Here is a 57,671-nt window from a genome sequence, read left to right on the forward strand (position 1 = left end):
GTTTCGTTTAAATTTAAAAAGGTACTTAATACTTTTTTTCTTAATCGTTGGTTTAAATCAATTCTTTCAATATTAATTTGATTTGAATAATTTGAAATTACTAATCCCGCCTCAATTTTTGATTCTTGAAAGGGTTCTAATAAAATCGAACAAAAGGCTAAATCAAATAGATGCTCTTTTGTTGTTCTATGGCCTAACTTATACATAACAGGAATATATTTGTAATCTCCCCATTTGCTATGTCCAACTACTTTTTTAAGTAATTGAGGTTGGATTTCTGCATTTATGTTGTTGGTTAATTTTGATCTCGCTTTTAATCCAATTACTCCGCGTGAACCCTTCTTACATGCTTTTGTTCCGGTATATAAATCTCCATTACTTATTTTATAAAAGTTTTTGTATCTATTAATTATTTCTATAGATAGATGTGGTGACCAAATTTTATGCAACTTATTGCCCTGATAATCAAGCCAAGCTTTTCTCTTGCATCTAATAAAACTTTTTAAATAAAGATTATTCAAATTTTTTTGCAAAGGCAGTTTAAATTTTTACTTATATAAATTAATATAGATAATTATTGGAAATCAAGGAACTTTTTAACTTTGTCTGAAAATGAACTAGATAAAATAAAATTCGGAACTGATGGATGGAGAGGAATAATTGGATTTGATTTCAATTTGTCAAATCTCTCTAGGGTAGTTGTTGCTTCATGTCAAGAATTAGATTATCAATACTTCGATGAAACTAAATCTAAAAAAATACTCATAGGTTACGATCGTAGATTCATGGCAAGTGAGTTTGCAAATGAGATAGCCTCTTATGTGAAGGGATGTGGTTTTGAACCTGTGTTATCCCATACTTATGTTCCAACACCTGCCTGTAGTTTATATGCCAAACATAATATGTTTTTAGGTTGTTTGGTAATTACAGCAAGTCATAATCCATATAATTGGCTAGGCCTAAAGATTAAGAGTTTTAAGGGATGCTCTGTAGATGAATCTTTTACAAAGGAAGTTGAAAAAAGGCTGCTTCTTGAAAACTCAATTGAAAGATTAGAAGGCCCATATGACAAAGTTGATATTAAGAAGTTTCATTTAGATCAGATTAAATCAAATTTTAATATTGATTTTATTGTAAATAATTTAAAGAAAATGAATCTGCATATTTTTGTTGATTCGATGCATGGTTCGGCTGCAAATTGTATTAGCCAGATATTTGATAGTTATGATTCAAATATCTTCACTGAAATTAGAGCTAATTATGATCCCTTATTTGGAGGTAATCCTCCAGAACCACTTCTAAAATATTTAGAAAATTTATCTGAAATTTTAATAACAAATTCTAAAAAAGGTATTAAAACTCTTGGAATAATTTTTGATGGAGATGGCGATAGGATTGCTGTAATTGATGAAAAAGGAAGATTTTGTAGTACGCAAGTTTTATTACCTTTTTTTATAAGTTACTTGGGCGAAAAGAATAAGAATTTATTTCCAGTACTTAAAACTGTTAGTGGTTCAGACATTATTGGTAATATCGCAAAAAATCAAAATCGAGAGGTTGTTGAATTACCTGTAGGTTTTAAATATATTGCAAAAAAAATGATTAACGAAGAAATATTTATTGGAGGAGAAGAATCAGGAGGGGTAGGCTTTGGAGACTTTATGCCAGAGAGAGATGCGTTATATGCGGCTATGGTTTTATTAAATGGAATCGCAGAAAAATCGAAATATCTTTGTGAAACTTTAGATGAAATTCAACAAAAATTTGGACCAAGTTTTTATAGAAGAATTGATATTAAATTTCCAAATCAGTCAGAAAAAGAAATTTTTAAAAAATTTATTAATAATAATATTCCTTCAGAAATATGTGGACATAAGATTATTAGTATCTCCCATGTCGACGGTATAAAATTGAGGCTTGATAATAATTTCTGGCTATTATTTAGGTTTTCAGGAACAGAGCCTCTTTTAAGATTATATTGTGAGGCTACATCTGAATATGATTTAAATGAGGTTTTGCAATGGAGTCAAAAATTCATAAACAGAGTTAAACAAAATCAATGAAAATTTTATATTTAGCAAGCAAAAACTTTGGAAAAATTAAAGAATATAAAAAATTACTATCAAATGTAAATTGTCAATTATTGCTTCAACCAGAATCAATAGAAGTTGAAGAAAATGGCAATACATTTAGGGAGAATGCAATTAAAAAAGCATGTGAAGTTTCTAAAAAGACAGGAAACTATGCAATAGCAGATGATTCGGGAATATGTATTGATGCTTTGGACGGGAAGCCAGGCATTTACTCATCGCGATATGCAGAAAATGATCAAAGAAGAATAGAAAGAGTTTTAAAAGAACTTGATGGAGAAAAAAATCGATGTGCTTTTTTCATAGCAAATGTTTGTGTTTGCAGTCCAAGTGGGGATTTAATATTAGAATCGGAAGCTAAATGTTTCGGCAATATTATTGAAAAACCCAGAGGAAATAGTGGCTTTGGATATGATCCTATTTTTGAAGAGGTGTCAAGTCGATTAACTTTCGCTGAGATGAATAATGAATTAAAAGATGAATGTAGTCATCGTGGCAAAGCATTAAAAAAAATTATTCCTCAATTGTTAGAAATATTTGCATAATTAATTATTAACCCAAGATCCATGCAGGCCATGTGGAATTGATATCGGAAGCTCATAAATAGCTAATTCTTTTAAATCATTGGCATCTAATATCACAAGATCACTTCCTCTTCTACTACCATTCCATATCAGAACAAATAAGTAACCGTCATCTTCTTTATTTGATATTTGTGATGGGACCATTATTGGTTCACTAACGAATCCACTAGGTGCTGCTGACCAATAAATTTCCTCTTTGGTAGTCAAATTAATTTTCTTTATAGCCTGTAGAGGAGCATTTCCTGTCTTCTTATCAGTACAAGCCATCCATGAATGAGTCGCTTTTAATCCTAAGAATTTGGGATTAACAGTAGCGAATTCGCAAGTTTGTGTACTTAAAGTTTCAAATTGAGACTTTTTCCCTTTAAGGTCGATAATAGATCTTTTTAAATTCCCAGCTGGATATTGATCAAAATCAATATCCCTAAAATTTTCGTCTGGACCAACAGAAGGGAAATCATCATAAAAAATACTATCTAAAATTATGTTTGAATCCTTTTCGAATGCATTAACATGATGAAAAACAAATCCCTCTGGGGCATCTATAGTTATTGATGGTTGCCCCTTAAATAAACCGCTTTCCCTTGGGATTATAAAAAATTTTGCTTTTTTATTGGGATTTGATTTCAAACATTGAGCGGCTCCTTTTTGGCCCATCACAAATGGCAGTGGGTTGAAGTCGATAGCATTCTGTAAAAATATTGCCCAATTGGTTGTAATTGCGAAATCATGAAGGAATGCAAAACCATTAAATGTATCTTTCCTGTCAAATATCAATTCACCAGAATTTTCACCAGCATTTGAAAATTCCATTAATCTAATAGTGCTTTTTGGCCCGGTTTGTACTCCAAAAGTCACCATGACTTCAGAGGAATAATTTGAATTGAAATCTGCTTTTGGATGAGCACTAAAAGCTTCATTGGCTTTTAAAACCCCATTCAAAGTTGTTAATCCTTTTGTATCTAGATTACTTGGTTCTAAGGCATGTGGACCTGCTGCTTCCCATAGTGCGAGAACTTCATTACCTAGTTTTACAACGTGTGTATTAGCAATATTTTTGAATTTTAAATCCAGAGCATTATTTAATATGCCCCCACTTTTTTGAGTACCAAAAACGCCTCTATAAACAAATTTATTAATCTTTGTTTCCTCTATATAACCTTTTGTTCTCACAAACTTATTTGTTAATGATGGTTTCCCATTCTTAAAGTTAATTGCAGTGATCATGCCATCTCCATCGAATGGATGATGAACCCATTGACCTCCTCTCTCTAATATGCCGGGCCCGTTTCTAAGCAAAGTTCCGTTTAATTCAACAATATTTTCGCCTTTAGTAATCTTTAATGATTCATTTGTTAATTCTGTTTCAACATTTTTATATGCGCTAGACCAATCTTCTTTATTAAAAGCTTGATTAGTCTTAATTTGTTTGTCTTGAATATAAGTCACTTTAAAGTTTTATTTTTATTTATTTTCGCCAAAAATCTATAAAATTGTGGCTTATTAAAAAAAATACTTAAATTGTATAGCTAATCAATTTCTAGCATTCCTTTACTACTAGGGATAGTTCCGGATCTCCTTAAATCTATTTCAGTAGCCATTCTCATTGATCTTGAAAAGGCTTTAAAACATGCCTCAACTATATGATGAGAATTTCTCCCTTCTATTTGGTTGATATGAAGGGTTATTCCACTACTGTTAACAAAAGCTATAAAAAATTCTCTTACTAATTCAGTATCATAATTTCCTATTCTTGGTGCTTTCAATTTGAGACCATAAGATAAATGAGGCCTTCCTGAACAATCTAAGGTCACTTGAACTAAAGCCTCATCTAAAGGTGCAAAAAAATGCCCAAATCTGTTTATCCCCTTTCTTTCTCCAAGGGCTTTGGTAAATGCTTTACCAAGGGCAATTCCGACATCCTCATTTGTATGATGATCATCAATGTGTGTATCTCCTATAGCTCTTATTTTTAAATCAAATAATCCGTGACTTGATATTTGATGAAGCATATGATCTAAGAAGGGTATCCCTGTATCAATTTCTGAAATTCCGTTGCCATCTATATTAATAAAAATACTAATATCTGTTTCATTTGTTTTTCTTTTAATTTCAGCTTGTCTTGAGGATGACATTTTAGTTTTTAAAATTTTAATTTACATTCCATTAATGCAATAACCTGCATCAACATAAATAGTTTGGCCTGATATACCACTTGCAAGATCACTCAAAAGAAAAGCAGCCGTATTACCTACTTCTGTTTGAGTAACTGTTCTGCGTAAGGGGGCTTTTTCTTCAACATTATGTATCATATCTAAAATGCCACCTATTGCAGAACTGGCAAGTGTTCTGATTGGGCCAGCACTTATTGCATTTACTCTTACTTGCCTTTCAGGACCAAGTTCTGCAGAAAGGTACCTCACAGACGCTTCAAGAGCTGCTTTGGCTACTCCCATCACATTGTAATTGGGTATGGCTCTTTCAGATCCTAAATAAGTTAAAGAAACGACCCCGGCACCATCACTGAATAGTGGTTTTGCTGCCTTACATAGAGGTGCTAAAGAATAAGCACTAATATTTAAAGCTCTATCAAAACCTTCGGATGAAGTCGCACTATAATCTCCGATTAATTCATCACGGCCAGCGAATGCAAGACAATGAACTAACCCATCAATTTGCCCCCAATTATTTTTAATATTTTCAAAAATTTCTTCAATTTGAGAAGGATTCTGCACATCAAGCGGGAGGAATAGTGATGGCTTTAAATCTTTCGTTAACTCTCTAACTTTAGACTCAAATCTCCCTTTTTCATCTGGCAAATATGTAATTCCTAGTTCAGCGCCAGCTTTTGAAAGTTGCTGAGCTATACCCCATGCTATTGAACGATTGTTGGCAATTCCAGTAACTAGAATTTTTTTGCCAGTTAAATTTAGAAGCATTTTATTTATTATTTATATAATTCTCCTACAAAAAGTACACTTCTTTGCGTATTACTGCAAAATATACAATAATTTTCAACTATAAGAAATATTTTTTAAGCATGGTTAAAACAAATTCAATGTATTTGGAATTAGGGACTCAATTACCTTTTTTCGAAATGATTAATGTCAATTCATCTAATCAAGAAAAATATAATTTTTCAAGACTGGATAATAGACATTTACTATTAATGTTTATTTGCGCCCATTGCCCTTTTGTAAAATATATTGAAAATCATATTTCAGTTTTAAGCGCTGATATTGAGGATCAAGTTCAAACTATTGCAATTTCAAGTAATGATATTGTTACTCATCCTTCTGATTCTCCAGAGAATTTAAGAAATCAAGCTAAATTGCAAGGCTGGACTTTTCCTTATCTGTATGATGAAAGGCAAGTTTTTGCCAAAAAATTAAAGGCTGCATGCACGCCTGATTTCTATCTTTTTTCAAATGCTGGGAATAAAAAATTCCCCCTTTTTTATCATGGACAACTTGATAGTAGTAGACCTAGTAATGATATTCCCATTACAGGAGAAGATTTACGAGCCGCGGTTCAAGAATTAAATAAAAATAGTAATTATCCTAACCCTCAACAACCATCGCTTGGATGTAATATTAAATGGACTCCAGGTGGAGAACCTGATTGGTTTAAATAAAGTAAACATAATGTTCTTCCCAGAGAAAAGCCTTTAAAGCTAATATGATTAATATGCAAATCCCTCCATTTACCTTAGAAAGACAGTTCAAAGAAATTGGCTCTGATATCGAAGATGCTGTTTTGAAAGTTCTTAAAGGTGGACAATATGTAGGCGGTCATGAGATTTCTAGATTTGAAGAGAATTTCGCATCTCTTATTGGAGTAAATCATGCTATTGGGTGTAATAGTGGAACTGATGCATTAATACTTGCTTTACGTGCTTTAGACATTGGAGAGGGGGATGAAGTAATTACTTCATCTTTTAGTTTTTTCGCTACTGCTGAAGCTATCAGTGCAGTAGGAGCCAATCCTGTTTTGGTAGATATTAATCCAACTAATTATTTAATTAATATTGATTTAATTGAAAGAGAAATAAACTCTAATACCAAAGCAATTATGCCAGTCCATTTATTTGGTAATGCTGTAAATATGAAATCAATAAAAGTATTAGCTAAAAAATATGATTTAAAAATAATTGAGGATTGTGCTCAAGCAACTTGTACTTTATGGGGTAATTCTAAGGTAGGTAGTATTGGAGACATTGGATGCTTTAGCTTTTTCCCAACTAAGAACTTAGGGGCTGCTGGAGATGGTGGTGCAGTTACAACCTCAGATTACAATATTGCTAGAAAAGTAAGAGAGTTGGCAGTTCATGGAAGTCCTAAAAGATATCACCATACTCAAATAGGATATAATAGTAGGCTCGATACTCTACAAGCAGCGGTCTTAAATATCAAACTAAAATCCCTATCAAAATGGATCAGTAATCGTCAAAAAATAGCCAATAATTATTTTGAATTATTAGAAGAAAATAGTTTTCTTCACTTCCCTATGATTGATTTTGACTCTATTTCGCATTCTTGGAATCAATTTGTGATCAGATTAAAAAATTATAATTATGATATAAACAATAATTACTCAAATTTATTTGAAACTGATTTCAATAAAAATAATTCTTTGAGAAATTTATTGAAACTCAGACTTTCCGAGAAAGGAATTAATTCAATTATTTATTATCCGATTCCAATACATGCACAAATAGCATACAAAAATATAAATTTCTCTAGAGAAAAACTTATTAATACAGAGATAGTTTGCACTGAAGTACTTAGTCTTCCAATGTATCCGGAAATTTCTTATGAAGAACAAGTTTATGTATCTAAAAACTTTAATATTATTTTAAAAAAATGTATTGACGAACTTCAAATATGTGCGTAAAGATCTTTAAAAAGTCTTTGCTGAGTATTGTGATTAACTATAGCTCCATAATAATTATTTTTTTCCAAATCAGAAATCTCACCATTTAGGATATCTTTATTAGGTACTTTAGATAATTCTGGAATCCAGAATTTAATATATTTGCAAATAGGATCGAATTTTTTAGTTTGAGTATATGGATTAAAAATTCTTAATGGCTTTGGATCCATGCCACTACTTGCACTCCATTGCCAACCTCCATTATTTGCGGCTAAGTCTCCATCCACCAATACCTTCATAAATTTTTCTTCACCCATTTGCCAATTGCAAATAAGATCTTTTACGAGAAATGAAGCAACTATCATTCGACATCTATTATGCATCCAGCCTGTACTATTAAGTTGTCTCATTGCTGCATCGATAATAGGAACTCCAGTTTCTCCATTGCTCCATCGATCAAACCATTCATGATTATTTTGCCAAGGAAAATGATCCCATTTTTTTCTGTAAGGTCCTTTTTCTAATTCTGGAAAATGGAATAAGCAATGTTGATAGAATTCTCTCCAAACTAGTTCTTTTTGCCAAGTTTCTATTGATATTTTATTATGGTTATTTTTATTTTTTAAGTCAGTAAACAAGGTTGAATTCCAGACTTTTCTTATACTTATTGTCCCAAATCTCAATGATGCACTTAGGAATGATGTTCCGTTTTGATCAGGAAAGTCTCTTGAAGATGCGTATGATCCAATTTTATCTTGGTTAATAAATTGGTCTAATAATTTTTCTGCAGCTATTTCTCCTGGTTTGCAAGGACATAAATTAATACCATCAAAATTTACTTTTTTTATAAATTTCTCTAATATTAATCTTGAACTATCAATTTTTTGACTTTCTTTAATCCCTATTTCTAAATCCTTTAATTTACCAATATTATTAAGATTTTTTTTCGAAGTGAGTAATTGTAGTTTTGACTTTAATTTTTTGTAAAACGGACCATAAACTGTATATGGTTTGTTACTTCCAGTATGAATTTGAGAAGGTTCTAATAATAAGTGATCCCATAATTCTATAATCTCAATTTTAAACTTTTTTAAAGTATTTTTAATTTCTAAATCACGATTAATTTCATAAGGTTCTATTGCTTTATTCCAAGCAACAAATTTAGCATCAATTAATTGAGCCAATTTAGGTATGAGAGTTAATGGATTACCTTCATCTATAATCATTCGACTACCAAGGGTTTCCCAATTTCTGCTTAATTCTTGCAATGAATTTCCAAGAAACCATGCTCTAGAATTCGCATTAAAGTCTTGAGAATAATTTTGATCAAAAATATATGTTGAAGTAATAGCATTTGATAAAGAAAATGCTTTTGACAAAGCGTTATTGTCATAAATTCGAAGATCTTTTCTATGCCAAAAAAGTATTCTGGGATTATTCATTAAATTCCTAAAAATTGCTTTGCTCTAAACCAAGCTGTTACTGTCTTTGCATCAAGGACTTCATCACCACAAGAAATTAAATTATCTAAATTCTGAGGATCCATAAGCAAAACTTCTATATCTTCGTCTAAATCCCCTTTTACCTTATTTTTTAATTTACTTAAATCACGTGCAAGAAATAAATGAATGACTTCATCTGAATATCCAGGAGCATTTACTAGAGCTCCTAGTTTATCCCATTTTTCTGCTTTATATCCAGCCTCCTCCTGAATTTCTCTTTTGATTGAGTTTATTGGGGTCTCTCCAATTTCTAAAGTACCTGCTGGAAATTCCAGCAAATATCTAGATACAGCAAATCTGTATTGGCGCAGGAGTATAACTTTATTTTCGTTTGTTATGGGAACAGCTAATGCAGCGTTTGGGAATATTATTTGTCCATATTCATCTTCATGTCCATTAGGTAGCTCAATTCTATTGATTTCAAAACTAAATTTTTTTGTTTTTAACTCGGAGATTTTTTCTTTAAAAATGGCTTTTTTGAAGTGAATGTTATCATCCATAATTTAAATAAAAATACCCTAACAGTTATTTTAGGATTTTGGAAATTAATCAACAAGCCATCTTTCTTCTTCAACTTTTTTAACTGTTTGTGTTCTACTTAAGACTTCAGAAAGGGGAGATATTATAAAATTACGATTCATAAATCTTGGGTGAGGTAATATTAATTCTTCATCCTTGAAACAAAAATCTTCCCACCATAAAATATCTAAATCTAAACATCTAGATAACCATTTCATGTTATTGGGAGTCTTTTTTCTTCCAAAATTTCTTTCCAAATTTTTAAATTCTCTTAGAAGGAATTTTGCATTTTCTGTTGTTTGCTTTGGGAAAGAGTTACTTTTGACTAGGACAAGTGTGTTTAGATAATTTGGTTGATTATCCTTGACTCCATGAGGACTTGATTCATATATTGAAGACCAATAAAAAATTGTTTCAGATGATTCAGTTTCTTTATTACAATATTTAGATTGGTTTATCCAACTCTTTATTAAAGTCTCAATTTTTGGTTTGCAAATTATAAATGTTTCAATAGGTTTTCCATAATTACTATCAATATTTGCTCCTAATGATATACATAGTCCATTTTTGATATTAAGATTTGATAATTCCACTAAAAAAAACATTGTTATTGGATAAATTCTATATCAGGGATTTTTAAAGTGATTTTGGAAAAAAAGTTAAAAGGAAAAGAAGACATAAAGGATTTAATGAAAAAGAAAGATTCTTTTAGAGCTTTTCCATTGGCTGCGATTACGGGACACAGCTTATTAAAATTATCTTTACTTTTATCAGCAGTTGATCCTAGCTTAGGGGGAGTTGTTATAGCAGGCGGTAGAGGTACAGGTAAGTCAGTTTTAGCGAGAGGTTTACATTCTTTAATTCCGCCGATAGAAGTAATAGATAATGAATCAATACTTGAAAAATTACGGGATAATAAGACTTCTTTAAGGCCTATAAGTAGAAATTTAGATCCAACAAAACCTGAAGAATGGGATGAAAATATTCATGAGTTAATAGCGAATATGTTTGGGGATGATTATCTTAACCAAATTGAAAATATTCCAAAAAAGATTATACAAGCCCCATTTATTCAAGTTCCAATTGGCATTACAGAAGATAGACTTGTTGGGTCTATAGATGTTGCAGCTTCTTTAAATACAGGAGAACAAGTTTTTCAGCCAGGTATCCTAGCTGAAGCTCATAGGGGTGTGTTGTACGTTGATGATATTAATTTATTGGACGATGGGATTGTAAATTTAATTCTTGAAGCTACTGGTAGAGAACAAAATAATATTGAAAGAGATGGATTAAGTCTTTCTCATCCATGTAGATCTCTTTTGATCGCGACTTATAATCCCGAAGAAGGAGCTTTAAGAGATCATGTATTGGATAGATTTGCAATTGTTCTCTCTGCAGATCAATCTATTGATAATGATCAAAGAGTTGAAATAACAAAATCTGTTTTATCTCATGCAGAAAATAACATCAAGTTTTCAGAAAAATGGTCTGACGAATCTGATAATTTATCAACCCAGTTGATTTTGGCTAGGCAATGGTTGAATGATGTAAAAATTACTGAAGAGCAAATAACTTATTTGGTAAATGAGGCTTTAAGAGGTGGAGTTGAAGGACACAGGTCTGAATTATTTGCAGTGAAGGTTGCCAAGGCAAACGCAGCTCTAAGAGGTGATGAGAATGTTAATTCTGATGATTTAAAAGTAGCAGTAAGATTAGTTATTCTTCCTAGGGCAATGCAAATACCTCCTGAAGATGAAGATATTCAACCTCCTCCACCTGAAGATCAAAATCCACCCCCACCTCAATCAAGTAATGAAGAATCTGAACCTGAATCAAATGAAAATGAGAATGATCAAGAGCAAGAACAACAAGAGGATAATTCTGAGGGGGATGAAGATGCTACTTCGGAAATTCCAGAAGAGTTTATTTTAGATCCTGAAGCATGTATGGTAGATCCTGATTTATTGCTTTTTTCATCAGCAAAGTCTAAAGCAGGAAATAGTGGAAGTAGGTCAGTAATTCTTAGTCAAAGTAGAGGTAGATATGTCCGACCTTTAATTCCAAAAGGTAAAGTAGAGAGAATCGCTGTTGATGCAACTCTAAGAGCAGCTGCCCCGTATCAAAAATCTAGAAGATTAAAAAATCCCGGTAAAACCATAATCATTGAGGAAAATGACTTTAGAGCAAAGCTCCTTCAAAAAAAGGCAGGAGCATTAGTTATTTTTCTTGTTGATGCTAGTGGTTCTATGGCTTTGAATAGAATGCAAAGTGCAAAAGGTGCAGTAATCAGACTTTTGACCGAGGCGTATGAAAATAGAGACGAAGTAGCTCTTATTCCTTTTAGAGGAAATCAAGCAGAAGTTCTTTTGCCTCCAACAAGATCTATTACCGCAGCAAAAAGAAGATTAGAAACAATGCCATGTGGAGGTGGATCGCCTTTGGCTCATGGGTTAACTCAATCAGCCAAAGTCGCAAAAAATGCACTCTCTACAGGAGATATTGGTCAGGTCATTGTTGTTGGAATAACTGATGGCAGAGGTAATGTTCCATTAGGCATATCACTAGGTCAAGTTGAAAATGAAAATGAAGATGAAAATGTGAATTTGAAGCAAGAAGTTTTAGATATTGCAGCCAAATATCCTATGTTAGGAATAAAGCTATTAGTAATAGATACAGAAAGAAAATTTATTGCTAGTGGCTTTGGAAAAGAACTAGCGGAAGCTGCAAAAGGAAAATATGTTCAATTACCAAAAGCTACAGATAAGACAATTGCAGCGATGGCTTTAAACGCAATCAATGAATTTTAAATTTTTATGGATAAATCTCGTTAAGGAATTTAGAAAGCCCAATTGTTAAATCTCTTAAAGATTTTGTTAATTCTTTGTCTTTCATTAAGCCTTCAAAATCATCACTCATATTGTCTAATTTGCCTGATATTGATTCCGCGGCATTTATTGTCAACTTAATATCTTTCAGAGTGTCTTCGTTATCGATGGCAGACAAAATACTGTTTAAATGACCTGCCGCTACTGTAACTTCTTTGATAAGAGGTTTAACTCTTAAAATTTCTTGCTTAGACAAATAAATTAGTTCATCAAGATTTTCTTGTGTTTTATCAAATTGGTCTATTGAATTAACTACATTTTCAATTAGATTTTCTTGATTTGATTCTTTTAGGATTTGATTTATCCTGTTAGTTATGTTTGAAAGGCTAGAAAGCTGCTTTCCAGTAATAGTGTCTCCCTGGCACACAATTAATTCACTATCACATTCTTCTGATATTGCTTTTGCAATATCCTTTGGGATTGTTTTTTGACTGGTTTCTAATGATACTTGAACATCACCTCCTAGAAAAGAATTGGTAACAACTTTTGCAAATGCTGGCTTTGGAAGAATAATTTCAGGATTATTGAGAACGATTTTTGCTTTGATGGATTCATTAGTAAAAAGAATATCTTCAATTGAACCTACTAAAATTCCTCTGTAAGTTACTGGAGATTTTTTTGATAAACCGCTTGCGTTGTTAAATTCTGCGAAAAGATACCAATTCTTTGAAGAAAGTTTTACACCTCTTAACCAGAAGGAAAAAAAAGTAAATATTAATATTCCTCCTAATAAGGAAAATCCTACAATTGAGTCTCGTAAGCTTCTACGCATAATGTTTAAATCTCTTTTGGTTGCATTGGTCCATTAAGGTTTCCATTTCTAAACTGAAAAACGTAAGGATCATTACTTTCTTTAAATTCATCAATAGAACCCGCCCATCTGAATTTACCTCCATAAAGTATCACAACTTTTTCTGAAGTCCTTTCTATAGTACTAAGAACATGACTAACTACAATAGATGATCCATTTGCTTTATTATTTGTCTTATTGATTAAATCTTCAATTCTTGATGAAGCAATGGGATCAAGTCCAGCGGTAGGTTCATCAAAAAGTAATAATGGCTTATTTTTTTTATCTAAGTCTTGTTCTGTTATTAATGCTCTAGCAAAACTTACTCTTTTTTGCATACCGCCACTTAATTCATTTGGAAGTTTTTCCTCAACATCAAATAAACCCACCTCTTGTAAACATTCTCTAACTATTTCTCGAATAGATTGTTTGGATAAATTTTTATTTCTTTGAAGTATAAATCCTACATTTTCTTCAATAGTTAAAGAGCCTAATAAAGCTGGATTCTGAAAAACTAATCTTACATCCGGAGGATGAGTTTGATCTAATCTTAGGTAAGTTTGTTTTTCCCCAAATATGCTTAATTCCCCCTCATTAGGTAAAATTAAACCTGCTAATATTTTTAATATAGTTGATTTTCCAGAGCCTGATGGACCAATAATTGCTAATTTTTCTCCCTCATTTAGTTTTAAATTGACTTTGTCTAGTACATTTTGATCCCCCCAACTAATGGAGAGATTATTGGTTTCTACAGCAGGTTTTGAATTTTTCAAAATTTATAGATTGCAATTTGTCTTTAAATACATATTGCCTACTTTTTAAAAATAAAAAAAGGATGTATGTATTTGATTTATAATTAGTTTAAATATAAACATAAATTTTGAAAAAAAATTTAGAGGGATTTTGATGAAGAAGAGGAAAAAAAGAGTAAAGAGAACTTTATCTTATTTTAAAAAATCAAATTTAGGATTGATAAATAGGATTATAAGAATTTTAAGTTGGCTCTTACCGGGACTGGTAATAAAAAGATGGATGATAACCTCTGCCATTGGATTATTAACTTCATTATTAGGGATTGTAATCTGGACTAATTTAAGGCCCCTTTATTGGTTAATAGCAGTTTTTTTCTGGATAATAGATCAGTTAACAAGTATTTTGCCTATTTCAATATTAGGGCCATTAATATTTATCTTTGGGCTTCTGTTAATTGGAATTGGTCAAAATAGAAGTATCAATTCTATACAAAAAGCGCTTGTCCCAGAGAAGAATACATTTTTAGTAGATGCACTCAGAGTAAAAAGTAAATTAAATAGAGGCCCCAATATTGTTGCTATTGGAGGAGGAACAGGTTTGTCAACCTTATTAAAAGGTTTAAAAAATTATAGTAGTAACATTACTGCAATAGTTACGGTTTCTGATGATGGAGGTAGCAGCGGAGTTTTAAGAAAACAATTAGGTGTTCAACCTCCTGGGGATATAAGAAATTGCTTGGCGGCATTATCAAATGAAGAACCTATATTGACAAGATTATTTCAATATCGATTTTCAGGAGGAAGCGGATTAGAAGGGCATAGTTTTGGTAATCTTTTTTTATCAGCACTAACAACAATTACAGGAAGTTTAGAAAAGGCAGTTCAGGCATCGAGCAAAGTTTTAGCGGTCCAGGGACAAGTTTTACCAGCAACAAATATTGACGTAATGCTTTGGGCAGAACTAGAAGACGGTCAAAAAATATTTGGGGAAAGTAATATAAGCCAATCAAAAAAAATGATTTCTAGGATTGGTTATCTTCCTGAAAATCCATCAGCTCTTCCAAGCGCGCTTGAATCTATAAAAGAAGCAGACTTAATAGTACTAGGACCTGGGAGTCTCTATACTTCTTTGCTACCTAATTTACTTGTCCCAGAAATAGTAGATGCTCTTTTGAAAAGTAATGCTCCAAAAATTTATATAAGTAATTTGATGACTCAACCTGGAGAAACCGATGGACTTGACGTATACCAACACATCAAAGCAATAGAAAAACAATTGTTAAATTTTGGGGTAAAAACCCGAATATTTAATGCAATACTTTCTCAAATTCAATTCGAAAAGTCACCGCTCGTTGATTATTATCAAAGTAGAGGAGCCATACCAGTTGTATGTAATAAAGAAAAATTAATTTCAGAAGGTTATTATGTTTTGCAAGCTCCTCTTTATTCAAGAAAAATTACCCCAACACTTAGGCATGACCCTCGAAGACTTGCGAGGGCAGTCATGTTTATTAATAAAAAATTAAAGAAATTAAATTAATAAATCTAATAGGCATCTTGTAATTCATAAAAGTCAGGTTGAATATAATCTTTTCTTAAAGGCCATCCTCTCCAATCCTCAGGCATCAAAATTCTTTTGGGGTTTGGATGATCTTGAAAGTTGATCCCGTACATGTCATAAGTTTCTCTTTCCTGCCAATCACTCCCTTTGAAAATTTTATAAAGGCTAGGTACAGATAAATCTGAATCTCGATTTAAAAAAACTTTAACTCTAATTTCTTTAATCTCTTCTAATTCTTCAATATCTTGAAGTGAGATTAAATGGTAAAAACTTACAAGACGTTTCCCGGGTCCCTCATCATAACCTCCTTGACACTGTAGGTAATTAAAGCCATATTTTTTTAAAGAAGATATGGCTTCGTATAATTTTTCGGGTTTAACTGAGAGGAGCTCAACACCTATGTGATCGTTTCCTAATGAGTTGTTTGTAATTCCATCTTTATAAAGTCGATTACTTACTATTCCTCTTTGTTCAACTATTTCTTCTGAAGATTTAGATAAATTATTTTGGTCCATTATTTTGTTTCTTCATCAATTAAGTTCTCTTCGATTTTAACTTTTATATTTTCTTCAATCATCTCTAGATCTGAAGACTTAATTGCTTTTTCAGATTTTTTGTTTAAATATTCTCCGGTATTTTCTGAAAAAACAAGTTTCATATCATGTTTGACAGTCAAATACCTGTGAGTTTGTTCAGCTTTATTCCTTTCAAGAATACTTTCATTCCCAACTTTTTTTCTTAATTTAATAACCGCGTCAAAAATAGCTTCTGGTCTAGGAGGGCATCCGGGAAGATATAAATCAACCGGGATTAATTTATCAACCCCTCTTACTGCAGTTGTCGAGTCTGCACTAAACATCCCACCAGTTATTGTGCAAGCTCCCATAGCAATTACATACTTTGGCTCTGGCATTTGCTCATACAATCTCACTAATGCTGGCGCCATCTTCATTGTTACGGTCCCTGCAACAATAAGTAAATCAGCTTGTCTTGGGGAACTTCTAGGTACCAAACCAAACCTGTCAAAATCGAATCTAGACCCTATCAGTGCTGCAAATTCGATGAAACAGCATGCGGTTCCATATAAAAGTGGCCATAGACTACTTAATCTGGCCCAGTTATGAAGATCATCTAAACTAGTCATTATGATATTTTCACTCAAGTCAGTCGTTACTTGTGGAGCACCTAGAGGATTACAGGTTTCTTCTCTAAGCTCTCTAATTGCTTTTGGTGATAGTGAATTGTTCATTTTTTTAACTCCATTCTAAAGCTCCTTTTCTCCATGCATACGCAAGTGCAATAACCAATATTGCGATGAATATGAGAGCTTCAATAAAGGCTAATAAGCCTAATCTATTGAACGCGACAGCCCAAGGATAAAGAAACACCGTTTCTACATCAAATATAACGAATACTAAAGCAAACATGTAGTATCTAATGTTGAATTGAATCCAAGCTCCTCCAATGGGCTCCATTCCTGATTCATATGTAAGTTTTCGCTCACCAGTTCTCCCTTTGGGAGCAACAATTAGGTTGGTAACTAAAGCTAAAATTGGAACTGCAGCAGCAATTATTAGAAAACCTAGAAAATATTCGTAGCCTGGGAGTGAAAACATTTAAAAAAAATAGTGGGAAAATTCGCTTAATTCAGCAAAATCTTTTAGAGTCACTTTAGTTAAATACTAAATCGTGAGTGAAAACATTCAACCATCTTCTGATGATAAACAAATAGTTGAGGATTTAGCTAAGGAAGAATCTTCGGAAAAACTCCCTAAACTTAACAACAAAGAACTTACTATTAATTTAGAACAAAATAGATTCGAATGTAGAAGTTGTGGATATATTTATGATCCTATAGAAGGGAACAAGAAGCTTAATATCCCCAAAAATACTCCTTTTTCATTAATAGACGGTAACATTTTTGCTTGTCCAGTATGCAGGGCAGGTAAAAATTTATATAAAGATATAGGACCAAGAGAAAAACCAAGTGGTTTTGAAGAAAATTTAACTTATGGCTTTGGATTTAATAGCTTGCCACCTGGTCAGAAAAATATTTTAATTTTTGGTGGATTAGCATTTGCCGCGGCATGTTTCCTTTCTTTATACTCTTTGCATTAATATAAGTCCATGAAAAATTTTTTAATTAGCATCCCAAATCTTATTTTATCGCTTACTCTCTGCCTTGTTTTAACCAGCTGTTCCTCAAATGGTGTAAAAATGAGTGAAAGCAGTCCTTGGGAAACAATTCAATTTGAAGATCAGTCAAACGCATTAGACGTGGACTTCATAGATAATAACCATGGATTTCTAGTTGGTTCAAATAGACTGATCATGGAATCAAAAGATGGAGGACGATCATGGGAAAAGAGATCATTAGATATTCCTGCAGAAGAGAATTTTCGCTTGCTTGATATAGATTTTAAAGGTTCTGAAGGCTGGTTAATCGGACAACCTTCTTTGGTAATGCATACTATTGATGAAGGGAAAAACTGGACTAGGTTATCTCTTGGTAAACTTCCTGGCCAACCTTTTTTAGTATCAACTATTAATGAAGGGGTTGCTCAATTAGCAACAACTTCAGCGGCTATTTATGAGACTTCAAATAGTGGTGAAACATGGGAAGCAAAAGTATCAGATCCCTCTGAACAGGGCGGTATAAGAGATTTAAGAAGGACATCTAAAGGAGATTATGTAAGTGTAAGTAGTTTGGGAAATTTTTTCTCTACTCTCGATAGTGGAAGTGATACTTGGATAGCTCACCAAAGAGCAAGTAGTAAGAGAGTTCAAAGTATTGGATTTAATCCAAGTGGGAATTTATGGATGTTATCTAGAGGAGCTGAAATAAGATTTAATGAAGACATTAATGATGTGGAAAAATGGAGCAAACCAATAGTTCCCATTTTAAATGGTTATAATTACTTGGATATGGGTTGGGACCCTGATGGTAATATTTGGGCTGGAGGGGGTAATGGCACTTTAATAGTTAGTAAAGATGATGGTAAGACTTGGAATTCTGACCCTATTGCCTCAGATCTGCCTACTAACTTTATTAAGATTCAATTTCTAGCAAAAGATGAGTTGGATTCTCCCAAGGGATTTATTCTTGGAGAGAGGGGCTATATATTGAAGTGGAATGGTTAATTAAAAAAAATAAAAAAATTCTTAAATTTCTTGTCATTTAACAACTGTCTGTAACCAAGCTGTAAATTTCTCCACAAACATAGTATTTTTCCTTGTAAGATCAAGAAGTAATTAATTGTGATTATGGCCGCAGGTTCAACGGGTGAACGCCCTTTCTTTGAAATAATCACCAGTATAAGATACTGGATTATTCATGCAGTAACACTTCCAGCTATCTTTATAGCGGGATTTCTATTTGTTTACACAGGCTTAGCCTATGATGCATTTGGGACTCCACGCCCTGATAGTTATTTTCAGGCGTCTGAGTCAAAAGCACCTGTTGTAACTCAAAGATATGATGCTAAATCTCAATTAGATTTAAGAACAAAATAATTATGTCAAATTCCCAAGCTCCAATGCAGGCTGTTGAAGTTCGCGTTTATCCTATCTTTACTGTTCGCTGGCTAGCAGTACACGCTCTAGCGATACCTTCAGTATTTTTCTTAGGTGCTATAGCAGCTATGCAATTTATCAGTCGCTAACTTTATCAATCATGCAAGTAAACGAAAATCCAAATAAAGTTCCAGTAGAACTTAATCGTACAAGCCTTTATCTAGGCGTATTATCAGTATTAGTTTTAGGAATTTTATTTTCCAGTTACTTTTTCAACTAAATTAAAATTATGAGTAAATTAAAAGGCCCTGATGGGAGAATTCCCGATAGATTACCTGATGGCAGACCAGCTGTTGCTTGGGAAAGAAGATGGACTGAAGGAACCCTTCCACTTTGGCTGGTAGCTACAGCCGGAGGAATAGCGGTTATTTTTGTATTGGGTATATTTTTCTATGGATCATATCAAGGAGTAGGAGCAGGCTAAAGTATCCATTACTTTTTAGTTGTCTCATATAGTTAATCTAACTCCAATATATGTCTGTTAATATCTTCAGCTTTTCTTTGGTAGAGCTGGGGATATTTTCTTTTGGGGTTATTAAACCATCTTTCAAAGAAAAATGTGATTTGCTTTTAGGTCTATCTCTATCAATAACTTTCGCTATTTCAAAGACAATTTTATTAGCAACTTCAGTATTAGTTCTGAGATTTTCCAAAACCATCTCTACTGATACTTCTTGATGAGTTTGATGCCAGCAATCATAATCAGTAACCATGGATAGTGAAGAATAGGCTATCTCAGCTTCTTTAGCTAATCTTGCTTCAGTGTGATTAGTCATACCTATTATTGAACAACCCCAACTTCTATATAAGTTAGATTCTGCTCTGGTTGAGAAAGCCGGCCCTTCCATTGCTAGATATGTTCCTCCTCTATGTAATTGTCTTCCCCCCGGTATAGTTTTTTCTCCAACATTGGCTAGGATTTCTGATAAATTCCTACAGAAAGGATCACCCATAGTTACATGAGCTACTGCTCCTTCATTAAAAAATGTTGTAGGTCTTTTATGAGTTCGATCAATAAATTGATCGGGAATAACAATATCAAGGGGCCTAATTTGTTCTTGAAGGGAGCCAACTGCAGATGGAGCAATTATCCATCTCACACCAATAGATCGGAGAGCCCAAATGTTAGCTTTGTAAGGGATATCTGTTGGATTGAGACTATGTGTTCTACCATGTCTTGCTATAAAAGCAATTTCTAAGTTGCCAATTTTAAAGAGCCTAATTGAATCAGAAGGTTTACCATAAGGAGTATTGACCTCAAATTCTTCATGACATTCTATTTTGTCAATTGAATAGAAACCACTCCCACCAATTACTCCTAATCTTGATTCTTTAATTGGTAATAAATGCTGTTTATTCATTGTGAAACAAATGACTATTAATCATCTAGTACTAATTGGAGGAGGACATACAAATGTTCTTTTGATGAGAAAATGGTTGATGAATCCTAAATTAATGCCAGAAATACCTATCTCAATTATATCTAGAGATACTGATTTAGTTTATTCGGCTATGTTCCCTTCTGTTATTTCTAAATCAATTTCTTTAAATGATAGCTTAATTGATATAAGATCTCTAGCTAAAAAGGCCAAAATATCTTTCATACAAAATGAAGTATTAAATATTGATTTTCACTTAAAAAAAATTTGTTTAAAAAATAGACCCTCAATTGGTTACTCAAAATTAGTACTTAACTACGGAAGTCAAACCAAAATCTCAGGAGAATTTGAAGATTTAGTCAATAATCAAATTGCTTTCCCTATTAAACCTTTTTTTAAAGCTTATGAGTTAATTAAAAACGAAGATAAGAATGATTCTGAACCTGAAAAACCTTTTATTATTGTTGGGAGTGGTCTCGCAGCAATTGAAATTGCATTTGCTCTAAGAAAAAGATGGGAAAAAAGATCTTTAAAGATTCTTTGCAAAACATATAAAATTGATACTAAAATTTCAAAAAGTTTATATAGATCGAATATAGAACTAGTTAAAAGCCTTCCTGTTGATTATGGAAAGATTCTCTTATGTACAGGAAATTCTTCACCTCTATGGGTACAAAGTTATAATTCAGAATTAGATTCAAAAGGACGATTTTTAACAAATCAGAATTTAAGGTTGAAAAATTTTTCAGGGATTTTTGCAACTGGTGATTGCGCAGTCATAGAAACCTCTAAGAGACCTTCATCAGGAATATTTGCAGTAAAAGCTTTGAATATATTGGCAGCTAATATTCAGCAGGACATAAAAGGTAAATCATTAAAAAGATGGTATCCCCAAAAAATCGGATTGCAAATAGTAAATTCTTATCCTAGGAAGATTCCCAAAGCTTTTGCCTTTTATGGTGATGTTGTGTTTGGGCCTTCTTTTTTTCTTTGGTATCTCAAAAATAAAATAGATGAAGGTTTTATTAAAAAATTTCGTATCTTAGAGCCGAAGATGAATCATAAAATCAGAGAAGGTGAGGAAATGGATTGTAGAGGATGTGCAGCTAAAATTCCTCAAAATATTTTAAATAAATCCTTAAGAAGTGCTCAACTAGAAAATTTTGCAACTTCTCCCGAGGATGCTGTACAAATTTATAATAATAATCAAGAAACTATTCTTCAAAGTGTTGATGGATTCCCCGCATTAATAAGTGATCCTTGGTTAAATGCAAAAATTACTGTTTTGCATGCTTGCTCAGATTTATGGGCTTGCGGAGCAAAACTTTCATCTGTTCAGGCCTTAATATCTCTCCCTAAAGTTGGAAAGGATTTTCAAAGCTACCTTTTTACTCATTGTCTGAAGGGCATAAAAACAACAGTTGAAGAACAAGGAGGTGAGTTGATTGGAGGTCATACTTTTGAGTCAAGAAGTTTAGTTGATAAACCTTATTCTTTAGGAATCGACATTTCTTTAACTGTTCAGGGTGTTTTGAGAAATGGAGCAAAACCATGGTTCAAATCCGGTATGCAAAAAGGGGATATTCTCCTAATGTCGCGACCTTTAGGCGTGGGAATATTTTTTGCTGCTCAAATGCAAAATATAAATTTGAAAGATAGTTCAGAGGAGATAATGAAAAATTTAGTTAAAAGCCAGCAACCATTGATTGAACAAATTTATTTTCTTCAAGATAAGTTTGGAGAAACGTTTATAAATGCAGCAACTGATATAACTGGCTACGGATTTATGGGACACCTTAAAGAGATGATTGATTCATCTAATTTATCAAGGAAAGATAATAACCTTGAACCTATAAATGTCTTATTAGATTTATTAGCATTTAAGGCTTATCCAGGAGTATTTGAGTTAATTCGTAAAGGTGTCAAAAGTTCTCTGTTCGAATCAAATAAAGAAATAATTGATCAAATTCTTTCAGAAAAACCAAAAAATAGAATTATTTCGTTTTCAAAAAAAAATAAAGTTAATAGTGAAAGTTTTAAAGAAAAAATATCATTATTATTAGACCCGCAAACATGTGGCCCACTTTTGATCAGTTGTGATCCTAAGTATGAAAGTTTTTTAAACGATGAATGGTATAAGGTTGGAGAAGTAATAAATTGATAGTCAGTTTCTTTTAATTTTATCGATCTCTATATATCTCAACCTTTTAATTTCATTACCCATTTCTTGCCCCGGATGCCATCCTTCACTTTTTAATGATGCTCCACTTTTCTTTGATTTAATAAATTTATAAATAAAAAGCCATCTAAAAAATGATTTCCAAAATTCCCCCCCGTTGCAAATTAACAATTTAACTGTTTCTTCATCTAGGTTTTTTGTTTCAATAAATTCAGTCCAATTTGAAGGAGTCAAATAGAGAAATTTTTCTTTTTCATTTTCTAATTGATTTGAAATATTTAGGTAATCTTTGAGTATTTTCTTTTCCTTGCTATTAATAAAAAATCTTTGACATGTTAGCTCAAAATTTTCTGAATTTTTTAATAAGTATAGAATATAATTTCCCTTTAATTTTTTAATCCACTTTAAACCCCTTAAAAATTTATTATCAATACTAATATTTTTATTTAAAATAGAAATAACTTCCCAATCATTTAGTAAAGAAACTATTTTTGCAAGATTGTCGTATTTGTATATTTCTGACAATTCCATCCTGATTCTAATACTTATTCCTGGAGGAAATCTAGATTTAGTATCATCGTTAATAACTGCCCATGGCCATCTCTTGACAGTATCTTGAGATTGTTTAAGTGATTTTTTTGAAATTTTAAAACCTAATCTCGATGCATATCTTGCGCATCTTATTATTCTACTAGGATCATCTTGAATACTATTTTCATGCAGCAAATGTAATTCTTTTTCTTTTATATGTTTGATGCCATCAAAGTAATCATAAATTTCTTGCTTTGAGAATTCAAAAGCTATGGCATTTATACTAAAATCTCTTCTTTTTAAATCCTCTTCAATACTTGTATGCTGTACGATTGGATTTAATCCTGGAGCTTCATAGGTTTCTTTTCTTGCAGAAGCTATATCAATTTTTAAATTGTTAATATTTAATTCAACAGTGTCATATATTTCAAACTCTTTTATTAGGCAAAGTTCTACATTTGATATGTTTTTTTTTATGAATTTTGCTAGATCAACTGAAGATCCTTCAGTAACTATATCTATGTCGATTGGGCTGAAAAAAGTCTTTTTATGAATTTTATTGATTAATAAATCTCGTATATAGCCACCTACTATTGCAACTTTAACGTTGCTATGCAATTTAATATAATTAGAAATTATATTAAATAAGTCAAAAGGAATTTTTAATATTGATTGATTTATATGAGCCGAAATATCATTCATTTCAATTTCAGTTTATTGCTCTTATTGGAGCTAATCTTGGGTCTAAAATTTTGCTACCTTTATCTCCAAATTTAACTGCTAACGATATTTTTTCTCCACTACCAAAAATATGTATAATTTCTCCCTTACCAAATTTGGAGTGAATTACTTTATCTCCTATTATCCAACTTTTACCTTTGCTGGGTCCGGAATATAGCTTTCTCACTGCATTGATAGGTTTATTTAAAAATTCATTTGAATTGTTCCTATCTACTCTTGTTAAACGGTCAAGATGTCGATCCCTTCTAATAGAAGCACCACCAGATTGAGGTAATTCGCCATCAATTAATTCCTCTGGTATTTCTGAGAGAAAGATTGACGGAATTGTTGGTTCTCGCATACCTCCCCACAATCTCCTCTCCCTTGCATGTGATAAGAAAACTCTCTCTTTAGCTCTTGTTATACCTACATAGCATAATCTTCTTTCTTCTTCTAGAAGAGAAGGCGTATCAATGGACCTATGGCTTGGGAACAAACCTTGTTCGAGTCCAGTTATAAATACATTTTGAAATTCTAATCCTTTACTGTTATGGAGAGTCATTAAAGTAACAGAGTTGGGATGATTTTTTTTCGTATCATTATCTGTTGTTAAAGCTGCTGTTGACAAGAATCCTTCTACATTTGCATTCTCTGTCTCTTCTTCGAATTGAGTAGCAGCATTTATTAATTCCTGCAGATTATTTCGTCTGTCTTCAGATTCCTCTGAACCAGACCTTAACAATTCATTTAAATAACCGCTTTTTTCTAAAATTAATTGAAGAATTTGAGCAGGTCCTGAGTTCTCTACGTAGCAAAGAAGGTCATTCATCAGGTCTGTGAATTTATTAATGCCCTTTGACGATCTACCTATAGTCTCATCTAAACTTTGTTTGTCATTTATGACCTCCCATAAAGGAATGTTTAACTTAATTGATAGATCACTAAGCTTTTGAATAGTTGTTTTTCCTATGCCTCTTCTCGGCACATTTATGATTCTCAAAAGGCTTACATTATCTGAAGAATTTACTAATACTTTTAAATAGGCAACTGCATCTTTAACTTCTCTTCTGTCATAAAAACGTAATCCGCCAAAGATTGTATAAGGTATTCTCCATCTTACTAGTGATTCTTCTAATACCCTAGATTGAGCCCTAGTCCTATATAGGATTGCGAAATTTCTCCAAATTGGTTGATTATTATAATTGTTTAGAGATCTTAATTTTGTTGTTATTGCTTCAGCTTCAGATATTTCATCATCACAGCTAAGCAACTTTAAAAGTTCTCCTTCTTCCTTTGTAGGCTTTAAAACTTTATCAATTCTTTCAGTATTATTTTCAATTAAAGAATTTGCAGCGTTAAGAATATTTGATGAAGATCTATAGTTTTCTTCTAATTTCACCAAAGATGCTTTCTTATCATTATTAGATGGACCTTTAAAATCTTCTTGAAATCCAATTAATATTCTAAAATCGGCTGCTCTAAAACTATAAATACTTTGATCAGCATCTCCAACAACAAAAATTGATCGATTATTCCATTCGCAAAATTTATTTGGTTTAGTATTACCAGCCGTAATTAATTTGATAAGTTCATATTGTGTCCTATTTGTATCTTGATATTCATCAACTAAAACATGCTGGAATCTTTTATGCCAGTAATCCCTAACTAAATCATTTTGCCTTAATAAAAAAACCGGAAGTAGTAAAAGATCATCAAAATCTAAAGCATTATTTTTAGAGAGAGATATTTTGTATCTTCTATAAGCATCTGCAATAACTTTATCAAAATGATTATCAGCTTTCTCTTCGAGTTCCTTAGCTGTAAAACATTGATTTTTTGCGTTACTAATTGCTCTCTTTATTTTCTTGGGATCAAATCTTTTTGGATCAAGACTCATATCTTGACTAATAATTTCCTTTACCAAGGTCTGAGAATCTGTCTCGTCATAAATAGAAAATTGCCTCGTCCATCTTAACCCTTCAGGATCTTGATATTTTTCAATATCGTATCTTAACAGCCTTGAAAATAGTGAATGAAAAGTTCCTATCCATAGGTCCTTGAGCCTTTCTTGATCAATATTTGTTCTTAATTGGTTTTGATCAAATTCTTTGAGAGTTGCCCAAGGCTGCCCAAATTGATTGAAAGCTAGTTCTTGTGCAAGTAGTACTTGAAGTCTTGCTTTCATTTCTTTTGCAGCTTTATTTGTAAAAGTTACTGCCAAGATATTATGAGGATCTACTGAGTGATTTTCTATTAAATTAGCAATTCGATGAGTAAGAGCCTTAGTTTTCCCACTACCTGCACCTGCTACAACTAGCAGTGGCCCATTGATATGATTGACTGCTTTTAGTTGTGCATTATTTAAAGAGTTAAAAAGGAAGTTGTGAGTTTGAGACACTTTCTGTAGGTTGTATGATCAAAGTTTGAACTTACTTTAATTTGAAGATTGAGTTTTAGACTCTAATTCTTCTAATGCTTTTTTTAAATTTATTAGTTCATTATTATTTTTGATTATTTCTTCGAACTTATTTTGAGGCATTTTTAATTTAATACTTCTTTCAAGAATTTCTTTTTCTAATCTTTTCTTGTAAGAAGAAACAAGTTTTTTTGATAATATTAATTCTTGTTTATCCAAAATTTTTAATCAAAAGTAGTTTTATCTTAGCGAAAAAATTTTTTTATTTACATTATTTTAAATATCACTTCGAAATGAAGTTTTTGATTAAGAACCATTTCGTTTATTTTCAAATGAAATTTTTTTAATTTACTCTGTTCTATAGTGCATAAATAGAAATTTTAAGTTTTTAATTTAGGAATGTCTGTACCAAATAATAATCAAATTTTATCAACCGATAGAAAATTAGAAAATATAAATAATAAAAATATTGAATACATAAAAGAATTTATAAATACTGCAAACTCAAGGTTAGATGCAATAAATTCGATAACAAATAATTCTCACGCAATTGCCGCTGATGCAGTGACCGCAATGATTTGTGAAAATCAAGATTCAATAAATTCAAAAATCTCCATAGATTCCACAAATAAGATGTCTGTTTGTCTAAGAGATGGAGAAATAATCTTAAGGATTGTTTCTTATCTTTTAATTTCGGATGATGAATCGGTTTTATCTAAAAGCTGTTTAAAGGATCTTAAAAATACTTATTTAGCCCTTGGAGTGCCTCTGAAAAATGCAATCCGAGTTTTTGAACTGATGAGAGATGCAACAATTTCTGATTTAAAATCCACAGTTAATGAAATGTCAGGAGAAAAGAGATTTCTTCAAGATTTAATTAGTAACACAGAGTTTCAATTTGAAAGAATAATCAATCTCTTAAAGTAGATATATTTCTTATCTCTGATGCATGTGAGGTTTGTATCACGGTATTGTTTTCTAGATTTCTAATTACTGAAAATCTAGATCTTATATGAGTTGATAAAAAACAAATTCTCTCTTCAGAAATTGTTGTACTGTAAACAGTTTTAATATTTAAGTTGTTATTCCCATCAATTAAATATTCTGAAGATACAATCACCGATTCAGAATATCCCTTATTGCGTATAACAATTCCTTTGTTTTTATCTTTTGGTGAAAATAATAATATAGTCTTATCTTTCTCAATTTTTTGATCCATCTCCCAATCGCTAATAGCCTGCCAACTTATTGATATTGCAATAACAGAAGGTTTAAAACCTAAATTAGATTTTTCTAAAAGTTCAACTACATTTTTATTATTTATTTCTAATTCTTGTATTAATATTCTACTACTTGAATTTTCTACTTCCTGAAAAGCAAGAGAGTGAGTGCTTCTTATGGATTTCCACTCTCCTAAACTTTTTCTTATGAATTCATTAATTGTTATGAGATTCTTCGTCAAGTTTTTCTTCTACTGAATAATGGTTAGCTTTTTGAATCATCCTTACCATTGAATCTACCATTAATCTTTTTGCAGAAGTCACTTTTAAGCCGGAAGGCGTAGTTGATATTTGTTCTCCAGGACGATCGTATGATGTTGGTCTAAATGGAGTCATATAAAATTTTAGAAATCAACAGAATTATATTCTTGCATGAATAGTCATTTTAGATGTTGTTGTTTGCAAAAATGTTATATCTTTTTTCAGGTTTCAGAATTCTTTATTTTTAAATTTTTCTTTTTGCTAAGCCTGAAATAGTAGCTAACGCAAACATACCAAGAAGAGCTATTCCTAAAAATAACCCCGCTCCTTGACTAACTCCAGCTCCAACAGCAACTAAAATGGAATCACTTATTAGAAGGCTTATTAATAAGGCAGGAGTGAATATTTTCCATCGAGTTCCTCCAATACCTATTGCGTAGCTAAGAAAATCAAAAAGTCCAGTCATAAGAAGACCTGTCATTAGAAAGAAATTTTCCTCTAATTGGTTTTGATTAAAACTTTCAATTCTTTTCATTGCTTTTGAACCCACTAACCCACGAACAGGACCACGACCAAAATATCTTGCTATGAAAAAAGCTGCTTGGCAAAAAACGATATCAGAAAAGACAATTGTTATGTAACCTTTCTGGAATCCTAATAAGGAGCCAGCCAGAAGTGAATAGGCTGAGCTCGGTAGAGCAGGTAAAATTATGCTTACTCCCCTAAGAACGAATATTCCAACAGGCGCCCAAATGCCCATACTTTCTACCTTGTCCCTAAGAGGATCAATTCCATAATTTTGGATCAAATAAATTAATACAATAAATATTGCTATAAAAAAAACTACTGAAAGGAATTTCTGAATTTTATTCATTATTTGTCTGACAATTTTTTAAGAAGTAACTTTGGAATTTAATATTTGATTCTATCTATAAAATAAATACTAATCAATAAAATTTTTTACAAAGTTTTAATCTTATAGTCTGCATCCCAATTTATAATTTAAAAACATTTTAGATCCTAAATAAAAATTTATAACTAAAAATTTTAAAGATTTCAACTTATAGATTTATAATTGTGTTCAAAAATTTTATGACTCAAATCAAGACTAAACTTTCATCAATAGTTTCCCAGAATACCTTGGCCTTGATTCTTTCGATAATTGTCGTTTTTAGCATATCAATAAAACAAACATACGCTTTATCTCATGAGTGGGTTGGAGTACCAATTAGTGAATACGGAGAACAATTATGGGATAGAAAAAGTATAAAAAGGAATGAAGATGGCTCTGTAAGAGTATTGAGCAAATTCATTCCAAAAACTAAAAGCGAAATTACTCAAGATATCCTTTATACAATGGATATAAATTGTTTTGAGAAATCCTTTAGGGATGTTGATGTTTTTACCGATGAGGCTAATAGCCGCTTAAATAATTTAGCTGATTGGAAAGATCCAAATGGAGATCAACTGATTTTAGGTGTTATTGGTCAAGTATGTAGAGTTGAAAACTAAGATTTTAATTTAGAAATATTTTAATAAAACCATACTTTGGAACAGTTCTTGAAGGAAATAAATCTTAGTCGAACGGAATCCTTATTTCTTTTGAAATTATTCAAATAATATATTTTGACTTCAATTTATATGAATTTTGACTTGATTCATCCACCGCAAAATCGTTCTGTTTCCATGACATTTTTATTGTAAAAAAAAATTATTAGATAATATCTGTTTTATGAAAACAGTAAAGATACCACCTTACTTAGTAATAGAGCCTTCAAAGGAGGTAATCTTTTATGTGCCAAACAAGTCTAATGATTTAAAGGATATTGATTCTTGGATAAAAGAACTAAATCTTACGGATTACAGCGGGATGATTATAAATAGTAAATGTATGTTCAATAGATTGAAAAACAAGGAATGTAACTAGAACAGTTTTTAGAACAGTAAATAGAACATCAGAAATCTTTTTGTAACTAGAACAGTTTTTGGAACAGTAAATAGAACATCAGAAATCATGTGTAAGCCATAGTAGTACAAAAATCAACAAAAATTTATTTGGAACTGACTTGATATACAAATTCTCAAAAAATTGTTTTTGATTCTAATAAATATTCCTCCTATTACTAAAGGGGAATTACTATTATCTAATTATTTTGAGTCATATATTCAATCTATAATGAATCTATAAATAATAAAAACCCAGTCTTTGACTGAGTTTGAAGGTGCCAGGACCCAGATTTGAACTGGGGACACGGCGATTTTCAGTCGCCTGCTCTACCAACTGAGCTATCCCGGCTCTAACTTATATACTCTAAATTAAGATGTGTAGTTTGTGAAACCCTTTTCATTAAAATTTTATATCTTGATTAAAGAAATAACAAATGAATACTATTTTTTTATATCAATTGCTAATTCTGAAGTTCCTAATGAACTTTTTTGCTCGAAACTATGATGATATTAGTAATTTTTCTCTTATTACTATCCACTGGGGACTTTTTAACATCTAATAATCCCTATTTTTGGAATGAAACTGTAAGTAAACATATTTAATTTTTATTATCCTTTTAATTCAATTTCAGCTAGACCTTCGAATAATGTATGCAAATAACATTAGTCTTCAACTGGTCTAGGGATAAGTATAGATTCTATACAAGGGTCATTACTCGAAATTTTTCATCTCTACTATGGAGTGGAAATAGTTAGATGATTTCTTTCAATTATTTATTTGTCTACTAAAATCTTTTATTTCGAAATCAGAAAAAAGTTCAAATAAAATTCCATTTCTAGGATTTGAGGCGACTCCGTATATCCAATCCTCAAATTTGTAATGATCTTTTTTAATAATAGCGATTGCTAAATTTACAATATCGCTTTTTATCTAAATAGGTAAACAATTTAGAAGCTTTTCAAAAAAAGTAATTCAAGAATCGGTATTTTTAATGACTTTTTAAATTTATTATGGATATTGTTACACCACTATTCCTAAAATTTAAACCCCAAAAAAATCATCTCGCATAAATTTTTACAAGAAATCTTTTGAGGCCTCTACTAGCTGGGCTGCTTTTACTTCTACACTTTCCCAAGGAAGGTTTAGATCATTTCTACCAAAATGTCCATAGGATGCAGTCTTTCTGTAAAATTCCCCACCCAATTTTTTGGGTAGATTTCTTAAATCAAATTCTTTTATTATTGCTGCGGGCCTTAAATCAAAATTGTTTTCTATTAGCTCTTTCAAATTATCTTGAGAAATAACACTAGTTCCAAAAGTGTCAACAAGAATTGAAATTGGTTTTGCAACTCCAATAGCGTAACTTAATTGTACTTCCGCCTTTTTTGCTAATTTTGCTTTTACAATGCTTTTAGCTACATAACGTGCTGCATAAGCGGCTGATCTGTCAACTTTTGTAGGATCTTTACCTGAGAATGCGCCACCTCCATGCCTCGCATAGCCACCATAAGTATCCACAATTATTTTTCTCCCAGTGAGTCCCGCATCTCCTTGAGGTCCTCCGACAACAAATTTACCTGTGGGGTTTACCAAGAATCTTGTCTTTTCCTTGCTTGGTTTGATTTCTAAATCTTCAGTTACCGGTAAAACAACATTGATCCATAAATCATCTGTTATCTTTTGACGAATTTCTTTCTCATTTATGATGCCATCAATCTCGGCTCTGTGCTGAGTTGAAATTAAAATGGTGTTTATTGAGACAGGAACCCCTTTTTTGTAATCAATACTTACTTGGGTCTTTCCATCAGGGAGGAGATATTCAAGCACGTTCTCATGCCTTACTTTTGCAAGCTGTCTTGCTAATCTGTGAGCCAAGCTAATTGGTAATGGCATTAATTCAGGGGTTTCATCGCATGCATAGCCAAACATTATCCCTTGGTCCCCGGCACCAGTATTATTTTCCAAATCCTCATTCAGATCATCTGCTTCATTTACTCCTTGGGAGATATCAGGTGATTGCTCATCAAGAGCTACTAAAACTGCACAGCTATTTGAGTCAAAGCCTCCCGCTTTTGCACCTTCATAACCAATTTCTTTAATTACTTTCCTTACAAGTTTTATATAATCGAGCTTTGCTCTTGAGGTGATTTCACCTGTAAGTAAACAAAGACCAGTATTTACTACTGTTTCGCAGGCCACTCTACTTTCTGGATCCTCTTTCAATAAAGCATCTAAAACTGCGTCACTTATTTGATCACATATCTTGTCAGGATGACCCTCAGTAACGGATTCAGAAGTAAAGATAAAATCGCTCATTTATAATTTTAATAATTACTTTTAATCCTAATTTAAATTGCAAATATTAATCAATAGTTATTAAGTTGAAATTACATTAAACATTTGTATTTGTTGTTAAGACAATTAGCACTTAAAAAATTATTCACTTTCAGGAATATCTGCTGTTTGCTCATCATTCTCATCAGTTTGCTCAAGTAACATTTGCTTATATTTTGCAGCCATTTCTTCAGCTTTGTCAAAAACTTTTTGTGGGTCGGTTAACATATCTCCTGGTTCAGGTTCTAAAGCTTTTGTTGATAAGGATATTCTCCCTCTTTCTGAATCTAAATCTATTATCATCACTTTCATTTGATCTGTTACATTCAATACATTATGAGGAGTTTCAATATGTTCATGACTAATTTCAGATATATGTAGAAGACCACTTACACCTCCGATATCAATAAAAGCACCATAAGGTTTTATTCCTTTTACAGAACCTACAACTACTTCACCGACTTCAAGCCTATTCATTTTTTTCTCAACTAAAGCCCTTCGGTGACTTAGAACTAATCTGTTTCTTTCTTCGTCTACTTCCAGAAATTTCAAAGGTAAATATTCTCCCTCTAAATCTTCTTTTATTTTCCTTGCACTGATATGAGATCCAGGGATAAAACCTCTTAATCCCTCAACTCTAACTAAAGCACCCCCTCTATTAGTTGCGAAAACCTCAGAATATATGGTGGCATCCTCTTTTTGTAATTGTCTTACTCTTTCCCAAGCTCTTTGATATTCTATCCTTCTAATTGATAATGCTAATTGACCATCTTCATTCTCTTCACTCATTATAAAAAATTCTCTACTTTCTGAAGGCTGCAAAACATCACTAAGTCCTTCAACTCTATTTATTGATACTTCTTGCATAGGCATAAAAGCAGCAGTCTTAGCACCGATATCTATCATCGCTCCTTTAGGCTCTAATGCAAAAACCGTACCATTAACAAGATCCCCAGGTTTGAAATTGTAATCATACTTTCCTAGTAATGATGCAAAATCTTCTTGAGTAAATCCTGCACTATCAAGATCACTATTTCTTCTACTTGATGAAGAATCTGCAGAGGGAATATCCTTGGACTCAAATGATAAGTCTTCAATTTTTGGAGTTTCTGAAGTATTTTCTTTTACAGTTGAATTTTCAATTTCTTTATCGTCTGAAATTTCTTTTATGGTTTCGGAAGAATTTTCAATCATTTGTTAAAACGCAGACTACCTGGGGTAGTTAGATAGGATTACTTTTAGCCTGCAAACTAAAGAGCAATTTATTGTATTTAATATTCTACACTTTAATATGCTTAATTTATAAAATTGAAGCTAATTCATTTTTTGAACTGCCTTTTAGAGATTCGAGAGTTGAAACAAAGTCTTTTACCCCATTAAACTTCCTATATACTGATGCGTATCTTATGTAAGCAACTTCGTTTTCTTTCCTTAAGCCTTTAAGAATTAATTCTCCAATTTGAGAGGATTTAATATCTTTATTTGAGTCTTGTATTATTTGCGATTCAATAGAGTCAACAAAATCAATAATCGCTTCTCTAGAAAATGTTGTTTTTTCGCATGCTCTAGAAATCCCAGTAACTAATTTATCTTTATTAAATAATTCTCTGCTCCCGTCCTTTTTCAGGACAGAAATTGGCATCGTCTCAACTCTTTCATAAGTAGTAAATCTAAAGCTGCAATTTAAACACTCTCTTCTTCTTCTTACACTTTTTCCTGTATCAGCAGATCTTGATTCTAAAACTCTGCTATCTGTATTTTGACAGGTCGGACACTGCATATAGTGAATTAATACAATCTTTACCTCTAATAGTAGATTAATATCACGATTATGAAAAGTAGTAAAAAAAAACCCTCCTAAATTATGGAGGGTTTTTTACTTTATTTTCTATCGAATTTAGGTGGATCTCTAAAAGCGACTGCAAAAAATAGAGTAACAACTGCGAGAGTTAAAATAAGAACGTAAGCAAATGCTTCCATAAGAAATAATAATAAAGTTTAATTTAAACCCTTCCTGGGATTCTTCTGGTGGTTTCGTCACCAAGTTTCTTAAAGAGACCAAACTCAACTTGATCTCCTATCTCAGCGTCAATACCAGCGAATCTATCTTTATAGAGGGTTCTAGAGGCGTGCCACCAGTGTCCAAATAGGAATAGTAATCCGAAACATAAATGTGCATATGTAAACCAAGCTCTTGGAGAACTACGGAAAACACCATCAGATTTATAGGTTTCTCTATCAAACTTGAATGCCTCTCCTAACTGAGCTTTACGGGCTAGTCTTTTAACCACAGCTGGGTCTGTAAATGTTTGACCATTAAGATCACCACCATAAATTGTAGCTGTGATGCCAGTTTGTTCAAAAGAATACTTTGCTTCAGCTCTTCTAAATGGGATATCAGCTCTTACATTACCCTGTTTATCTTCGAGAATAACGGGGAAGTTTTCAAAGAAATTAGGAATTCTTCTGACTTCTAAGTCATTGCCTTCTTTATCTGTGAATACAGTATGCCCCTGCCATCCTGTGGGTAATCCATCTCCATTTACAAGAGCTCCAACCCTAAACAATCCTCCTTTTGCAGGACTATTTCCTACATAGTCGTAGAAAGCTAACTTTTCAGGAATTGCAGCATATGCTTCTTCCCTAGTCGCTCCGTCATCAATAGCTGCTTGTACTCTTCTATTAATTTCAGTTTTGAAGTAACCAGAGTCCCATTGGTATCTTGTAGGGCCAAATAATTCTACAGGCGTTGTTGCAGATCCATACCACATTGTTCCAGCGACAACAAAAGATACAAAAAGAACAGCAGCTAAAGCGCTTGCTAAAACACCCTCTAAGCTTCCTAACCTTAATGCTTTGTAGAGCCTCTCACCTGGTCTATTAGTAATATGGAAAATTCCACCTATAATTCCAAGAAGCCCGGCTGCAATGTGATTTGCAACTATACCACCAGGATTGAACGGATTAAATCCATCGGCTCCCCATGATGGTGCAACGGGTTCTACATGACCTGTTAAACCATATGGGTCAGAAACCCAAATGCCTACATTTGCACAGTGAAAAGCTCCAAATCCAAAACAAGTAATTCCAGCTAAAAGAAGGTGAATACCAAATATTCTAGGAAGATCAAGAGCAGGTTCTCCTGTTCTTTCGTCTTCCCATAGATCTAAATCCCAATATGTCCAATGCCAGATCGAAGCAAGCATTAGCAGTCCACTAAAAACGATGTGGGCTGCAGCAACACCTTCAAAGCTCCAGAATCCTGGGTCAACTCCTGTAGCACCAGTAATATCCCATCCGTTCCAACTACTAGTGATTCCTAATCTTGCCATGAATGGCATGACATACATCCCCTGTCTCCACATTGGATTGAGAACAGCGTCTGAAGGATCAAAAATGGCTAATTCATATAGAGCCATTGAGCCGGCCCAGCCGGCTAATAATGCAGTATGCATGAGATGCACAGCTAGTAGTCGACCGGGGTCGTTGATAACTACTGTGTGAACTCGATACCAAGGCAATCCCATCGGTTAAATTCTTGTGACGATGCTGAATGAACAGCTAAACATCATGATATTAGGGTTTTTTTTGACTTTGAGAGAGTTTTGTAAATAAATTAATTTTCTTAGTAAAACTAGTCAGATACAACTGCACAACTGCATTATTAGGGAATTTTCAACAAAAATATGTTAATATTTTGGTCACAATTCTCAAGGTAAAACGCCAAAATAGTTGAAAATAACAAAAAAAAATGACAACTATCAGATTTATCCGAGAAGGAGTGGACATCAAATGCAAACCTGGAGAAAATTTGAGAGAGTTAGTAATTAAAGAGAAATTACAACTTTATGGATTAAAGGGATTATTAGGCAATTGTGGGGGAGTTGGCCAATGTAGTACTTGCTTTATTTCTTTGGAAGGAGGAACGAAAAATTCGCTTAGTCCTATTACTGCAGTTGAACAGGAAAAACTCAAAAATAGACCTGAAAACTGGAGGCTTGCTTGTCAAACCCTAATAAGTTCATCTGCGATAATACTCACTAAACCTCAATCTCCTCCACCAAATTTGAAAGAATTGAAAGAATCAGCTGAAAATAAAAAACTACCTAGATAAATTGTTTAAGACTGTTAATGAGTTAGTGTAATTTTCCGACTTTTCCACTTAATTTCCATTTAAATGTCTATAGTCATAATATTATTGAATTTGTATTTTTAAATGGAAACAACAAATTTTGGTTTCGTAGCAAGCCTTCTCTTTGTGGGAGTACCAACTATTTTTTTGATTGGTTTATTTATTTCCACGCAAGATGGAGAAAAATCAAGCTTTTACTCAGATTCCGGTAAAGGTAAACTTGGCCCAAAGCGCTAATTAAGTTATTTAATGTTCGAAATTTCTGCTGAAAACTTTTCGGTATGGAAAAAGAAACAACTCTTAAAAGGTGGTGATAAAAAATCGTTTAGTCTTTTGATAGATTTATTGGGTGGATTATCAAAAAAAGAATTAAATTCACTCACAATAAAAGCAGAAAAAAATTTAAAATTTAAATTAGATTTAGACTCCCTTGAATTTTTTTGGGGGAAGCATCTCAGTACTAATATTCCTATTCAATATTTAAGTGGTATTTGTTATTGGAGAAATCTCAAATTAGAGGTTTCAGATAAGGTTCTAATACCACGTCCGGAAACAGAACTTGTGGTTGAGATAATATCGAGAAAATTTGATAATAATAAAGGACAAATTATTTTTGCAGATTTAGGAACTGGTTCAGGTGCAATTAGTATCTCGTTAGCTTTAGAAAATCCAAGCTGGAATGGAATTGCAACGGATATTAATAAAAATGCTGTAGAGATAGCCTCGAGAAACTTTGCTAATAACTCTAATCAATCTAATTTGAAATTTTATAGTGGGAATTGGTGGGAGCCTCTAACATATCTCAAAGGGGAGATAGATTTTGCGGTAGCTAATCCTCCATATATTCCAAAAAATACTTATGAAGAATTACCAATAGAGGTAAAGAATTTTGAACCTAAGAATGCTCTTTTGGGAGGAGAAGATGGTTTGGATCACGTAAGGGAAATAGTTAAATATGCCCCTTTATACTTAAAAGAAAAAGGTTGGTTATTAATTGAGAATCATTTTGATCAAGGTGCCAGAGTAAAACAATTATTTATTGAAAATCAATTTACTGATGTAGAAGTATTAAAAGATTTGTCTGGAATTGGAAGATTTACAATTGGAAGATATAAATAATTTATTAGGAGAAAACGAATGAATGTTATTGCTAATAAATTAGCTGTAGAAAAACTAAATATTGGCTTACCTATAATTTTTCATACTGATACTTTACCTGCTATTGGATGCCTCCCAAAGTTCTCAGAGATAATTTATAAGATTAAACAAAGAGATGTAAAGAAACCTTTGATTTTGATGGGAGCTGAAAGTTTTCAATTAAATGAGTTTGTTCATAAAACTGCTTTTGAGGATTACAAATATATGGCTTCTAGGTATTGGCCGGGACCATTAACAATGATTATTCCTATTTCTGAGAAAAGTAAACCATTGTTTTCTAATAAAAATTTGACATTAGGTTTAAGAATTCCCAATTCAATTATGGCCAATTACCTTATAAAGGAAAGTGGCCCTTTGTTAACATCAAGTGCAAATATCTCAGGTTTACCACCCTCTACAAATGCAAAAGATATTTCATTTGACTTGCCTAATGTGGATATTTTAGGACCTGTTCCTTGGCCAAAATGTAGTGGAAAAGCAAGTACAATTATATCTTGGGTGAATAATGAGAAATGGAAACTCATTAGGGAAGGGGAAGTTTTCATTCCAGGAATAAAGTGATGCTTTCTCTTTTCTTTTTTATTTTTTTAATACAATTTTTTTTTTATTGGATATTTGCACCTTTATCTAGATTGTTAACTAATCTAATTGAGCTGAGGTTTTTAACATTTTTTATTTTATTAGGTTTTATTTTTCTATTTTCAACAAAAAAAGAGTGAGTAGATTTGTAACTATATGAATGCCGGCTAACAGATTTGAACTGATGACCTTCGCTTTACAAAAGCGCTGCTCTACCGCTGAGCTAAGCCGGCATAAATTTTATTTTACATACAGTTAGGTGTAAATTGATAATTTATTAATTTTGATTTTGGAAATTTTATTTCTTTTTTGGGTTATCGTGATTTTTTTTGAATTCTATTTCTCCAGTGAGAGTTCTTTTTATAGGAAGATTAGCAACCAATGCAGTCATTCTATCCTCTGTTTCTAGACTGACAGCAACCTCTTCAAAATCAATTTCAACATATTTAGCAACTACATCAAGGATTTCTTTTCTCATCTTATCCAATAGATCAGTGGTCAATGAGCTCATATCAACTCTGTCATGAGCTAAAACTAGTTGCAATCTTTCCCTTGCTGTATTGGCACTGGACGTTTCTCTGCCTAGCAATTTGTTTATAAGGTCTCTAAGAGTCATAATTTTTTAAAAAATCTTTGTTTGCATTAATCTCATGAATTTATCTTTTATGCTTTGTCCTTCATTTTTTGGATCGATAATAGGAATATCTTTTCCCGTTAGCCTTTGAGATACATTTAAATAGCATTTTTTAGCTGGAGATTTATTATCAGATAGTGTCAGAGGCTCCCCTCTATTTGTACTTATTATTACTTGCTCATCCTCTAAAACAATACCAAGTAAGGGCAAAGAAAGGATACTCTGAACATCTTCTATTGATAGCATTTCTTGATTAGCCATCATATTAGGACGGACTCTATTAATTACTAACTGTATTGGCTTTATGTCGGAAGTATTTAAAATTCCTATAACTCTATCTGCATCTCGAACAGCTGATAATTCAGGATTCGTTACTACTATTGCTTCTTTACAGGCTGACAGAGCATTTTTAAAACCATCTTCAACTCCGGCAGGACAATCTACTAGAACATAATCAAACTTTTCACTCAGTAATTTACTGATTTGTTTCATATCTTCAGGTTTCATCCAATCAAGCATTCTAGGATCACCAGCTGGTAATAAAGCTAAATTAGGCTCCTTTTTATGTCTAACTAAGGCTTGGTCAAGGCGACAATTTTTGTCGAGAACATCTTGAGCAGTATAAATAATACGATTTTCTAAACCTAAAAGAAGGTCTAAATTCCTCAATCCAAAATCAGCATCTAGAACAGCTGTTGTTGCACCACTATTTGCTAGAGCAATGCCTAGGTTTGCTGTCAGTGTGGTTTTACCTACCCCACCCTTACCTGAACAAACTAAAATGGTGCGACTATTTTCCGGCACAAATTAATGAATAATTCTACAAATAATAAGCTAGATTTTAAAGGTTAAATTTTAGAAAAGTTAAGTAATTCTTAAATTTATTTTTTTTTATTAGTTTATTTCAAAATATTTATTTATTACAGTCTCTTATTGGCTCATAAGGCTTAATGATTATTTTTTTGGCTTCCAAAATTGCAATTTCAGGATATTGATGCTTTGGTTTCTCTTTTGGCCCTATGGCTATAATTTCACAAATCCTTAATTGAATAGGGTTTAGCCAAAGTGAGGCAATTGAGGCGTTTTTATTACCATTTTCGCCAGCGAAAGCGGTACCTAATAATTTTCCCCAGACATAAACGTTATTATTTGCTGAAACTATAGCTCCAGGGTTGACATCTCCCATAATAAAAAGATCACCATTTGAAGATATTCTGTCCCCTGATCTAATTGTACCTTTGTGAAGAATATCTTTTTTTTGAGACTGGTTATCCAGAAATGATTTATTTATATTTTTTTTATTATTTAATAAGCTTGAGTTGATTTTTAAAGACTTTCCACTCAAGACTGTTTCTCTATTATTTGAATATATATCTGAAAACTTGATATTTAGTTGTTTTAGGTGGAATTTCAGTTTTGCTAATTCATTAGAAGTAATTCTTTCATTTGCTGTAAAAAGATGCGCTTCGACTGGTTCTTTGATGCTACTTAACTCCGATATGAAATTTTGATAAGCCTCAAATTTAGCGAAAGATATTGATTTTATAAAATCGTTATTGGAGTTTCTCAAAATTAATTTCATTATGGATCATCTCTTAATATTGCTATTTGATTTTCAATCTCTCTTCTGAACTCCCCTGGATAAATAATAAGAGAACTATTATTTGATGTCATCAATGTTTTTATTAATGCTGAGTGATTTTCTAATAAGTTTTGATAGGTCCCATCCCATATCTTAAGAGAGTTATTAGATTCAAAACCTTTAAAAGATCTTTCTTTGATTCCACAAAATATCTCTGAGTCGTAATTATTTAATTTGCATTTCTTCCTAGCGAAAGCTAAGACTTCCATTCTTTTTAATTTAGAGAGGAAACTTATATTGGATGCTTTTAGTAAATTTCTATCGATAAACATTTTACAAAGAGTTTCTAAAGGTTCAAAAGATTTATCTTTCCATTTCATTAAATGAAAATAAAAAACTATATCGTCATTAGCAAGGAATTCTCTTATTTCAAGATCTTTTGGAGTAAATATCCACTTGTACATTATTTCATCTATCCAGATGCTTTTTTTTCTGGAATTATTTTTTATCGAATAAATAATTTTTTCTAAAATCCAAGTTGAAATTTCGTTAATTCTATGGTTATAAATAGTTCTATACATTATGTTTCGTAGAACTAAAAAATGTTCAATAGCTATAACCCCTTTTGGCTTGATGGCGATATTTCCGTCAGGAGAAAAAGTGAGAGCTGAAATAATTCTCTCCAAATCAACTAATCCATATTTTGTTCCAGTGTTGTAACTATCGCGTAATAAATAATCAAGACGATCACAATCAATTTCGCTACTAATTAAAGTTTTTAAAGGATTAGAAAATAGATTTTGAGTCGTAAATAAGTCTCCAATTTGTTTGGGTAATTCGTCTCCAAAATTTTTAAGAATTGAGGTTATTGGTGAATAATTTTCAACTAAATTTTTAGACCAGTACTCATGGTTATGAGGAAATATAACCTCACTAGTATGACTTAAAGGGCCATGACCTAAATCATGGAGAAGAGCAGCTCCGAAAAGTATAAATTTACTTTTACTAAATTCAGGTTTTGTCTCAAGTAGTCTCCTATAAATTTTTCTAGCAACGCAAAATACACCAATTGAGTGTGTAAATCTACTGGATTCTGCCCCATGGAAAAGAAGAGAGGCGGCACCTAATTGTTTGATCCTTCTCAATCTCTGAAATGCTAGCGTATCAATAAGCTGCATTATCATTAATTCCTCGGGTTTATCGGAATCAATAATTATTTCTTTATGTATTGGATCATGGAAAATTCTTTTTTTATTCATAACTATTAAATGATCTTTACATAAAAAATATTTTTTAATGTTCAGGATCTTTTTTTTCTAATTGATTCACAGTTTCTTCGACTTCATTTTTATCAAACAAAGAGTTTAGGTATATTTCGGCGTTTTTAACCCATTTATCTTCAGAATTGCCATATTCCCTAGCCTCTGGAAGATCTAAAAGTTTATCTGGAGTTATGCCCGTACCTTGGATATTATTTCCTTTCGGTGTTAAATAACTGGCAACTGTAATAGCTATACCACTATCATCTCCTAAACTTTTAAGAGACTGGATAAGTCCTTTCCCATAGGTTTGTTCACCAATTAAAGTTGATCTCTCGTTATCTTGAAGGGATCCGGCAAGAATTTCACTTGCGCTTGCGGTCCCTTTATTTACTAAAGTTACCATTGGACCATCAAAATAAGTCTTTTTTTGAGAGATTATTGCATCCTTAATTCCATTCCTGTCTTTTGTTTCTACGATAGGCTGCTCGCTTAAAAATGAATCTGCCACTGCAATACCAGAACTTACTAGCCCACCAGAGTTATTTCTTAAATCAAGAATTATCCCTTCAACTTCTTTATCTTTTAATTCCTCTAAAGCCTCTTCAATTTTTTTTGGAACACTCTCACTAAATTGAGTTATTCTTAGGTAACCAATAGTGTGAGAATCATCTCTTAATCTTTTTGTCCTTACTGGTCTAAGGTCAACAGATCTTCTTTCTAAATCAATCTCTTTAATTTCATCAGACATGGATGTTATTTGGACAAGAACTTTTGTTCCGGATTCTCCTCTGAGCTTTGAAGCAGTATTTGCAAGGCCTAATTCAGATGAAGATATTCCATCAACCTTATCAATTACATCACCACTAATTATGCCTGCTTCTTCGGCAGGGGAACCTGCCAATGTTGAAATAACTTTGATTTTTTTAGTCATCTCATCTTTTCCTAATTGAAGACCTACTCCATTAATTTCGCTCCCAAAATTACTTGTTTTTAGAAGTTCATAATCTTTTGGCCTTAATATCCTTGTGAAAGGATCTTCAAGTGGCTTCAACATATCTTCAATTGCGGAATAAGCCTCATCACTTGTTTCAATTTGTTTCTGTAATGTTTTTTGTCTAATTCTCTTCCATTGGATTTCATCGAGCCTTTCTGGATCATAATATCCTTCATTTATTAGAGTCCATGCGTCTAGTACAAATTGCCTGCTATCACTAAGCGCATTAACGCTTTGGATATGCAAAAAATTGGTAGAAAAAATGCAGATCATAATAATAATGATCCATCTTTTGAATATTAAAAATTTGTTAAATGATGAATTCATTGGGTTAAGTGTTAACACCAAGTAAGTGAATTTTAAGTAAGCTCTTTATATCAAAGCTTTTTTTTTTGGATGTCGAATTCCTCATCTGTTTACGACTGGTTTCAAGAGAGACTTGAAATTCAAGACATAACCGACGACGTAACTTCCAAGTACGTACCCCCTCACGTAAATATTTTTTACTGTTTAGGAGGCATAACTTTAGTATGCTTCCTAATTCAATTTGCAACAGGTTTTGCAATGACTTTTTACTATAAGCCAACTGTTACCCAAGCTTATAACTCTGTAAGCTACTTAATGACTGATGTAAGTTTTGGTTGGTTAATAAGATCTGTTCATAGATGGAGTGCATCTATGATGGTTTTGATGTTAATTTTACATGTTTTTAGGGTTTACCTTACCGGTGGATTTAAAAGACCAAGAGAATTAACTTGGGTAACAGGTGTTGTCATGGCAGTTATAACAGTTGCTTTTGGAGTCACAGGTTATTCACTTCCATGGGATCAAGTTGGATACTGGGCGGTTAAGATTGTTTCAGGTGTGCCTGCAGCGATTCCAATTATTGGTGATTTCATGGTTGAACTTCTTCGTGGAGGAGAAAGTGTAGGGCAATCAACTCTTACAAGATTTTATAGTCTCCATACTTTCGTTCTTCCTTGGTCCTTAGCAGTATTTATGCTTATGCATTTTCTTATGATTCGTAAACAAGGTATTTCAGGTCCGCTATAACCCCTTATAATTCTAATAATTTAAATTTTAAGTATAGTTTTATATGTCTACTCTAAAAAAACCCGATTTATCAGATCCGAAATTAAGAGCTAAATTAGCTAAAGGTATGGGTCACAATTATTACGGTGAACCAGCTTGGCCAAACGATCTTTTATACATTTTCCCTGTTGTAATACTGGGAACAATAGCTTGTGTTGTGGGGCTGGCTGTTCTAGATCCGGCCATGTTGGGAGATAAGGCTAATCCATTTGCCACTCCTTTAGAAATACTTCCTGAATGGTATCTTTATCCTGTGTTTCAAATACTTAGGGTAGTTCCAAATAAGTTACTTGGAATAGCTCTTCAAACATTAATTCCTCTTGGATTAATGATCTTGCCTTTTATAGAAAATGTAAACAAATTCTCTAATCCTTTTAGAAGACCAGTAGCGATGGTGGTTTTTCTTTTTGGAACTTTTTTAACTATTTACCTTGGAATAGGTGCTTGCTTACCAATTGATAAGTCTCTAACTTTAGGATTATTTTAAGGTCATTTAGAGGTCAAACATATCCAAATCATTATTCTCTTCTCTTAGGAAATGATGCATTAATAAAAAACCAACTATTGTCCATGTTTGATAAGTTCTTGATTGCTGTCCAACCCATGTACCAGTAGGCCCATCAAAATATTCTGCCCACTCTTGTTTTGGTAATTGATTTAGTTGACACCAATAAGATTCTTCAATTAAGGATCTCATCTCTTCCATTAAAATCACATCTTCAGTAGGAAATCTTTTTTGATGTAAAAGAACCGAAGTCCCGAAAAACCAAAGTAAACTTGGCCAATGCCCTCCATTGTGGTAGCTCCAAGGCCAATTTTTAGGATCTGATCCCGTTTTATTCTGCCATTCTTCTACATCCATATGAGGATGACATATCCTCATTGGCATTTGTGCTATTAGATGTTGCCTGTTGTGAAGTACTAGTCTAAAAAGTGCTCTTTGTTCTGAAGAAGGTAACACTCCGAACATACATGCTAAAGAGTTTCCTAAGCTATAAAATCTAAAATCGGGTCTACCTGTCCTAATGTTCCCTATCAAATACCCACCTCTGTTCTCCAACCACTCTTGAAGCCATGATGGCACCACTTGAGGCTGAACATTAAATTCATTGAAGTGTTGGTCCTCTCCATATTGTTCTGTAGGCCTTCTTCTTAGGATTTGCATCGTTTGGCTTGTAACCCAGTAATGTTTTAAAAGAAAACTTCTTAGATCTTCAACCCATTGACTAGTAAGAATTAGTCTTTGATCTAATAACCTACTAACGTGATCTTCACGACTTAATTCCATAAGGTTAATACAGCTTTTCAAACATCCATGAAGTAATACCTCTACTTCCAAAGGAGCCCCCCATACATCCATTGGTCTATCAATCATGAATGCACAATCGGGTACGAAAAGAACAGGTGTCCCCTCAAATGTTGGATGTAAAACTAAATCTAGTAAAAGTTGTATTCCTCTCTGCACGCTTTGGCTTTTGCCGAATGAATAATCACCACTTTTATTGACATAATACCAACATAATATAGGCCACCATAAACTTGCATCAGCAGAGGTGATTCTCCCTATTGATCTCTGACCATAGTCTCCAATTAATTTTCCTTTCTCTTCAACAAAACTTGTAGGAAATACTCCACGTGTTTGATAACTAGTGCTTTGTAGTTCAAGGCATACACTTAGGAACTTTCTAACAATGTCGTACCTTTTTTGTGTGATGAGATAAATCATTACTGGAACATTATCTCTTAGAAATATTTCTCCATAATTTAATTTGAGGTTTTTGGAAGGATGTTCTAATGCGGCAACACTGCCGACCAGCTCCCCTGATATCTTAATTAAGGTCTTTTCAAAGTGTTCTTTTGCATTTGTTACAATTTTGTCTTCATCTGAACTTGGACGAACTCTTAAATTTTTTTGACTGAATCTTTCTGCCATTTCATTTAAATCCCTTTGATATAAGACTAGTTCTTTAAATAGACTTTGAACGAAAATAAAAATTAATAAAAAATTTTGTATAAAAGGTTGCACAATTACAGTCGGATGGTTTAGTATTTTCTTCTGGGCAAAAATATTTCTTTTTGCATTATTCACGCAATTACCTTAAATCTAATTTTCGGTAAATTAATGAATTTTTTGGAAACTAGATTTCGATCATAATTTCCAGCCAGAAGAAGGGTTTTCCCTTCCAATGGGTTACACACTTGTTGTTTAACTCTGCACCTAGAAAACTTAAAACTTAGGAACTGATGCTTTTATTGCGTCAAGACTTTATCAAATTTTGTTTTGATAATTTTGAGATGTATTTGCAATAAAAGTGTGAGGTCCCGTCAAGAATATATAAATTGTTTTCAATTGCTAACTTATAGTTTTTTGAAAACCAACGGATCTGAGATCTTGGAAAGTCACTTTGAAATATTTTTAATGTGCACTCAAAGTAATCCTTAATTTTTAAGGAGGCTGAACCTAAATAATTTAAGTCTTTCTTATTTTTATTTGGGCAACGCAATTCATATTGAGTAGATTTTTTTCTACAAAAGGATTTGAACACAACGGAGAGTTTGATCCTGGCTCAGGATGAACGCTGGCGGCGTGCTTAACACATGCAAGTCGAACGAACCTTCGGGTTAGTGGCGGACGGGTGAGTAACGCGTGAGAATCTGCCCTCAGGAGGGGGATAACGGTTGGAAACGACCGCTAATACCCCATATGCCGATAGGTGAAATGAATTTCGCCTGAGGATGAGCTCGCGTCTGATTAGCTTGTTGGTGAGGTAATGGCTCACCAAGGCTTCGATCAGTAGCTGGTCTGAGAGGATGATCAGCCACACTGGGACTGAGACACGGCCCAGACTCCTACGGGAGGCAGCAGTGGGGAATTTTCCGCAATGGGCGAAAGCCTGACGGAGCAACGCCGCGTGAGGGACGAAGGCCTCTGGGCTGTAAACCTCTTTTCTCAAGGAAGAAGATATGACGGTACTTGAGGAATAAGCCACGGCTAATTCCGTGCCAGCAGCCGCGGTAATACGGGAGTGGCAAGCGTTATCCGGAATTATTGGGCGTAAAGCGTCCGCAGGCGGCCTTTCAAGTCTGCTGTTAAAGCGTGGAGCTTAACTCCATCATGGCAGTGGAAACTGATCGGCTTGAGTATGGTAGGGGCAGAGGGAATTCCCGGTGTAGCGGTGAAATGCGTAGATATCGGGAAGAACACCAGTGGCGAAGGCGCTCTGCTGGGCCATTACTGACGCTCATGGACGAAAGCCAGGGGAGCGAAAGGGATTAGATACCCCTGTAGTCCTGGCCGTAAACGATGAACACTAGGTGTCGGGGGAATCGACCCCTTCGGTGTCGTAGCTAACGCGTTAAGTGTTCCGCCTGGGGAGTACGCACGCAAGTGTGAAACTCAAAGGAATTGACGGGGGCCCGCACAAGCGGTGGAGTATGTGGTTTAATTCGATGCAACGCGAAGAACCTTACCAGGGTTTGACATCCTGAGAACCTCTTAGAAATTTGAGGGTGCCTTCGGGAATTCAGTGACAGGTGGTGCATGGCTGTCGTCAGCTCGTGTCGTGAGATGTTGGGTTAAGTCCCGCAACGAGCGCAACCCACGTTTTTAGTTGCCAGCATTTAGTTGGGCACTCTAGAAAGACCGCCGGTGATAAACCGGAGGAAGGTGTGGATGACGTCAAGTCATCATGCCCCTTACACCCTGGGCTACACACGTACTACAATGCTACGGACAAAGGGCAGCAAACTCGCGAGAGCTAGCAAATCCCATAAACCGTGGCTCAGTTCAGATCGTAGGCTGCAACTCGCCTACGTGAAGTAGGAATCGCTAGTAATCGCAGGTCAGCATACTGCGGTGAATACGTTCCCGGGCCTTGTACACACCGCCCGTCACACCATGGAAGTTGGCCATGCCCGAAGTCGTTACTCCAACCCTTGTGGAGGAGGACGCCGAAGGTGGGGCTAATGACTGGGGTGAAGTCGTAACAAGGTAGCCGTACCGGAAGGTGCGGCTGGATCACCTCCTAACAGGGAGACAACAAAATGTAAATATTAATTTTGTCACCTTAGGTCGATCGGTATCTCAGGTTCTTAATATTAAGAATTTCAGTTTCTAAGTTTTTTCTAGGTCACACCCATCACTTTTTCCTGGGCCATTAGCTCAGGTGGTTAGAGCGCACCCCTGATAAGGGTGAGGTCCCTGGTTCAAGTCCAGGATGGCCCATATCTCTATGTTGGGGGTATAGCTCAGTTGGTAGAGCGCCTGCTTTGCAAGCAGGATGTCAGCGGTTCGAGTCCGCTTACCTCCACTGAATACCACCTCTTACATATAAATAAAGAGGGAAATTGTTTTGAGTCGTGTCCTATAGCTCTGAGCGAATCTAGCTTCCTATTTCTTTAATTAAATAAGATGCTGGACTCATTGAATTATTATTCATTGTTTTCAGAGAACCTTGACAACTGCATAGATTATTTTTGAAGACAATAAGCATCTTTAATGATGCAGATTTATTATTTGTGCGAATGCATCAAATAGCAATTCTATTAAGCTGATGCTTCAATTATTGAAGTTATTGGTCAAGCTACAAAGGGCTCACGGAGGATACCTAGGCACACAGAGGCGATGAAGGACGTGGTTACCTGCGATAAGTCTCGGGGAGTTGGAAGCACACTTTGATCCGGGAATTTCCGAATGGGGCAACCCCTTGAACGACCAACTGAATATATAGGTTGGTGCGAGCTAACCCAGCGAACTGAAACATCTTAGTAGCTGGAGGAAGAGAAAGTAAATAACGACTCCCTCAGTAGCGGCGAGCGAACGGGGAATAGCCCAAACCGATAGTCTTGACTATCGGGGTTGTGGGACAGCAATATGGATCAACAAATCTAGAAGAAACGTTTGAATGGCGTGCCACAGAGGGTGAAAGCCCCGTAATCGAAAGAAGAGTTGACCTAGCTGTATCCCGAGTAGCACGGAGCACGTGGAATTCCGTGTGAATCTGCGAGGACCACCTCGTAAGGCTAAGTACTACTGTGTGACCGATAGTGAAACAGTACCGCGAGGGAAAGGTGAAAAGAACCCCGGGAGGGGAGTGAAATAGAACATGAAACCGTGAGCTTACAAGCAATGGGAGCCCGACTAATCGGGTGACCGTGTGCCTGTTGAAGAATGAGCCGGCGACTTATAGGCACTGGCGGGTTAAACCGGAAATGGTGGAGCCACAGCGAAAGCGAGTCTTAATAGGGCGTTTGTCAGTGTTTATAGACCCGAACCCTGGTGATCTAACCATGGCCAGGATGAAGCTTGGGTGATACCAAGTGGAGGTCCGAACCGACTGAAGTTGAAAATTCAGCGGATGAGCTGTGGTTAGGGGTGAAATGCCAATCGAACCAGGAGCTAGCTGGTTCTCCCCGAAATACGTTGAGGCGTAGCGTCTAGTGCTCCAGCAGGGGGGTAAAGCAACCATTTCGGTGCGGGCTGCGAAAGCGGTACCAAATCGATATGAACTCTGAATACCCTGTGTGTAACTAGGCAGTCAGACTGTGGGGGATAAGCTCCATAGTCAAGAGGGAAACAGCCCAGACCGCCAGCTAAGGTCCCAAAATTAACGCTAAGTGATAAAGGAGGTGGGATTGCCCAGACAACCAGGAGGTTTGCCTAGAAGCAGCCATCCTCAAAGGAGTGCGTAATAGCTCACTGGTCGAGCGATCCTGCGCCGAAAATGAATGGGGCTAAGCGTTATACCGAAGCTGCGGATAAATTTATTTATGGTAGGGGAGCGTTCTATGTTGGGTGAAGCGTTAGCGTAAGCGGACGTGGACGGCATAGAAGTGAGAATGTCGGCTTGAGTAGCGAAAACATGGGTGAGAATCCCATGCCCCGAAACCCTAAGGGTTCCTCCGGCAGGCTCGTCCGCGGAGGGTTAGTCTGGACCTAAGGCGAGGCCGAAAGGCGTAGTCGATGGATAACAGGTCAATATTCCTGTACCAGTTATGTTTTGGGAAGGGGGACGGAGAAGGCTAGCCAGGCCAGATGTTGGTTACTGGTTCAAGCGTTCAAGGCTTTGAGAGATGGAGAAAACATCTTGAGCTGAGGCGTGAGTACGAGCTGCTACGGCAGCGAAGTTGGTGATGTCATGCTTCCAAGAAAAGCCCTATACCCGTTAAGACATAAATGCCAGTACCCGAAACCGACACAGGTGGGGTGGTAGAGAATACCGAGGGGCGCGAGATAACTCTCTCTAAGGAACTCGGCAAAATGGCCCCGTAACTTCGGGAGAAGGGGTGCCAGCGAGAGCTGGTCGCAGTGAAGAGGCGCAAGCGACTGTTTACCAAAAACACAGGTCTCCGCTAAGTCGCAAGACGATGTATGGGGGCTGACACCTGCCCAGTGCCGGAAGGTTAAGGAAGCTGGTTAGCTTTTAGCAAAGCTGGCGACTGAAGCCCCGGTGAACGGCGGCCGTAACTATAACGGTCCTAAGGTAGCGAAATTCCTTGTCGGGTAAGTTCCGACCCGCACGAAAGGTGTAACGATTTGCGCGCTGTCTCGGAGAGAGGCTCGGCGAAATAGAATTGTCTGTGAAGATGCGGACTACATACACCCGGACAGAAAGACCCTATGAAGCTTTACTGTAGTTTGATATTGTGCTCGGGCTCTAATTGCGCAGAATAGGTGGGAGACATTGAAATAGTGCTTGTGGGCATTATTGAGTCATCGGTGAGATACCACTCTATTAGAGCTAGGGTTCTAACGCTTACCCGTTATCCGGGAAGCGGACAGTATCTGATGGGCAGTTTGACTGGGGCGGTCGCCTCCTAAAAGGTAACGGAGGCGCACAAAGGTTCCCTCAGGCTGGTTGGAAATCAGTCGTTGAGTGCAAAAGCAGAAGGGAGCTTGACTGTGAGACCTACAAGTCGAACAGGGACGAAAGTCGGTTTTAGTGATCCGACGGTTCTGCGTGGAAGGGCCGTCGCTCAACGGATAAAAGTTACTCTAGGGATAACAGGCTGATCTCCCCCAAGAGTTCACATCGACGGGGAGGTTTGGCACCTCGATGTCGGCTCATCGCAACCTGGGGCTGAAGTCGGTCCCAAGGGTTGGGCTGTTCGCCCATTAAAGCGGTACGCGAGCTGGGTTCAGAACGTCGTGAGACAGTTCGGTCCATATCCGGTGTATGCGCAGGAATATTGAGAGGATTTCTCCCTAGTACGAGAGGACCGGGAGGAACGCACCTCTGGTGTGCCAGTTATCGTGCCAACGGTAAACGCTGGGTAGCCATGTGCGGAGTGGATAACCGCTGAAAGCATCTAAGTGGGAAGCCCACCTCAAGATGAGTATTGCCATGGCTTAAGCCAGTAAGGTCACGGGAAGAACACCCGTTGATAGGCTCTACGTGGAAGCTTGGTAACAAGTGCAGCGGAGGAGTACTAATAGACCGAGGGCTTGACCAAAATAAACTTAATTTATTGTCTTTGATTTATATAATTTTCTATGCAGTTCTCAAGGTTCATACTATCCTGGTGTTCATGGCGATGTGGAACCACTCCGATCCATCTCGAACTCGGTTGTGAAACGCATCAGCGGCGAAAATATTTAGGGGGTAGCCCCTTGAGAAAATAGCTCAATGCCAGGTAAAAATATTTTAAAGGGTTTACTTTTTTAAAGTAAGCCCTTTTTTATTTCTGACATTTACGACACCAATGTGTACTTCTTCCTGAAATTTTTTGTCTTTCAATCAAATTTTTGCATGCATGACACTTCTTACCAGTTCTTCTATAGACATTAGTTTGTAATCCAAAATTACCATTTTCTCCTTCTAAGTCTCTAAAGTCGCTAAAAGTTGTTCCGCCTGCACCAATACTTTTTTTTAAAACTTCGATTATTGCTATCCTAAGTTTTATTAGTTCATGTTTTTCAATTGTTCTAGCCTCTCTAAAAGGGGATATCCCAGCGGAATAAAGACTTTCATCTGCATATATGTTTCCAATTCCAGCTACGATTGTTTGATCTAATAAAATAGATTTTATGGATCTTGTTTTGTTTAAAATTATTTTTGTAAGATAACTGATATTAAATTTTTCAGAAAATGGCTCAGGTCCTAATGCTCCTAATCCTTTAATAATATTTTTTGGTGATAATCCCTCTCTAACCCACCACATTTGTCCAAAACTTCTTACATCAATATATCTGAGTTCATTATTGTTGTTATCAAAAAGCCTTATTCTTGTATGTTTGCAAGGGCTAGTAGGATTTTTATTAAACGTAAAGTAACCAGTCATTCTTAGGTGAACCACAAGGCTACCATTGTTTTTTAATGACATTTCATTTTCGATATATGTGTGATTTCTATCAGCTTTCTTTAGTTTCGCGATCAAATATTTTCCTCTTCTATCCCACTTATTTATAAGTGAGTTCTGAAGACCTTTTACAAAGTCTTGTTTATCGATGGGATAAGCAACAGTTGATTCTCTACAGATTTCAACTCTTTTGATAATAAAATTCTTAAGTTTTTGCTCTAAACCTTTTCTAACAGTTTCAACTTCAGGTAACTCAGGCAAATTTTTAAATTTTTTCTAATTCAACTTCAGCAAAGTTATTTGTCACGTTTCCACCGTCAGTTCCACTTATTCCATAGAAATTAACTCTATCAAATTTAACAGTCACATTATACTTAATCCCTGATTTATCTATAGAAGCCACCTTCCCTGTATCGTTATACCAGTAAGATTCCTTTCTTTTAATACGAACAAAATCCCCTCTTGCAATTGTCATAAATTTGAATTTCACTAATAAGACAATACCTCAAAAGGTATATCCAATGAAAAATTATTCACACATATTAATCAAAACGATTAGCAGAAATCATTTATTAAATTTTTTTCAAATTCTTCTTTAGCAGGTATCCATCCTCTCCATTTTCTTCCAGGAATTCTTACGTCTAAATCTTTTGTTTCACACTTAATGGAGATAATTACCTTTTTATTATTTTGATTTAGAGCGTTCAAAATTTTTCTACCATTTAGTTCTTCTAATTCATTTTGTTGAGTTGTTATAGGTCCATAGTTTTTTTTCTTTTTACTTATCAATTGATCAATCTCTTCTTCTTTGTAAGAAGCTTTAACTTTCTTACTAATAATATTCTTTTTTCTTAAAAATAATTTTGAACTAACCTGTAATGAATCTGGATTTTTGAGATTATTAATTTCAATTAGGTCTTTAAAGTTTAAACCATATTTAGCAGAGATTTCTGTAAGACTCTCCCCTTCTTGGACAATATGATAACTATTGTCTAAACCATCATTATGTTTAATTTCCTGACTAGGATCAGAAATTTTTAAATTTTGCCCTACATATATATAATTTTCATCTTTTAAATTATTTAATTTAATAATTAAATCTTTTTTTAATGAATAAAACTTTGAGATGCTAGTAATAGTATCGCCCACTTGGACAATATGAATTTTGTTAAAGTCTGATATTTCAGTTTTAGTTGATTCTGCATTCGTAGCATTTTCTATTTGATTATTTGATGAATCTATTATTTCTTCAGCCTTTATGAAATTAGGATTGAAAAAATTAATAATGCAGGCAAATAAAATAAATGTTGATTTCATTAATTTATCTATTTTCTTAAAGATAATGTGTGTATTTAAAACCGCTAGACTTTTGAAACCAAATTAATTAATTCAAATCTTGAAAATAAATTTTATAATTTTCATCACATTCTCATAAGGGGGATATCTCAAATCTAGATCAAATAAAAAGCCTTTATAAGTAATGGATTTTTGATTTGAAAAATTCTTAAATCCCTCCTCTCCATGAAATTTACCCATTCCACTTTTTCCCACTCCTCCAAATGGCAAATTTGGAATCAGTACCGGCAACATAACATCGTTAATACAAACGGTCCCAGAACTTGTAACTTTTGAAATATGATCATGAATTTTTTTATTTCCTCCAAAAATATATATTGCTAAAGGTTTTGAAGCTTGATTAATTTTTTTTAATGCCGATTCCTTAGTTTCAATCCCAATAACTGGAAGAAGGGAACTAAATAATTCTTTTTGAAAAATATTTTTATCTTGTAATTTTACTTTTAAAATTGTGGGTGATATTTTCATTCTTTTTTTGCTAGAGGTTCCTCCGAATAAAATAAGTTTCTCTTTTTTAAATCTCTTGAGAAGTTCTGAAGTTTTGGAAAATTGATTTTTTTGTAATTTTGATAAGTTTTTCGAGATTAATGGATTTTCGCCATAAAAAATAGTGATAAATTTCTTTAACTCCTCAACTAATTGTGTTTCAATTTCTTTTTCCACAAATATATGATTGGGGGCCATACATGATTGCCCTGAATTGAAAAATTTACCCCATACAATTCTTTTTGCTGCAATTTCTAAATTTGCATTTTTGAAAATAATTACTGGATTTGTTCCACTAAGTTCAAGTGTTAAGGGAGTTAAGTTTCTTGATGCTGATTTCATAATAGATTTTCCCGTTTCAGTACTTCCTGTGAAAAAAATATGATCGAAATTTTGTTCTACCAGTTTTATTGACTCTTTATAATCTCCTTCAATTGTTAATAAAGTATCTTTTTGGAAATATTTATCAGTTAATTTTTTGATTAGTGTAGATATAGTGGAACATTTTTCTGATGGTTTTATTACAGCAGTATTTCCTGCAGAAAAAATATTTACGAGAGGCTTTAAAAGATATAACAAGGGATAATTATATGGTCCTAATATAAGGACGCAACCAAGAGGTTCGTAGATTACTTTTGAGAATGATGGAAAAAGATATATTGGAGTTTTCACCTTTTTAGGTCGAATCCATGATTTAAGATTCTTCTTTGTCAATGAAATTTCTTCTTCAATCAAGAGAATTTCTGAAAGAGCTTCAATTTCTGATTTCCCGAGATCAAGGTAAAGAGCTTTAATGATTTCTTTTTTATTTTCATCTAAAAGTTGGGCAACCTTACTGATCTGCTGGATCCTCCAACTTATACTTTCTGTTTGACCTGTAATTACTTTATTTTTTAATGCATTAAGATTTGATTTATACGATTTATCTAAAATATTCATCTAGAAAAAATTTTATATATTTGTTAATATATCAGATCGATAATATTAAATATCGATAAATTATTTAAATAAAAAAAGGGTTTCTTTTGTTGTTTAATAATAATATTATTAAATCATTTTTTATTTTGAGAAATATAAAAAAAGAAGCACAATTTATTATTCCTTCTTGTTTATGTTTTTTATTATTTATCGTAGTTAATTTAACTCACTTTTATTTGGTCTCAGATCTTTCCTATTGGTCGAGTTACATTATTAATCAACCTTATCGGATATTAAGTTATAGTTTTGTGCATAAAGATATTAATCATTTATTATCTAATTTATTTGGCATAATTGTAGTTAGATATTGTTTTATAAATCTGAAATTGAAGAATATATTTCTTTTTCTTTATCTAATTATTTTATTAATACCAATTCAGACTTTTTTATTATTTATGATGGATAGTTTTTTATTTTATGAAAGAAATCGAGCGTTAGTTGGTTTTAGTGGAATTATATTTGGTACAGTTTCCTTCATATTGCTATCTTCTCTTTATGGGAAACAATACATTTTTAATATTTTTATTGGTTTGAATAAGAATAATGAAATTTATAGGTTAACGACTGTTTTTTTATCTTTAGGGGTTGTTTATTCTTTTTTGCCAAGCATTAGCTTATCTGGACATATCGCAGGAATATTGAGTGGCTTCATAATTTTTATTTTTTGATGCCAAAATATATTATTACTAAGCATTTATTCAATTAACGTCCTCAAAATCTTAAAAGTCTTATTTTATTAAGCTAATATATTTCTAATGAATAAAAATTTTTCAATCAGATTAATATCTAATAATGAGATTCAGAAAGTTACTGATTGGGCTAAGCTAGAAGGATTTGCTCCTGGATTTGATGACATATCAATTTATAAAAATACCGATAAAAAAGGGATATGGGTTGGATGCCTTGATAATGATCCCATAGGTTCTATTGCTTGTGTTAAATATAATTCTTCATATGGATTTATAGGATTATTCATCGTAAAAAAAGAATTCCGTAATATGGGTTATGGAGTGAGATTATGGAAACATGCATTAGATTATTTGAAAAATGTTGATTGTATTGGTTTAGAAGCAGCTCCAAACAGATTAGATGATTATCAAAAGTGGGGGTTTAAAAAATCCTCCATAACAAATAGATGGAAATCAGAGGGTATTCAAGATTTACCAAATGGCAAATTTTATAAAGATGAAAATAATGCTTTTAAGGTTGTCCCAGGTAATCAGATTTCGCCAGAAGCTGTTTTGATATATGACTCTCAGAGAGAACCTAGTCCTAGACCACATTTCTTGAACGATTGGCTGAAGAATTCTTTTGGAAATGTTAGCGCTCTTGTTGATAATAATGGAATGTGCCATGGCTTTGGAAGGATAAGACCCTGCATTCTTCAAGATAATAATCAAGGATGGCGAATTGGACCTCTTCTTGCTGATACTCCTCCTTTAGCAGAATTACTTATTAGAAAATTAGTTAGGAATCTAGAGGCTCAAATCTTGTTAGATTGTTCAAGTCTTAATCCTTATGCAAATTACCTTTTATCTAGTATGGGGTTTAAAGAAATCTCACAAACTTATAGAATGTATAAAGGCATTCAGCCTTCATGTCCAATGAACCAGGTATATGGGCTTGCTTGTTTAGAGCTAGGCTAGTCATTTCTCCAATACAGAACATTTTTCTCTTATTTCTATTTATCTTTTCATAACTAGAAACTTTATAGAGTTATTTCTTGATTCGCTTTTGGGAAGGTTAATGCTCAGCTTTTTTTAATATTCTTTCTACAGTATCTGCGTTGATTATTTTGATCTCTCCATTATCAATATCGGCGACTTGAAACAGGGTCCATGAATTTGGATTTCTTGCTCCTCCTATACAGTTAATCACTTGCCCAATCCAATAATTATTCTGGCCGTTTTGGACATTCTCTAGAGTGTTATCATTTCTAACCATGACATAATCACCAGGGTTGACGAAAAGAAATTCATAAACTTCGGAAGATACCATAATGCAAAGACTTGTTAGTACAAATATACTACAGAACTCATGCCTCTGGTCTTGCCTTGGAGGGGATAGCTATCTTCTTAATCATGAAAAAATAAAAAAAGGGGAATCTTTTTGAATTTAGGATTAATTTTTAGCTATGACAAATATTTGTATGTATAGATGATGATTAGATTAAAAATTTTTGACTGAGAATTAAATTAACTGATTTTTAAAAAATTCAAATAGTTTTTATTTTATCAAGGACATTATCATGGTTGGAGACTAGTTTTGTAAATAATAAAAAGCTGACCTACCAATAGTAATTAATCCTTTACTTTTTTAAATTTAACTTTCTCTCGAAAGTTTTATTGAATCTTGTATAAATTAGGAATGAATTATAAAAAGGCAAATATTTCTAGAGAAATAATTTTAAATGAGTCACTCAACTACATAAAGTTTGAGCAAAAAGGTATTAATTAAACATCGTAATTAATTAAAGCCAACCTTCTTTCATTTTTAAATATAATTGCTCTGTTTCCGCGGCATAACCATTAAGATCTTGGTATGATTTTTGCTGCTGTTGTGGTTGTGGGGTGGAATCTCTTTCTTGAGTTTGAACTTCGCTCATTAGTCCAATAAATTAATGTGTTTATTCTCTCATATTTAAAGGTTTTTTTGTTTGGCTGAATTCTTAAATTTTATTTAAATTTTATTTATCTATATTTACGCAGATATTACTTAGCAGCAGTTGTTTTGGAGTATAGAAATTGAACCTCCCAATATACTATTCCAAGAAAAATTGCACTTGCAAGAAGAATTTCAGAGATTGTAAGCATGGCTTTATCTACGCTAATTTAATTTTCATATCAATTTATATAGAAGGCAATAGGTACTACTTACATTTTAATTTCATATAAATCTTATTTAGTTAAATAAATAATTAAATAATATAAGATTAAAAATAAATTCAAAATTCTTTCGTGGAAAATTCCATAAACATATCTATCTTGATCCCTTTAATACCAAT

The 57,671-nt window shown here is 33.6% G+C and carries 60 protein-coding genes, 4 tRNA genes and 3 rRNA genes (1 of these 67 running past the window's edge); 29 read left to right on the forward strand and 38 right to left on the reverse strand.

The annotated features are described in order from the left end of the window. Positions 1-521, reverse strand: partial view of a TM0106 family RecB-like putative nuclease gene (locus tag P9515_RS01530; RefSeq protein ID WP_041710685.1) — the 5' end (the start) only. The gene continues 892 nt to the left of window position 1, outside the view; only the first 521 of its 1,413 coding nucleotides appear in the window; it begins with the start codon at positions 519-521; its stop codon lies beyond the left edge, outside the window. Positions 522-602: 81 nt separating this feature from the next. On the opposite strand from P9515_RS01530, the gene P9515_RS01535 reads away from it, so the two are divergent. Next, positions 603-2,063, forward strand: a complete 1,461-nt coding sequence (locus tag P9515_RS01535) for a phosphoglucomutase/phosphomannomutase family protein (RefSeq protein ID WP_011819629.1) — start codon at positions 603-605, stop codon at positions 2,061-2,063. After that, positions 2,060-2,635, forward strand: coding sequence for an RdgB/HAM1 family non-canonical purine NTP pyrophosphatase (gene rdgB, locus P9515_RS01540; protein ID WP_011819630.1), 576 nt, complete (start codon positions 2,060-2,062; stop codon positions 2,633-2,635). The genes P9515_RS01535 and rdgB overlap by 4 nt, the downstream gene beginning before the upstream one ends. On the opposite strand, the gene P9515_RS01545 is transcribed toward rdgB, so the two are convergent. From P9515_RS01545 to fabI, 3 genes are all read right to left on the reverse strand, one after another. Continuing rightward, complete coding sequence (locus P9515_RS01545) at positions 2,636-4,123, reverse strand: carotenoid oxygenase family protein (RefSeq protein WP_011819631.1); 1,488 nt, start codon at positions 4,121-4,123, stop codon at positions 2,636-2,638. An 80-nt stretch (positions 4,124-4,203) separates the two neighbouring features. Further along, complete coding sequence (gene hisB / locus P9515_RS01550) at positions 4,204-4,809, reverse strand: imidazoleglycerol-phosphate dehydratase HisB (RefSeq protein ID WP_011819632.1); 606 nt, start codon at positions 4,807-4,809, stop codon at positions 4,204-4,206. Positions 4,810-4,830: 21 nt separating this feature from the next. Next, a complete protein-coding gene (gene fabI, locus P9515_RS01555) occupies positions 4,831-5,613 on the reverse strand; it encodes an enoyl-ACP reductase FabI (RefSeq protein WP_011819633.1) in 783 nt (260 codons plus the stop codon). 101 nt (positions 5,614-5,714) lie between these two features. Here fabI and P9515_RS01560 point away from each other — a divergent pair, with 101 nt between their 5' ends. Continuing rightward, a complete protein-coding gene (locus P9515_RS01560; RefSeq protein ID WP_011819634.1) occupies positions 5,715-6,308 on the forward strand; it encodes a thioredoxin family protein in 594 nt (197 codons plus the stop codon). 53 nt (positions 6,309-6,361) lie between these two features. Continuing rightward, positions 6,362-7,567, forward strand: a complete 1,206-nt coding sequence (locus tag P9515_RS01565) for a DegT/DnrJ/EryC1/StrS family aminotransferase (RefSeq protein ID WP_041710687.1) — start codon at positions 6,362-6,364, stop codon at positions 7,565-7,567. On the opposite strand, the gene P9515_RS01570 is transcribed toward P9515_RS01565, so the two are convergent. The 3 genes from P9515_RS01570 to folK are packed head-to-tail and all read right to left on the reverse strand — an operon-like array spanning position 7,552 to position 10,160. Beyond that, positions 7,552-8,988 carry a cryptochrome/photolyase family protein gene (locus P9515_RS01570; RefSeq protein ID WP_011819636.1) on the reverse strand — a complete coding sequence of 479 codons (1,437 nt, stop codon included), beginning with the start codon at positions 8,986-8,988 and terminating at the stop codon, positions 7,552-7,554. The two genes, P9515_RS01565 and P9515_RS01570, sit on opposite strands and share 16 nt — an antisense overlap. Beyond that, on the reverse strand, positions 8,988-9,548 hold the full coding sequence (locus P9515_RS01575; protein ID WP_011819637.1) for an NUDIX hydrolase: 561 nt from the start codon (positions 9,546-9,548) through the stop codon (positions 8,988-8,990). The genes P9515_RS01570 and P9515_RS01575 overlap by 1 nt, the downstream gene beginning before the upstream one ends. 45 nt (positions 9,549-9,593) lie before the next feature. Beyond that, a complete protein-coding gene (gene folK, locus P9515_RS01580; RefSeq protein ID WP_041710689.1) occupies positions 9,594-10,160 on the reverse strand; it encodes a 2-amino-4-hydroxy-6-hydroxymethyldihydropteridine diphosphokinase in 567 nt (188 codons plus the stop codon). 96 nt (positions 10,161-10,256) lie between these two features. Between folK and bchD the strand changes: the two genes are divergently transcribed. Beyond that, positions 10,257-12,374 (forward strand): magnesium chelatase ATPase subunit D, encoded by a 2,118-nt coding sequence (gene bchD, locus P9515_RS01585; protein WP_187146040.1) that lies wholly within the window; start codon positions 10,257-10,259, stop codon positions 12,372-12,374. Between the two features lie 4 nt (positions 12,375-12,378). On the opposite strand, the gene P9515_RS01590 is transcribed toward bchD, so the two are convergent. Further along, positions 12,379-13,224, reverse strand: coding sequence for an MlaD family protein (locus P9515_RS01590; protein ID WP_011819640.1), 846 nt, complete (start codon positions 13,222-13,224; stop codon positions 12,379-12,381). 5 nt (positions 13,225-13,229) lie between these two features. Continuing rightward, on the reverse strand, positions 13,230-14,015 hold the full coding sequence (locus P9515_RS01595; protein ID WP_011819641.1) for an ABC transporter ATP-binding protein: 786 nt from the start codon (positions 14,013-14,015) through the stop codon (positions 13,230-13,232). Between the two features lie 133 nt (positions 14,016-14,148). Between P9515_RS01595 and P9515_RS01600 the strand changes: the two genes are divergently transcribed. Then, positions 14,149-15,534, forward strand: coding sequence for a gluconeogenesis factor YvcK family protein (locus P9515_RS01600; protein WP_011819642.1), 1,386 nt, complete (start codon positions 14,149-14,151; stop codon positions 15,532-15,534). A gap of 5 nt (positions 15,535-15,539) precedes the next feature. On the opposite strand, the gene P9515_RS01605 is transcribed toward P9515_RS01600, so the two are convergent. The 3 genes from P9515_RS01605 to P9515_RS01615 are packed head-to-tail and all read right to left on the reverse strand — an operon-like array spanning position 15,540 to position 17,171. Then, on the reverse strand, positions 15,540-16,070 hold the full coding sequence (locus P9515_RS01605) for an NAD(P)H-quinone oxidoreductase subunit J (protein WP_011819643.1): 531 nt from the start codon (positions 16,068-16,070) through the stop codon (positions 15,540-15,542). Further along, positions 16,070-16,804: an NADH dehydrogenase subunit K gene (locus P9515_RS01610; protein WP_011819644.1), complete on the reverse strand. Its 735-nt coding sequence runs from the start codon at positions 16,802-16,804 to the stop codon at positions 16,070-16,072. Before P9515_RS01610 ends, P9515_RS01605 begins: the two co-directional genes overlap by 1 nt. 4 nt (positions 16,805-16,808) lie before the next feature. Then, positions 16,809-17,171 (reverse strand): NAD(P)H-quinone oxidoreductase subunit 3, encoded by a 363-nt coding sequence (locus tag P9515_RS01615; protein ID WP_011819645.1) that lies wholly within the window; start codon positions 17,169-17,171, stop codon positions 16,809-16,811. Between the two features lie 73 nt (positions 17,172-17,244). Here P9515_RS01615 and P9515_RS01620 point away from each other — a divergent pair, with 73 nt between their 5' ends. The 6 genes from P9515_RS01620 (at position 17,245) to P9515_RS01640 (ending at position 19,552) form a co-directional block, all read left to right on the forward strand. Further along, positions 17,245-17,673: a rubredoxin gene (locus P9515_RS01620; RefSeq protein ID WP_011819646.1), complete on the forward strand. Its 429-nt coding sequence runs from the start codon at positions 17,245-17,247 to the stop codon at positions 17,671-17,673. Between the two features lie 9 nt (positions 17,674-17,682). Continuing rightward, entirely contained in the window at positions 17,683-18,696 is a 1,014-nt protein-coding gene (locus P9515_RS01625) for a photosynthesis system II assembly factor Ycf48 (protein ID WP_011819647.1), read from the forward strand. Between the two features lie 123 nt (positions 18,697-18,819). Then, complete coding sequence (gene psbE, locus P9515_RS01630; protein ID WP_011819648.1) at positions 18,820-19,068, forward strand: cytochrome b559 subunit alpha; 249 nt, start codon at positions 18,820-18,822, stop codon at positions 19,066-19,068. Between the two features lie 2 nt (positions 19,069-19,070). Next, on the forward strand, positions 19,071-19,217 hold the full coding sequence (gene psbF, locus P9515_RS01635) for a cytochrome b559 subunit beta (protein ID WP_011819649.1): 147 nt from the start codon (positions 19,071-19,073) through the stop codon (positions 19,215-19,217). Between the two features lie 11 nt (positions 19,218-19,228). Beyond that, positions 19,229-19,348, forward strand: a complete 120-nt coding sequence (locus P9515_RS09265) for a photosystem II reaction center protein PsbL (protein WP_011819650.1) — start codon at positions 19,229-19,231, stop codon at positions 19,346-19,348. A 9-nt stretch (positions 19,349-19,357) separates the two neighbouring features. Then, on the forward strand, positions 19,358-19,552 hold the full coding sequence (locus tag P9515_RS01640; RefSeq protein ID WP_011131937.1) for a photosystem II reaction center protein J: 195 nt from the start codon (positions 19,358-19,360) through the stop codon (positions 19,550-19,552). 37 nt (positions 19,553-19,589) lie between these two features. Here P9515_RS01640 and mtnP read toward each other — a convergent pair whose 3' ends face one another. Then, positions 19,590-20,489 (reverse strand): S-methyl-5'-thioadenosine phosphorylase, encoded by a 900-nt coding sequence (gene mtnP / locus P9515_RS01645; protein WP_011819651.1) that lies wholly within the window; start codon positions 20,487-20,489, stop codon positions 19,590-19,592. Between the two features lie 10 nt (positions 20,490-20,499). On the opposite strand from mtnP, the gene selD reads away from it, so the two are divergent. Further along, positions 20,500-22,668, forward strand: coding sequence for a selenide, water dikinase SelD (gene selD / locus P9515_RS01650; RefSeq protein WP_011819652.1), 2,169 nt, complete (start codon positions 20,500-20,502; stop codon positions 22,666-22,668). 3 nt (positions 22,669-22,671) lie between these two features. On the opposite strand, the gene P9515_RS01655 is transcribed toward selD, so the two are convergent. Genes P9515_RS01655 through P9515_RS01665 form a run of 3 tightly spaced genes read right to left on the reverse strand, consistent with a single transcriptional unit; the run spans position 22,672 to position 26,572 of the window. Continuing rightward, positions 22,672-23,919: a tRNA nucleotidyltransferase/poly(A) polymerase family protein gene (locus P9515_RS01655; RefSeq protein WP_011819653.1), complete on the reverse strand. Its 1,248-nt coding sequence runs from the start codon at positions 23,917-23,919 to the stop codon at positions 22,672-22,674. A gap of 7 nt (positions 23,920-23,926) precedes the next feature. Beyond that, complete coding sequence (locus tag P9515_RS01660) at positions 23,927-26,335, reverse strand: UvrD-helicase domain-containing protein (protein ID WP_011819654.1); 2,409 nt, start codon at positions 26,333-26,335, stop codon at positions 23,927-23,929. Between the two features lie 36 nt (positions 26,336-26,371). Further along, positions 26,372-26,572 (reverse strand): hypothetical protein, encoded by a 201-nt coding sequence (locus P9515_RS01665; RefSeq protein WP_011819655.1) that lies wholly within the window; start codon positions 26,570-26,572, stop codon positions 26,372-26,374. 180 nt (positions 26,573-26,752) lie between these two features. Between P9515_RS01665 and P9515_RS01670 the strand changes: the two genes are divergently transcribed. Next, on the forward strand, positions 26,753-27,280 hold the full coding sequence (locus P9515_RS01670; protein ID WP_011819656.1) for a globin family protein: 528 nt from the start codon (positions 26,753-26,755) through the stop codon (positions 27,278-27,280). Here P9515_RS01670 and P9515_RS01675 read toward each other — a convergent pair. From P9515_RS01675 to P9515_RS01685, 3 genes are all read right to left on the reverse strand, one after another. Beyond that, complete coding sequence (locus tag P9515_RS01675; protein WP_011819657.1) at positions 27,264-27,815, reverse strand: phycobiliprotein lyase; 552 nt, start codon at positions 27,813-27,815, stop codon at positions 27,264-27,266. The two genes, P9515_RS01670 and P9515_RS01675, sit on opposite strands and share 17 nt — an antisense overlap. After that, the gene (locus tag P9515_RS01680) at positions 27,790-27,969 is read right to left on the reverse strand and encodes a hypothetical protein (protein ID WP_011819658.1); all 180 of its coding nucleotides are present in this window, start codon (positions 27,967-27,969) and stop codon (positions 27,790-27,792) included. Before P9515_RS01680 ends, P9515_RS01675 begins: the two co-directional genes overlap by 26 nt. Before the next feature lie 109 nt (positions 27,970-28,078). After that, complete coding sequence (locus P9515_RS01685; RefSeq protein WP_041710547.1) at positions 28,079-28,708, reverse strand: TVP38/TMEM64 family protein; 630 nt, start codon at positions 28,706-28,708, stop codon at positions 28,079-28,081. Between the two features lie 218 nt (positions 28,709-28,926). On the opposite strand from P9515_RS01685, the gene P9515_RS01690 reads away from it, so the two are divergent. Both P9515_RS01690 and P9515_RS01695 read left to right on the forward strand, forming a co-directional pair. Next, positions 28,927-29,346: a hypothetical protein gene (locus P9515_RS01690; RefSeq protein WP_011819660.1), complete on the forward strand. Its 420-nt coding sequence runs from the start codon at positions 28,927-28,929 to the stop codon at positions 29,344-29,346. A 220-nt stretch (positions 29,347-29,566) separates the two neighbouring features. Further along, entirely contained in the window at positions 29,567-29,761 is a 195-nt protein-coding gene (locus P9515_RS01695; RefSeq protein ID WP_041710548.1) for a hypothetical protein, read from the forward strand. Between the two features lie 296 nt (positions 29,762-30,057). Here P9515_RS01695 and P9515_RS01700 read toward each other — a convergent pair. From P9515_RS01700 to psbB, 6 genes are all read right to left on the reverse strand, one after another. Next, positions 30,058-30,130, reverse strand: a tRNA-Phe gene (locus tag P9515_RS01700). Positions 30,131-30,856: 726 nt separating this feature from the next. Beyond that, positions 30,857-32,098, reverse strand: a complete 1,242-nt coding sequence (gene metK / locus P9515_RS01705; protein ID WP_011819661.1) for a methionine adenosyltransferase — start codon at positions 32,096-32,098, stop codon at positions 30,857-30,859. 120 nt (positions 32,099-32,218) lie between these two features. Next, the gene (locus tag P9515_RS01710) at positions 32,219-33,310 is read right to left on the reverse strand and encodes a 30S ribosomal protein S1 (RefSeq protein ID WP_011819662.1); all 1,092 of its coding nucleotides are present in this window, start codon (positions 33,308-33,310) and stop codon (positions 32,219-32,221) included. Positions 33,311-33,416: 106 nt separating this feature from the next. Beyond that, complete coding sequence (gene nrdR, locus P9515_RS01715; RefSeq protein WP_011819663.1) at positions 33,417-33,896, reverse strand: transcriptional regulator NrdR; 480 nt, start codon at positions 33,894-33,896, stop codon at positions 33,417-33,419. Positions 33,897-33,997: 101 nt separating this feature from the next. Then, a complete protein-coding gene (locus tag P9515_RS09270; RefSeq protein ID WP_011131951.1) occupies positions 33,998-34,096 on the reverse strand; it encodes a photosystem II reaction center protein T in 99 nt (32 codons plus the stop codon). 23 nt (positions 34,097-34,119) lie between these two features. After that, complete coding sequence (gene psbB / locus P9515_RS01720) at positions 34,120-35,643, reverse strand: photosystem II chlorophyll-binding protein CP47 (protein WP_011819664.1); 1,524 nt, start codon at positions 35,641-35,643, stop codon at positions 34,120-34,122. Positions 35,644-35,867: 224 nt separating this feature from the next. Here psbB and P9515_RS01725 point away from each other — a divergent pair, with 224 nt between their 5' ends. The 4 genes from P9515_RS01725 to P9515_RS01740 all read left to right on the forward strand — a co-directional run bounded on the left by P9515_RS01725 (position 35,868) and on the right by P9515_RS01740 (position 37,967). Beyond that, the gene (locus tag P9515_RS01725) at positions 35,868-36,230 is read left to right on the forward strand and encodes a 2Fe-2S iron-sulfur cluster-binding protein (RefSeq protein WP_011819665.1); all 363 of its coding nucleotides are present in this window, start codon (positions 35,868-35,870) and stop codon (positions 36,228-36,230) included. Positions 36,231-36,332: 102 nt separating this feature from the next. Further along, positions 36,333-36,485, forward strand: coding sequence for a photosystem II reaction center protein PsbM (gene psbM, locus P9515_RS01730; RefSeq protein WP_011819666.1), 153 nt, complete (start codon positions 36,333-36,335; stop codon positions 36,483-36,485). A 12-nt stretch (positions 36,486-36,497) separates the two neighbouring features. After that, a complete protein-coding gene (gene prmC, locus P9515_RS01735; RefSeq protein ID WP_011819667.1) occupies positions 36,498-37,367 on the forward strand; it encodes a peptide chain release factor N(5)-glutamine methyltransferase in 870 nt (289 codons plus the stop codon). A gap of 18 nt (positions 37,368-37,385) precedes the next feature. Next, complete coding sequence (locus P9515_RS01740; protein ID WP_011819668.1) at positions 37,386-37,967, forward strand: L-threonylcarbamoyladenylate synthase; 582 nt, start codon at positions 37,386-37,388, stop codon at positions 37,965-37,967. A 179-nt stretch (positions 37,968-38,146) separates the two neighbouring features. Here the strand turns inward: P9515_RS01740 and P9515_RS01745 are convergent. From P9515_RS01745 to ctpZ, 6 genes are all read right to left on the reverse strand, one after another. Next, positions 38,147-38,218: transfer RNA gene (locus P9515_RS01745), tRNA-Thr, on the reverse strand. A gap of 65 nt (positions 38,219-38,283) precedes the next feature. Beyond that, positions 38,284-38,604, reverse strand: coding sequence for a cell division topological specificity factor MinE (minE, locus tag P9515_RS01750; RefSeq protein ID WP_041710549.1), 321 nt, complete (start codon positions 38,602-38,604; stop codon positions 38,284-38,286). A 3-nt stretch (positions 38,605-38,607) separates the two neighbouring features. After that, positions 38,608-39,423, reverse strand: a complete 816-nt coding sequence (gene minD / locus P9515_RS01755) for a septum site-determining protein MinD (protein ID WP_011819670.1) — start codon at positions 39,421-39,423, stop codon at positions 38,608-38,610. 109 nt (positions 39,424-39,532) lie between these two features. Further along, positions 39,533-40,201 carry a septum site-determining protein MinC gene (locus tag P9515_RS01760; protein ID WP_011819671.1) on the reverse strand — a complete coding sequence of 223 codons (669 nt, stop codon included), beginning with the start codon at positions 40,199-40,201 and terminating at the stop codon, positions 39,533-39,535. Then, a complete protein-coding gene (locus P9515_RS01765) occupies positions 40,201-41,460 on the reverse strand; it encodes an HD domain-containing protein (protein ID WP_011819672.1) in 1,260 nt (419 codons plus the stop codon). Before P9515_RS01765 ends, P9515_RS01760 begins: the two co-directional genes overlap by 1 nt. Positions 41,461-41,494: 34 nt before the next feature. Further along, positions 41,495-42,784, reverse strand: a complete 1,290-nt coding sequence (gene ctpZ, locus P9515_RS01770) for a carboxyl-terminal processing protease CtpZ (protein WP_011819673.1) — start codon at positions 42,782-42,784, stop codon at positions 41,495-41,497. 69 nt (positions 42,785-42,853) lie between these two features. Here ctpZ and petB point away from each other — a divergent pair, with 69 nt between their 5' ends. Both petB and petD read left to right on the forward strand, forming a co-directional pair. Beyond that, positions 42,854-43,510 (forward strand): cytochrome b6, encoded by a 657-nt coding sequence (gene petB / locus P9515_RS01775; protein WP_011819674.1) that lies wholly within the window; start codon positions 42,854-42,856, stop codon positions 43,508-43,510. A 43-nt stretch (positions 43,511-43,553) separates the two neighbouring features. Further along, on the forward strand, positions 43,554-44,036 hold the full coding sequence (petD, locus tag P9515_RS01780; protein ID WP_011819675.1) for a cytochrome b6-f complex subunit IV: 483 nt from the start codon (positions 43,554-43,556) through the stop codon (positions 44,034-44,036). Positions 44,037-44,042: 6 nt separating this feature from the next. Here the strand turns inward: petD and P9515_RS01785 are convergent, their stop codons facing one another. Further along, positions 44,043-45,482, reverse strand: a complete 1,440-nt coding sequence (locus tag P9515_RS01785; RefSeq protein WP_011819676.1) for a glycoside hydrolase 100 family protein — start codon at positions 45,480-45,482, stop codon at positions 44,043-44,045. Between the two features lie 611 nt (positions 45,483-46,093). On the opposite strand from P9515_RS01785, the gene P9515_RS01795 reads away from it, so the two are divergent. The 5 genes from P9515_RS01795 (at position 46,094) to rrf (ending at position 51,183) form a co-directional block, all read left to right on the forward strand. Beyond that, positions 46,094-47,578, forward strand: a 16S ribosomal RNA gene (locus P9515_RS01795). A 122-nt stretch (positions 47,579-47,700) separates the two neighbouring features. Continuing rightward, a tRNA-Ile gene (locus tag P9515_RS01800) sits at positions 47,701-47,774 on the forward strand. A 12-nt stretch (positions 47,775-47,786) separates the two neighbouring features. Beyond that, positions 47,787-47,859, forward strand: a tRNA-Ala gene (locus tag P9515_RS01805). A gap of 266 nt (positions 47,860-48,125) precedes the next feature. After that, a 23S ribosomal RNA gene (locus P9515_RS01810) occupies positions 48,126-51,001 on the forward strand. A gap of 65 nt (positions 51,002-51,066) precedes the next feature. After that, positions 51,067-51,183: ribosomal RNA gene (rrf, locus tag P9515_RS01815) — 5S ribosomal RNA — on the forward strand. Together the 16S, 23S and 5S rRNA genes with 2 tRNA genes alongside form the textbook arrangement of a ribosomal RNA operon. Positions 51,184-51,226: 43 nt before the next feature. Here rrf and P9515_RS01820 read toward each other — a convergent pair. From P9515_RS01820 to P9515_RS01835, 4 genes are all read right to left on the reverse strand, one after another. After that, entirely contained in the window at positions 51,227-52,108 is an 882-nt protein-coding gene (locus tag P9515_RS01820; protein ID WP_011819677.1) for a DNA-formamidopyrimidine glycosylase, read from the reverse strand. Between the two features lie 4 nt (positions 52,109-52,112). Further along, positions 52,113-52,322: a photosystem I reaction center subunit IV gene (locus P9515_RS01825; RefSeq protein WP_011819678.1), complete on the reverse strand. Its 210-nt coding sequence runs from the start codon at positions 52,320-52,322 to the stop codon at positions 52,113-52,115. 80 nt (positions 52,323-52,402) lie between these two features. After that, entirely contained in the window at positions 52,403-53,164 is a 762-nt protein-coding gene (locus P9515_RS01830; protein WP_011819679.1) for a LysM peptidoglycan-binding domain-containing protein, read from the reverse strand. A gap of 72 nt (positions 53,165-53,236) precedes the next feature. Then, positions 53,237-54,628, reverse strand: a complete 1,392-nt coding sequence (locus P9515_RS01835) for an aldehyde dehydrogenase family protein (protein WP_011819680.1) — start codon at positions 54,626-54,628, stop codon at positions 53,237-53,239. A 215-nt stretch (positions 54,629-54,843) separates the two neighbouring features. On the opposite strand from P9515_RS01835, the gene P9515_RS01840 reads away from it, so the two are divergent. Together P9515_RS01840 and P9515_RS01845 are read left to right on the forward strand one after the other, a co-directional pair. After that, positions 54,844-55,335 carry a rhomboid family intramembrane serine protease gene (locus P9515_RS01840; protein ID WP_225867115.1) on the forward strand — a complete coding sequence of 164 codons (492 nt, stop codon included), beginning with the start codon at positions 54,844-54,846 and terminating at the stop codon, positions 55,333-55,335. Positions 55,336-55,422: 87 nt separating this feature from the next. Continuing rightward, positions 55,423-56,313: a GNAT family N-acetyltransferase gene (locus P9515_RS01845; RefSeq protein ID WP_011819682.1), complete on the forward strand. Its 891-nt coding sequence runs from the start codon at positions 55,423-55,425 to the stop codon at positions 56,311-56,313. Positions 56,314-56,410: 97 nt separating this feature from the next. On the opposite strand, the gene P9515_RS01850 is transcribed toward P9515_RS01845, so the two are convergent. Beyond that, positions 56,411-56,665: a DUF3104 domain-containing protein gene (locus P9515_RS01850; RefSeq protein ID WP_011819683.1), complete on the reverse strand. Its 255-nt coding sequence runs from the start codon at positions 56,663-56,665 to the stop codon at positions 56,411-56,413. 472 nt (positions 56,666-57,137) lie between these two features. Further along, positions 57,138-57,272 (reverse strand): hypothetical protein, encoded by a 135-nt coding sequence (locus P9515_RS10025; protein WP_011819684.1) that lies wholly within the window; start codon positions 57,270-57,272, stop codon positions 57,138-57,140. Between the last annotated feature and the right edge of the window lie 399 nt (positions 57,273-57,671).

The organism is Prochlorococcus marinus str. MIT 9515 (genome assembly GCF_000015665.1).
Taxonomy (GTDB): domain Bacteria; phylum Cyanobacteriota; class Cyanobacteriia; order PCC-6307; family Cyanobiaceae; genus Prochlorococcus_A; species Prochlorococcus_A marinus_P.

Excerpts from the sequence above, each read along its gene's own strand:
- rdgB (WP_011819630.1), top strand. The coding sequence starts at position 2,060 with ATGAAAATTTTATATTTAGCAAGCAAAAACTTTGGAAAAATTAAAGAA.
- hisB (WP_011819632.1), bottom strand. The coding sequence starts at position 4,809 with ATGTCATCCTCAAGACAAGCTGAAATTAAAAGAAAAACAAATGAAACA.
- fabI (WP_011819633.1), bottom strand. The coding sequence starts at position 5,613 with ATGCTTCTAAATTTAACTGGCAAAAAAATTCTAGTTACTGGAATTGCC.
- P9515_RS01560 (WP_011819634.1), top strand. The coding sequence starts at position 5,715 with ATGGTTAAAACAAATTCAATGTATTTGGAATTAGGGACTCAATTACCT.
- P9515_RS01565 (WP_041710687.1), top strand. The coding sequence starts at position 6,362 with ATGCAAATCCCTCCATTTACCTTAGAAAGACAGTTCAAAGAAATTGGC.
- P9515_RS01570 (WP_011819636.1), bottom strand. The coding sequence starts at position 8,988 with ATGAATAATCCCAGAATACTTTTTTGGCATAGAAAAGATCTTCGAATT.
- P9515_RS01575 (WP_011819637.1), bottom strand. The coding sequence starts at position 9,548 with ATGGATGATAACATTCACTTCAAAAAAGCCATTTTTAAAGAAAAAATC.
- bchD (WP_187146040.1), top strand. The coding sequence starts at position 10,257 with ATGAAAAAGAAAGATTCTTTTAGAGCTTTTCCATTGGCTGCGATTACG.
- P9515_RS01590 (WP_011819640.1), bottom strand. The coding sequence starts at position 13,224 with ATGCGTAGAAGCTTACGAGACTCAATTGTAGGATTTTCCTTATTAGGA.
- P9515_RS01600 (WP_011819642.1), top strand. The coding sequence starts at position 14,149 with ATGAAGAAGAGGAAAAAAAGAGTAAAGAGAACTTTATCTTATTTTAAA.
- P9515_RS01605 (WP_011819643.1), bottom strand. The coding sequence starts at position 16,070 with ATGGACCAAAATAATTTATCTAAATCTTCAGAAGAAATAGTTGAACAA.
- P9515_RS01610 (WP_011819644.1), bottom strand. The coding sequence starts at position 16,804 with ATGAACAATTCACTATCACCAAAAGCAATTAGAGAGCTTAGAGAAGAA.
- P9515_RS01615 (WP_011819645.1), bottom strand. The coding sequence starts at position 17,171 with ATGTTTTCACTCCCAGGCTACGAATATTTTCTAGGTTTTCTAATAATT.
- P9515_RS01625 (WP_011819647.1), top strand. The coding sequence starts at position 17,683 with ATGAAAAATTTTTTAATTAGCATCCCAAATCTTATTTTATCGCTTACT.
- psbE (WP_011819648.1), top strand. The coding sequence starts at position 18,820 with ATGGCCGCAGGTTCAACGGGTGAACGCCCTTTCTTTGAAATAATCACC.
- psbF (WP_011819649.1), top strand. The coding sequence starts at position 19,071 with ATGTCAAATTCCCAAGCTCCAATGCAGGCTGTTGAAGTTCGCGTTTAT.
- P9515_RS09265 (WP_011819650.1), top strand. The coding sequence starts at position 19,229 with ATGCAAGTAAACGAAAATCCAAATAAAGTTCCAGTAGAACTTAATCGT.
- P9515_RS01640 (WP_011131937.1), top strand. The coding sequence starts at position 19,358 with ATGAGTAAATTAAAAGGCCCTGATGGGAGAATTCCCGATAGATTACCT.
- mtnP (WP_011819651.1), bottom strand. The coding sequence starts at position 20,489 with ATGAATAAACAGCATTTATTACCAATTAAAGAATCAAGATTAGGAGTA.
- selD (WP_011819652.1), top strand. The coding sequence starts at position 20,500 with ATGACTATTAATCATCTAGTACTAATTGGAGGAGGACATACAAATGTT.
- P9515_RS01655 (WP_011819653.1), bottom strand. The coding sequence starts at position 23,919 with ATGAATGATATTTCGGCTCATATAAATCAATCAATATTAAAAATTCCT.
- P9515_RS01670 (WP_011819656.1), top strand. The coding sequence starts at position 26,753 with ATGTCTGTACCAAATAATAATCAAATTTTATCAACCGATAGAAAATTA.
- P9515_RS01680 (WP_011819658.1), bottom strand. The coding sequence starts at position 27,969 with ATGACTCCATTTAGACCAACATCATACGATCGTCCTGGAGAACAAATA.
- P9515_RS01685 (WP_041710547.1), bottom strand. The coding sequence starts at position 28,708 with ATGAATAAAATTCAGAAATTCCTTTCAGTAGTTTTTTTTATAGCAATA.
- P9515_RS01690 (WP_011819660.1), top strand. The coding sequence starts at position 28,927 with ATGACTCAAATCAAGACTAAACTTTCATCAATAGTTTCCCAGAATACC.
- P9515_RS01695 (WP_041710548.1), top strand. The coding sequence starts at position 29,567 with ATGAAAACAGTAAAGATACCACCTTACTTAGTAATAGAGCCTTCAAAG.
- metK (WP_011819661.1), bottom strand. The coding sequence starts at position 32,098 with ATGAGCGATTTTATCTTTACTTCTGAATCCGTTACTGAGGGTCATCCT.
- P9515_RS01710 (WP_011819662.1), bottom strand. The coding sequence starts at position 33,310 with ATGATTGAAAATTCTTCCGAAACCATAAAAGAAATTTCAGACGATAAA.
- nrdR (WP_011819663.1), bottom strand. The coding sequence starts at position 33,896 with ATGCAGTGTCCGACCTGTCAAAATACAGATAGCAGAGTTTTAGAATCA.
- P9515_RS09270 (WP_011131951.1), bottom strand. The coding sequence starts at position 34,096 with ATGGAAGCATTTGCTTACGTTCTTATTTTAACTCTCGCAGTTGTTACT.
- psbB (WP_011819664.1), bottom strand. The coding sequence starts at position 35,643 with ATGGGATTGCCTTGGTATCGAGTTCACACAGTAGTTATCAACGACCCC.
- P9515_RS01725 (WP_011819665.1), top strand. The coding sequence starts at position 35,868 with ATGACAACTATCAGATTTATCCGAGAAGGAGTGGACATCAAATGCAAA.
- psbM (WP_011819666.1), top strand. The coding sequence starts at position 36,333 with ATGGAAACAACAAATTTTGGTTTCGTAGCAAGCCTTCTCTTTGTGGGA.
- prmC (WP_011819667.1), top strand. The coding sequence starts at position 36,498 with ATGTTCGAAATTTCTGCTGAAAACTTTTCGGTATGGAAAAAGAAACAA.
- P9515_RS01740 (WP_011819668.1), top strand. The coding sequence starts at position 37,386 with ATGAATGTTATTGCTAATAAATTAGCTGTAGAAAAACTAAATATTGGC.
- P9515_RS01760 (WP_011819671.1), bottom strand. The coding sequence starts at position 40,201 with ATGAAATTAATTTTGAGAAACTCCAATAACGATTTTATAAAATCAATA.
- P9515_RS01765 (WP_011819672.1), bottom strand. The coding sequence starts at position 41,460 with ATGAATAAAAAAAGAATTTTCCATGATCCAATACATAAAGAAATAATT.
- ctpZ (WP_011819673.1), bottom strand. The coding sequence starts at position 42,784 with ATGAATTCATCATTTAACAAATTTTTAATATTCAAAAGATGGATCATT.
- petB (WP_011819674.1), top strand. The coding sequence starts at position 42,854 with ATGTCGAATTCCTCATCTGTTTACGACTGGTTTCAAGAGAGACTTGAA.
- petD (WP_011819675.1), top strand. The coding sequence starts at position 43,554 with ATGTCTACTCTAAAAAAACCCGATTTATCAGATCCGAAATTAAGAGCT.
- P9515_RS01785 (WP_011819676.1), bottom strand. The coding sequence starts at position 45,482 with ATGGCAGAAAGATTCAGTCAAAAAAATTTAAGAGTTCGTCCAAGTTCA.
- P9515_RS01825 (WP_011819678.1), bottom strand. The coding sequence starts at position 52,322 with ATGACAATTGCAAGAGGGGATTTTGTTCGTATTAAAAGAAAGGAATCT.
- P9515_RS01830 (WP_011819679.1), bottom strand. The coding sequence starts at position 53,164 with ATGAAATCAACATTTATTTTATTTGCCTGCATTATTAATTTTTTCAAT.
- P9515_RS01835 (WP_011819680.1), bottom strand. The coding sequence starts at position 54,628 with ATGAATATTTTAGATAAATCGTATAAATCAAATCTTAATGCATTAAAA.
- P9515_RS01845 (WP_011819682.1), top strand. The coding sequence starts at position 55,423 with ATGAATAAAAATTTTTCAATCAGATTAATATCTAATAATGAGATTCAG.
- P9515_RS01850 (WP_011819683.1), bottom strand. The coding sequence starts at position 56,665 with ATGGTATCTTCCGAAGTTTATGAATTTCTTTTCGTCAACCCTGGTGAT.
- P9515_RS10025 (WP_011819684.1), bottom strand. The coding sequence starts at position 57,272 with ATGAGCGAAGTTCAAACTCAAGAAAGAGATTCCACCCCACAACCACAA.